General features: G+C 64.9%; 51 protein-coding genes and 1 riboswitch (1 of these 52 cut by a window edge). Of the genes, 22 read left to right on the forward strand and 29 right to left on the reverse strand.

Going from position 1 to position 56,488, the window contains the following annotated elements; translation table 11 throughout:
* The first annotated feature begins 405 nt into the window (after window positions 1-405).
* On the forward strand, window positions 406-1,635 hold the full coding sequence (locus B6V76_RS18170; protein ID WP_088728106.1) for an ROK family transcriptional regulator: 1,230 nt from the start codon (window positions 406-408) through the stop codon (window positions 1,633-1,635).
* Between the two features lie 218 nt (window positions 1,636-1,853).
* Window positions 1,854-2,954, forward strand: coding sequence for an HPP family protein (locus tag B6V76_RS18175; protein ID WP_088728107.1), 1,101 nt, complete (start codon window positions 1,854-1,856; stop codon window positions 2,952-2,954).
* A 65-nt stretch (window positions 2,955-3,019) separates the two neighbouring features.
* Here the strand turns inward: B6V76_RS18175 and B6V76_RS18180 are convergent, their stop codons facing one another.
* Both B6V76_RS18180 and B6V76_RS18185 read right to left on the reverse strand, forming a co-directional pair.
* A complete protein-coding gene (locus tag B6V76_RS18180; protein ID WP_088728108.1) occupies window positions 3,020-3,394 on the reverse strand; it encodes a group 1 truncated hemoglobin in 375 nt (124 codons plus the stop codon).
* Between the two features lie 66 nt (window positions 3,395-3,460).
* Entirely contained in the window at window positions 3,461-4,906 is a 1,446-nt protein-coding gene (locus B6V76_RS18185) for an FAD-binding oxidoreductase (protein WP_088728109.1), read from the reverse strand.
* 221 nt (window positions 4,907-5,127) lie between these two features.
* Here B6V76_RS18185 and B6V76_RS18190 point away from each other — a divergent pair, with 221 nt between their 5' ends.
* On the forward strand, window positions 5,128-5,817 hold the full coding sequence (locus B6V76_RS18190) for a helix-turn-helix domain-containing protein (protein ID WP_088728110.1): 690 nt from the start codon (window positions 5,128-5,130) through the stop codon (window positions 5,815-5,817).
* A 200-nt stretch (window positions 5,818-6,017) separates the two neighbouring features.
* A complete protein-coding gene (locus tag B6V76_RS18195) occupies window positions 6,018-6,533 on the forward strand; it encodes a plastocyanin/azurin family copper-binding protein (protein ID WP_077701104.1) in 516 nt (171 codons plus the stop codon).
* 88 nt (window positions 6,534-6,621) lie between these two features.
* Here the strand turns inward: B6V76_RS18195 and queF are convergent, their stop codons facing one another.
* From queF to queC, 4 genes are read right to left on the reverse strand one after another with little or no spacing between them, the layout of a single operon-like run.
* Entirely contained in the window at window positions 6,622-7,086 is a 465-nt protein-coding gene (queF, locus tag B6V76_RS18200) for a preQ(1) synthase (RefSeq protein ID WP_088728111.1), read from the reverse strand.
* 16 nt (window positions 7,087-7,102) lie between these two features.
* On the reverse strand, window positions 7,103-7,813 hold the full coding sequence (gene queE, locus B6V76_RS18205) for a 7-carboxy-7-deazaguanine synthase QueE (protein ID WP_088728112.1): 711 nt from the start codon (window positions 7,811-7,813) through the stop codon (window positions 7,103-7,105).
* Window positions 7,810-8,163 (reverse strand): 6-carboxytetrahydropterin synthase QueD, encoded by a 354-nt coding sequence (gene queD / locus B6V76_RS18210; RefSeq protein WP_075777282.1) that lies wholly within the window; start codon window positions 8,161-8,163, stop codon window positions 7,810-7,812. The genes queE and queD overlap by 4 nt, the downstream gene beginning before the upstream one ends.
* The gene (gene queC, locus B6V76_RS18215; RefSeq protein WP_088728113.1) at window positions 8,163-8,864 is read right to left on the reverse strand and encodes a 7-cyano-7-deazaguanine synthase QueC; all 702 of its coding nucleotides are present in this window, start codon (window positions 8,862-8,864) and stop codon (window positions 8,163-8,165) included. The genes queD and queC overlap by 1 nt, the downstream gene beginning before the upstream one ends.
* Before the next feature lie 407 nt (window positions 8,865-9,271).
* On the opposite strand from queC, the gene B6V76_RS18220 reads away from it, so the two are divergent.
* From B6V76_RS18220 to B6V76_RS18255, 8 genes are all read left to right on the forward strand, one after another.
* On the forward strand, window positions 9,272-9,748 hold the full coding sequence (locus B6V76_RS18220; protein ID WP_240497894.1) for a GNAT family N-acetyltransferase: 477 nt from the start codon (window positions 9,272-9,274) through the stop codon (window positions 9,746-9,748).
* A 312-nt stretch (window positions 9,749-10,060) separates the two neighbouring features.
* Window positions 10,061-11,008, forward strand: a complete 948-nt coding sequence (gene bioB / locus B6V76_RS18225) for a biotin synthase BioB (protein WP_088728115.1) — start codon at window positions 10,061-10,063, stop codon at window positions 11,006-11,008.
* Complete coding sequence (locus B6V76_RS18230) at window positions 11,005-12,138, forward strand: 8-amino-7-oxononanoate synthase (protein WP_088728116.1); 1,134 nt, start codon at window positions 11,005-11,007, stop codon at window positions 12,136-12,138. The genes bioB and B6V76_RS18230 overlap by 4 nt, the downstream gene beginning before the upstream one ends.
* Complete coding sequence (bioD, locus tag B6V76_RS18235; RefSeq protein WP_088728117.1) at window positions 12,135-12,752, forward strand: dethiobiotin synthase; 618 nt, start codon at window positions 12,135-12,137, stop codon at window positions 12,750-12,752. The genes B6V76_RS18230 and bioD overlap by 4 nt, the downstream gene beginning before the upstream one ends.
* Window positions 12,752-14,020 carry an adenosylmethionine--8-amino-7-oxononanoate transaminase gene (bioA, locus tag B6V76_RS18240; protein ID WP_088728118.1) on the forward strand — a complete coding sequence of 423 codons (1,269 nt, stop codon included), beginning with the start codon at window positions 12,752-12,754 and terminating at the stop codon, window positions 14,018-14,020. Before bioD ends, bioA begins: the two co-directional genes overlap by 1 nt.
* Window positions 14,020-14,616, forward strand: a complete 597-nt coding sequence (locus B6V76_RS18245; RefSeq protein ID WP_088728119.1) for a pimeloyl-ACP methyl esterase BioG family protein — start codon at window positions 14,020-14,022, stop codon at window positions 14,614-14,616. The genes bioA and B6V76_RS18245 overlap by 1 nt, the downstream gene beginning before the upstream one ends.
* Entirely contained in the window at window positions 14,613-15,341 is a 729-nt protein-coding gene (locus tag B6V76_RS18250) for a methyltransferase domain-containing protein (RefSeq protein WP_088728120.1), read from the forward strand. The genes B6V76_RS18245 and B6V76_RS18250 overlap by 4 nt, the downstream gene beginning before the upstream one ends.
* 75 nt (window positions 15,342-15,416) lie before the next feature.
* A complete protein-coding gene (locus B6V76_RS18255; protein WP_255415034.1) occupies window positions 15,417-15,980 on the forward strand; it encodes a GntR family transcriptional regulator in 564 nt (187 codons plus the stop codon).
* Window positions 15,981-16,028: 48 nt separating this feature from the next.
* On the opposite strand, the gene B6V76_RS18260 is transcribed toward B6V76_RS18255, so the two are convergent.
* The 7 genes from B6V76_RS18260 to B6V76_RS18290 all read right to left on the reverse strand — a co-directional run bounded on the left by B6V76_RS18260 (window position 16,029) and on the right by B6V76_RS18290 (window position 23,968).
* The gene (locus B6V76_RS18260; protein WP_088728146.1) at window positions 16,029-16,997 is read right to left on the reverse strand and encodes a HesA/MoeB/ThiF family protein; all 969 of its coding nucleotides are present in this window, start codon (window positions 16,995-16,997) and stop codon (window positions 16,029-16,031) included.
* Window positions 16,994-17,587, reverse strand: a complete 594-nt coding sequence (locus B6V76_RS18265; RefSeq protein WP_088728121.1) for a thiamine phosphate synthase — start codon at window positions 17,585-17,587, stop codon at window positions 16,994-16,996. Before B6V76_RS18265 ends, B6V76_RS18260 begins: the two co-directional genes overlap by 4 nt.
* The gene (locus B6V76_RS18270) at window positions 17,587-18,354 is read right to left on the reverse strand and encodes a thiazole synthase (RefSeq protein WP_088728122.1); all 768 of its coding nucleotides are present in this window, start codon (window positions 18,352-18,354) and stop codon (window positions 17,587-17,589) included. The genes B6V76_RS18265 and B6V76_RS18270 overlap by 1 nt, the downstream gene beginning before the upstream one ends.
* Window position 18,355: 1 nt before the next feature.
* Window positions 18,356-18,553 carry a sulfur carrier protein ThiS gene (gene thiS, locus B6V76_RS18275; RefSeq protein ID WP_075777270.1) on the reverse strand — a complete coding sequence of 66 codons (198 nt, stop codon included), beginning with the start codon at window positions 18,551-18,553 and terminating at the stop codon, window positions 18,356-18,358.
* Window positions 18,522-19,490 (reverse strand): FAD-dependent oxidoreductase, encoded by a 969-nt coding sequence (locus B6V76_RS18280; RefSeq protein ID WP_088728123.1) that lies wholly within the window; start codon window positions 19,488-19,490, stop codon window positions 18,522-18,524. The genes thiS and B6V76_RS18280 overlap by 32 nt, the downstream gene beginning before the upstream one ends.
* Window positions 19,487-21,283 carry a phosphomethylpyrimidine synthase ThiC gene (gene thiC, locus B6V76_RS18285; RefSeq protein WP_088728124.1) on the reverse strand — a complete coding sequence of 599 codons (1,797 nt, stop codon included), beginning with the start codon at window positions 21,281-21,283 and terminating at the stop codon, window positions 19,487-19,489. Before thiC ends, B6V76_RS18280 begins: the two co-directional genes overlap by 4 nt.
* A gap of 114 nt (window positions 21,284-21,397) precedes the next feature.
* A riboswitch (TPP riboswitch) is annotated at window positions 21,398-21,518 on the reverse strand.
* An 83-nt stretch (window positions 21,519-21,601) separates the two neighbouring features.
* Window positions 21,602-23,968 carry a S8 family peptidase gene (locus B6V76_RS18290; RefSeq protein WP_166504633.1) on the reverse strand — a complete coding sequence of 789 codons (2,367 nt, stop codon included), beginning with the start codon at window positions 23,966-23,968 and terminating at the stop codon, window positions 21,602-21,604.
* 433 nt (window positions 23,969-24,401) lie between these two features.
* Between B6V76_RS18290 and B6V76_RS18295 the strand changes: the two genes are divergently transcribed.
* The 4 genes from B6V76_RS18295 (at window position 24,402) to B6V76_RS18310 (ending at window position 27,653) form a co-directional block, all read left to right on the forward strand.
* Window positions 24,402-25,049, forward strand: a complete 648-nt coding sequence (locus B6V76_RS18295) for a 5-formyltetrahydrofolate cyclo-ligase (RefSeq protein ID WP_088728126.1) — start codon at window positions 24,402-24,404, stop codon at window positions 25,047-25,049.
* A gap of 183 nt (window positions 25,050-25,232) precedes the next feature.
* A complete protein-coding gene (locus B6V76_RS18300; RefSeq protein WP_157771545.1) occupies window positions 25,233-25,658 on the forward strand; it encodes a BLUF domain-containing protein in 426 nt (141 codons plus the stop codon).
* A gap of 335 nt (window positions 25,659-25,993) precedes the next feature.
* Window positions 25,994-26,857 (forward strand): glutathione-dependent disulfide-bond oxidoreductase, encoded by an 864-nt coding sequence (gene yghU, locus B6V76_RS18305; protein ID WP_088728147.1) that lies wholly within the window; start codon window positions 25,994-25,996, stop codon window positions 26,855-26,857.
* Between the two features lie 148 nt (window positions 26,858-27,005).
* Window positions 27,006-27,653 (forward strand): exopolysaccharide biosynthesis protein, encoded by a 648-nt coding sequence (locus tag B6V76_RS18310; protein ID WP_088728127.1) that lies wholly within the window; start codon window positions 27,006-27,008, stop codon window positions 27,651-27,653.
* Window positions 27,654-27,714: 61 nt separating this feature from the next.
* On the opposite strand, the gene B6V76_RS18315 is transcribed toward B6V76_RS18310, so the two are convergent.
* The 3 genes from B6V76_RS18315 to B6V76_RS18325 form a co-directional block, all read right to left on the reverse strand.
* Window positions 27,715-28,653 carry a cation diffusion facilitator family transporter gene (locus B6V76_RS18315; RefSeq protein ID WP_088728128.1) on the reverse strand — a complete coding sequence of 313 codons (939 nt, stop codon included), beginning with the start codon at window positions 28,651-28,653 and terminating at the stop codon, window positions 27,715-27,717.
* 287 nt (window positions 28,654-28,940) lie between these two features.
* Window positions 28,941-31,307, reverse strand: a complete 2,367-nt coding sequence (locus B6V76_RS18320) for a Tex family protein (protein WP_088728129.1) — start codon at window positions 31,305-31,307, stop codon at window positions 28,941-28,943.
* A gap of 200 nt (window positions 31,308-31,507) precedes the next feature.
* A complete protein-coding gene (locus tag B6V76_RS18325) occupies window positions 31,508-32,728 on the reverse strand; it encodes a M20 family metallo-hydrolase (RefSeq protein WP_088728130.1) in 1,221 nt (406 codons plus the stop codon).
* Between the two features lie 96 nt (window positions 32,729-32,824).
* Between B6V76_RS18325 and B6V76_RS18330 the strand changes: the two genes are divergently transcribed.
* Window positions 32,825-33,580: an FCD domain-containing protein gene (locus B6V76_RS18330; RefSeq protein WP_088728131.1), complete on the forward strand. Its 756-nt coding sequence runs from the start codon at window positions 32,825-32,827 to the stop codon at window positions 33,578-33,580.
* 36 nt (window positions 33,581-33,616) lie between these two features.
* Here B6V76_RS18330 and B6V76_RS18335 read toward each other — a convergent pair whose 3' ends face one another.
* Complete coding sequence (locus B6V76_RS18335) at window positions 33,617-34,384, reverse strand: DUF1028 domain-containing protein (protein WP_276206143.1); 768 nt, start codon at window positions 34,382-34,384, stop codon at window positions 33,617-33,619.
* 47 nt (window positions 34,385-34,431) lie between these two features.
* Between B6V76_RS18335 and B6V76_RS18340 the strand changes: the two genes are divergently transcribed.
* From B6V76_RS18340 to B6V76_RS18355, 4 genes are all read left to right on the forward strand, one after another.
* A complete protein-coding gene (locus tag B6V76_RS18340; protein ID WP_088728133.1) occupies window positions 34,432-36,021 on the forward strand; it encodes an ABC transporter substrate-binding protein in 1,590 nt (529 codons plus the stop codon).
* 78 nt (window positions 36,022-36,099) lie between these two features.
* On the forward strand, window positions 36,100-37,047 hold the full coding sequence (locus B6V76_RS18345) for an ABC transporter permease (protein ID WP_075777258.1): 948 nt from the start codon (window positions 36,100-36,102) through the stop codon (window positions 37,045-37,047).
* Window positions 37,044-38,930, forward strand: coding sequence for a dipeptide/oligopeptide/nickel ABC transporter permease/ATP-binding protein (locus tag B6V76_RS18350; RefSeq protein WP_088728134.1), 1,887 nt, complete (start codon window positions 37,044-37,046; stop codon window positions 38,928-38,930). The genes B6V76_RS18345 and B6V76_RS18350 overlap by 4 nt, the downstream gene beginning before the upstream one ends.
* Window positions 38,927-39,898 carry an oligopeptide/dipeptide ABC transporter ATP-binding protein gene (locus B6V76_RS18355; protein ID WP_088728135.1) on the forward strand — a complete coding sequence of 324 codons (972 nt, stop codon included), beginning with the start codon at window positions 38,927-38,929 and terminating at the stop codon, window positions 39,896-39,898. The genes B6V76_RS18350 and B6V76_RS18355 overlap by 4 nt, the downstream gene beginning before the upstream one ends.
* 2 nt (window positions 39,899-39,900) lie before the next feature.
* Here the strand turns inward: B6V76_RS18355 and B6V76_RS18360 are convergent, their stop codons facing one another.
* The 4 genes from B6V76_RS18360 to B6V76_RS18375 all read right to left on the reverse strand — a co-directional run bounded on the left by B6V76_RS18360 (window position 39,901) and on the right by B6V76_RS18375 (window position 44,328).
* Window positions 39,901-40,989 (reverse strand): cellulase family glycosylhydrolase, encoded by a 1,089-nt coding sequence (locus B6V76_RS18360; protein WP_088728136.1) that lies wholly within the window; start codon window positions 40,987-40,989, stop codon window positions 39,901-39,903.
* A gap of 75 nt (window positions 40,990-41,064) precedes the next feature.
* A complete protein-coding gene (locus B6V76_RS18365; RefSeq protein WP_088728137.1) occupies window positions 41,065-42,351 on the reverse strand; it encodes an extracellular solute-binding protein in 1,287 nt (428 codons plus the stop codon).
* 37 nt (window positions 42,352-42,388) lie between these two features.
* A complete protein-coding gene (locus B6V76_RS18370) occupies window positions 42,389-43,228 on the reverse strand; it encodes a carbohydrate ABC transporter permease (RefSeq protein WP_088720603.1) in 840 nt (279 codons plus the stop codon).
* Window positions 43,225-44,328 (reverse strand): sugar ABC transporter permease, encoded by a 1,104-nt coding sequence (locus tag B6V76_RS18375; protein ID WP_088725964.1) that lies wholly within the window; start codon window positions 44,326-44,328, stop codon window positions 43,225-43,227. Before B6V76_RS18375 ends, B6V76_RS18370 begins: the two co-directional genes overlap by 4 nt.
* Window positions 44,329-44,480: 152 nt before the next feature.
* On the opposite strand from B6V76_RS18375, the gene B6V76_RS18380 reads away from it, so the two are divergent.
* Window positions 44,481-45,482, forward strand: a complete 1,002-nt coding sequence (locus B6V76_RS18380) for a LacI family DNA-binding transcriptional regulator (protein ID WP_166504634.1) — start codon at window positions 44,481-44,483, stop codon at window positions 45,480-45,482.
* A 199-nt stretch (window positions 45,483-45,681) separates the two neighbouring features.
* Here the strand turns inward: B6V76_RS18380 and B6V76_RS18385 are convergent, their stop codons facing one another.
* The 8 genes from B6V76_RS18385 to B6V76_RS18420 form a co-directional block, all read right to left on the reverse strand.
* A complete protein-coding gene (locus B6V76_RS18385; RefSeq protein WP_088728148.1) occupies window positions 45,682-45,885 on the reverse strand; it encodes a formate dehydrogenase subunit delta in 204 nt (67 codons plus the stop codon).
* A 192-nt stretch (window positions 45,886-46,077) separates the two neighbouring features.
* Window positions 46,078-48,972 (reverse strand): formate dehydrogenase subunit alpha, encoded by a 2,895-nt coding sequence (gene fdhF / locus B6V76_RS18390; RefSeq protein WP_088728139.1) that lies wholly within the window; start codon window positions 48,970-48,972, stop codon window positions 46,078-46,080.
* Window positions 48,969-50,477: a formate dehydrogenase beta subunit gene (locus B6V76_RS18395; protein WP_088728140.1), complete on the reverse strand. Its 1,509-nt coding sequence runs from the start codon at window positions 50,475-50,477 to the stop codon at window positions 48,969-48,971. Before B6V76_RS18395 ends, fdhF begins: the two co-directional genes overlap by 4 nt.
* Window positions 50,474-50,950 carry a formate dehydrogenase subunit gamma gene (locus B6V76_RS18400; RefSeq protein ID WP_088728141.1) on the reverse strand — a complete coding sequence of 159 codons (477 nt, stop codon included), beginning with the start codon at window positions 50,948-50,950 and terminating at the stop codon, window positions 50,474-50,476. Before B6V76_RS18400 ends, B6V76_RS18395 begins: the two co-directional genes overlap by 4 nt.
* 89 nt (window positions 50,951-51,039) lie before the next feature.
* Window positions 51,040-51,924: a LysR family transcriptional regulator gene (locus B6V76_RS18405; RefSeq protein WP_088728142.1), complete on the reverse strand. Its 885-nt coding sequence runs from the start codon at window positions 51,922-51,924 to the stop codon at window positions 51,040-51,042.
* 68 nt (window positions 51,925-51,992) lie between these two features.
* Window positions 51,993-53,714 carry an OFA family MFS transporter gene (locus B6V76_RS18410; RefSeq protein ID WP_075777247.1) on the reverse strand — a complete coding sequence of 574 codons (1,722 nt, stop codon included), beginning with the start codon at window positions 53,712-53,714 and terminating at the stop codon, window positions 51,993-51,995.
* Window positions 53,715-53,961: 247 nt separating this feature from the next.
* Window positions 53,962-55,902, reverse strand: a complete 1,941-nt coding sequence (locus B6V76_RS18415; protein WP_088728143.1) for an ATP-binding protein — start codon at window positions 55,900-55,902, stop codon at window positions 53,962-53,964.
* Window positions 55,903-55,905: 3 nt separating this feature from the next.
* A protein-coding gene (locus B6V76_RS18420) for a sigma-54 dependent transcriptional regulator (RefSeq protein ID WP_088728144.1) crosses the window boundary here: on the reverse strand, window positions 55,906-56,488 show its end. Its footprint extends 770 nt past the window's final position; only the last 583 of its 1,353 coding nucleotides appear in the window; its start codon lies off the right edge, out of view; the stop codon is at window positions 55,906-55,908.

Genomic DNA, 56,488 nt, shown 5'->3' on the forward strand with positions numbered 1-56,488 from the left:
TGATCAGGCAGGCGGTCGTCTCCGCCCAGGCCCCGGTCGCCATCAGACCAAGCGCCGTCGCTCCCAGAATCGCGGTTGTCTTCTTCATGTCAGGTCTCCTCCCTTGCTGAGATGCATTCAGTGCATCCATTGAAACTTCATGGAAAAGTTTTCTCGCGTCCGATCGGGATGCGCGTCGCACCCGCATTCACGATGCCGCAGCATCGCCGGCGAAGCCTCTTCCTTTCCCCGAAGTCACCAAGAGCTAGCGCCCGGAGCTTCCATCTGTCAATAAAAACTTCCGGATGAATTTTTATTTAGGTCAAATTTTCGATGTCGCTTGCGCCCCTCCGGGCCGCCGCGTAGCATCCGATCACCCACGAACCACGCAGGACTAAGCTGCGTGACCTTCCCCGCCGGTGAGAGATGACGACAGCACGCCCCGACAAAACCCTGAATGCCGTTCCGCTCATGGGCACCAACCAGCTCACGGTAAGGGACCTTAACGAGCGTCTCGTGCTCCATCTGATCCGCCGCCACGGCACGCTGACGAAAGCCGAGGCGACCCGCGCGACCGGGCTGTCCGCCAACGCGGTCTCGGAGATATTCAAGGCGCTCGAGCAGGACGACCTGTTGCTGCGCGGCGATCCGGTCCGGGGCCGCGTGGGCCAGCCCTCCGTGCCGATGCGCCTCAACCCAGACGCGAAACACTACCTCGGCCTGAAGATCGGCCGAAGCAGCTTCGACATGGTCGTGGTCGACTTTACCGGCGCCGTCTTGGCCCGCCGCTCGGCGCGCCACGGCTTCCCGACCCGGACGGCGCTGGTCACCTTCATAAAGGACAATCTCCGCCCGCTGCTGCGCTCGGCAAAACTGAAGCGCGAGGACGTGGATGCCAGCGGAATCGCGATCCCCTCCGAGCTGTGGCACTGGGCCGAGGACTTCGACGCTCCGACCGACGAGCTGGAGAAATGGCGCAGTTTCGACGCCCGCACCGAGCTCGCATTGCTGCTTCCCGGGCCGATCTCGGTCGAGAATGACGGCACCGCGGCCTGTCGCGGAGAGCTGGTTTTCGCCCCCCCCACCGACAAGCAGGACTACATCTATTTCTTCGTCGGCACCTTCATCGGGGGCGGCGTCGTTCTCAATGGCAGCGTGTTTTCCGGGCGGTCGGGAAACTCCGGCGGCTTCGGGCCGCTGCGAATTCCCGACGAGCCCGGCGGCCACCGCCTGATCGACCATGCCTCGCTCTCTGTGCTCGAGCGCCTTCTGGCGGAACGGCAGAGCGACCCCGAGCGGCTTCACGACGACCGTGCCGACTGGTCGCCTCTCGAGCCTGCGCTCTCGCTCTGGATCACGCGCGCGGCGAGAAGCCTCGCCCATGCGATTGTCTCCGCCCAGGCTGTGATCGATTTCGAAGCCGTCATCATCGACGGCGCGTTTCCGCAAGATATCCGCGACAGGCTGGTGGCGGAGGTCGACCGGCATTTCTCGCGCCTCGATCTGCAAGGAGTCTATCACCCCGAAATCCGCGCAGGGCATTTCGGCTCGGTCATCCGCGCCATGGGCGCCGCGGCTTACGCAATTTCGACCGAATTCATGATCGACCAGAATACCTTGCTCCGGAAAGCGCCTCCCGGGCAGTTGGCGCGGTAAACCCCCATCGCATGACGCGGTCACCCGCGAGCCGGCACGAGCGGCCCCGGGCAAACATTGTTTGCCGCCGCAGACGCAACGCGGAACCGGCATCCCGAATTCTGCGTGGCGCGCGGATCAGCGTCCTTTTCCGCGGGAGCGCCCGTTCCCTTCCCGTCCATTTCTGACGCATACACACGCGATTCGACTGATTTTCGGCCAGCTGGAAGGGCTTTCCCATGCGGGCATGGCATCATCTCGCTCCGGCGCTGCCGGCATTCCACTGGCGCGAACAGATCCGGGCGGGCCTCGGGGCGCTGCTCGGCATCAGCCTCTGCGCCCTCGTGGTGAGCCTCGGCGCACGGTTCGGGCTTTCCTCGCTCTATCTCGTGGCCCCTCTCGGGGCGACGGCGGTGCTGGTGTTCGGCGTTCCGAACTCGCCCCTTGCGCAGCCGTGGTCGGCGATCGTCAGCAACGTCACCTCGGCCTTGGTCGCGCTGCTCGTGGTCCGCAGCCTGCCCGGCTCATGGTCGGTGGGGATTGCCGTCGGCGCCGCGATCACCGCTATGATGTTCGTGCGCGCGCTGCACCCGCCGGGCGGTGCCGTCGCCTTGCTGACCGCGCTCGATCCGACACATGCGCTCGAGATCGGACCGCTCTTTGCGTTGGTGCCGGTCGGACTGACGACCGCCACGCTGGTCCTTGCCGCGATCGTCTATAACCGGGCCACCGGGCGGGTCTACCCGTTCCGCCAGCCCGAGACGGAGCCGGCGCCGGATGCGCCGCCGCGGCTGGGACTATCGAGCGCGCAGCTGGGCGAACTGCTCGACCGGTTCAATCAGACGGCCAATCTCGGGGTGGCGGATCTCGGGCGGCTGCTGGCCGCCGCAGAGGCCGAGGCGGCGCAGCACCGCTTCGACGGCACGACCTGCGCGGACATCATGACCACCGATCTCATCACGGTGCGCCCTGACACACCGCTGCCGGAGGCCGCGCGCCTGTTTCGCGCCCATGCCATCAAGAGCCTTCCTGTCATCGACGCCGAGACCCGGCTCTGCGGCCTCGTGCTTCAAGCGGATCTTCTCGACGAGGTCGCCGCGCAGGGCCGGCCGCGCGCCCTGCCCCAGCGGGCGCGGCCCCGCACCGTCTCGGAGGTGATGCGTTCGCCCGACCGCGCGGTCGCCCATGACCTGCCCGTCGGCACCCTTCTCAACCGTCTCGCGGCGCAGGGAACCGAGGTCGTGCCGGTGACGCGGGAGGGCCGTCTCGCAGGTATCCTAACCCGCTCCGATATCATCCGTCTGCTGCTGGAGGGGGCCGACGACCGAGCGGCGGTGTAGGCGCGCCTGAAAAGCAGGGCGCAATCGCGCGGGAGCGGCGGAGCCCCCCCGCCCGTCCGACACGTTCATTGGTTGGTAATATCGCCCTTGAGCGAATAGCCGATCATCAGCACGTCCTTGCGGGTCATCTCGTCGACCTCATGCGCCGCAAGGACCGACATGATGTCGTCGATTGCGGCCATGTATTCGCTAGTGCTGATATTCATGCCGCGATGCGCCGCCACCATGTCGCGCCCGGTATATTGCTCGGGGCCGCCGCTGCCCGCGCCGAAGAACGCACAGAGTTGCGCCTTGGCGTCGTTCAGGTCGTCCGGCCTTTCGCGGTATGGCAGGAAACGGGCGCTGATTGCGGGGTTTACCATATGCGCCTCGAGGACATCGTCGACGAGCGCCTTGATCCCGGGCTTTCCACCGAGCCGTTCGTAGAGAGTCTGTTCCATCGTTCTAGCTCCTTGCTGTCTGGAGGCCGTGGCCCCGGGGCGCATTCGCGTCCGGGGCGCGACGGCTCATTGCGCGGCCTGCCGCACCTGCTGCGGCTGGATGTTGTGATTCACCCGGAAGAGGTTCGTCGGGTCGTAGCGCGCCTTGATCTCCTGCAACCGGTTCAGGTTTCCGCCATAGGCCTCGGCGAGGCGATCCGCGTCATCCGCGGGCAGGAAATTCACATAGACGCTCGGCGCAGCATCCGCCGCCGTGGCGTCGAACAGGTCGCGCGCCCAGCCGATGCAGTCCGCATCCTTCGCCGGGTCGTCCCAGCGGGTGTGGACGTTCATGGTGAAGTGGCTGTCGCGCTGCGGATAGGCGGTCGCGTCCGACGGGACGCGGGCCATTGCGCCGCCGACATGGGCGATGAAGATCTCGCATTGCGGATCGGGAAGCTCCTCAACCGCGCCGAGTATCGCCTCGATCGTGCCGCGGCCGAGCTTCAGGAAGTCCCGGCTCTTCCAGTAATTGCGCGCGCCGGGCGTCAGCAGCGGATCGAAGGCCGCCTGCCATCCGGTGAAGGGATGCGGGCCGATCACGTCGACGATGGGCGTGCCGAGGACGCGCAGCTCCCGCATCGCCTCTTCGCCCTTGGCCATATCGCCCACGTAACAGGCCGCGAAGATCAGCACCTCGCGCCCGTGCCAGTCCTCCGGCAGGAACGGCAGCGGCGGCGCCTTGCGCAGGACCGACCAGACCGTCAGCTCGTCCGGCGCTTTGTCGCATATCTCCTGGAACTTCGGCAGCAGAGTGGCGGCCGCCGCGAAGGGATGGATCACGAGCCCGGACAGAACCTCGGTGCCTATGGCGTGAGCTTGGAATTCGAAGGAGGACACCACCCCGAAATTCCCGCCCCCGCCGCACAGCGCCCAGAAGAGGTCCGGATGCTCCGTCTTCGAGGCCCGGATGCAGCGCCCGTCGGCGAGCACCACATCAGCCGACAACAAATTGTCCACGGTCATCCCGTATTTCCGGGTGATCCAGCCGAAGCCACCGCCAAGCGTCAGTCCCGCGATCCCGGTGGTCGAGTTCACGCCGACGGGCACGGCAAGCCCATGCACCTGCGACTCGCGATCGACGTCGCCCAGCGTCGCACCCGGCTCGGCCCGGACGGTCGCGGCTTCGGGATCGACATGAACCGAGCGCATGCCCGACAGGTCCAGCATCAGCGAGCCCTCCTCGACCGCGAGACCGGCGATCTGGTGGCCGCCGGACCGCACGGCCATCCGAAGTCCCTTTTCCTTGGCAAAGGCGACCGCGCTCTGGATGTCGCTGGCCCCCATCGCATGCACGACCAACCCCGGCTTGCGGTCGATCATCCCGTTCCAGATCGACCGCGCGGCGTCATAGCCTGCGTCTCCCTCGATCAGGGTTTCGCCACGCAAGGCGGCGGCAAGGGCCTCCCGGTCCGCGCCGGTGATCTTCTTGCGCGTGCCGTCCAGCCCGTTCATTTCAATGATATCCGACATGTCTTCCTCCCTCTGAGACCATGGCGCACGGCGACGCGCTCTACCCCTTGCGCGTCTGCCGCGTTTCGATTGCTTGCGGTTCTGAAAGGATGAGCGCGCGGCGTGTCTCAAACCAGTGGCGAAACTGGACCGGCCCGCCCGAGCGGAGAGCATGGGCACGAAGCCGAATAAAGGAATCGCAATTCGTGCTATGCTGGGAACAGCCATGGAGGAGATCTCCGATGTCCAACGCCAGCTACTTCCAGTTTTGCCCCGTCGCGATGGCGGCCGAAATCCTCTGCACCCGATGGACGATCGTCCTCGTGCGCGAGCTCGTGGCGGGATCGACGCGCTTCAACGATATCAGGCGCGGCGTTCCGCGGATGTCGCGCACCCTGCTCGCACAGCGCCTGCGGGAACTGGAAGCGGCCGGGATCGTCGAACGGCATCCTGTCGAAGGCTCTCAGGCTGTCGACTATCTCCTGACCGACGCAGGAAAGGACCTTCTGCCGGTTGTCGAGGCCTTCGGGATGTGGGGCCAGAAATGGGTGGAATCCGAGCCGTCTCTGGAACGGCTCGACGTATCTTTGCTGATGTGGGACATGCGCCGCAATCTCGATCCGGCGCCGCTTCCGCCGGGGCGCACCGTCCTCAATTTCCGGTTCCCCGAGCTCGCGGCGTCGAAATCCTCATGGTGGCTGATCGTGGAGGCGAGCGGCGATGTCGATCTGTGTCAGGTCGATCCGGGCTTCGACGTGGATCTTTTCGTCACGACGGATCTGCGCACGATGACAGAGATCTGGATGGGCCTCACCACCGTGTCGAAAGCCGCCCGGAAACTCGATCTCGACGGGTCTCGAGACGTTGTGGCCTCGATGCAGAGCTGGCTGGGCCTCAGCCCCTTCGCGACCGAGCGAAAACTGGCCTCCTGAGCCGCGTCGCCCTGCGCGGGCATGCCCAGGGCGCGCGGCGCACCCTCGCTTGAGCGAAGCCATCTCGACAGCGCTCCGCCGTTTTCGGCCCGGCCGTCACAGTGGCGTGAGACGTGATCTGGGTCAAAACGGCCCCTTCACCAAACACGTTATCCCTCTTCTCGAAGGTCGAAACCTCAACACCGAGAAGGGAATAGAAGATGAAACTCACACGACGCACCACCCTCGCACTCGCCCTCGCGGCTCTGCCGACGCTGACGATCACGCCCGCAATGGCCGCCGATCCCGCCACCGTGCAGGTCTCGCTCTGGGACAAGGGCGACAACGCGATGGACGATCTGGGACAATTGCCGCCCATGGGCTTCAACATGGCTGGCGCCGGCGAGCGGGTCTCGAAGGCGACGATGGGCGTCACCGCGACACCGGCGGTCGTGCCTGCGGGCAAGGTCACCTTCGAGGTCAAGAACGACTCGAAGGGCACCGTGCACGAGATGATCGTGGCCCCGGTCAAGAGCGCGACCGAGGAACTGCCCTATAACAAGGACGAAATGCGGGTCGACGAAGAGAAGGCCGGCCATCTCGGCGAGGTCTCCGAGCTCGATCCCGGTCAGAGCGGTTCGCTCACGGTGACGCTGAAACCGGGCGAATACATCCTCTACTGCAACATCCCCGGCCACTACGTCATGGGGATGTGGACGCTGGTCCGTGTAGAATAACTTCGACAGGTCAGGCCAACGTCATGCAAAGGCACTGCCCCGGGGCGAGGCTCTAAGACTAAACCCCGAGGCCGGGACGCGGCGAAGGTCAGCCGCGCCCGCGATAGGGCGGAACACCCTGATCGGGAATCCAGACACCCTCGGGCATCGCCCCGGTTTGCCAGAATACGTCGATCGGGATACCGCCGCGCGGATACCAGTAGCCACCGATGCGCAGCCATTGCGGCTTGAGGAAATCCGCCAGCCGCCGCGCGATGGAGATCGTGCAATCCTCGTGGAACGCGCCGTGATTTCGGAACGACGTCAGATAGAGCTTCAGCGATTTCGACTCCACCAGCCACTGTCCGGGCACGTAGTCGATCACCAGATGCGCGAAGTCGGGCTGCCCCGTCATCGGGCAGAGCGAGGTGAACTCCGGCGCCGTGAAGCGGACGTTGTAGCTGATATCGGCCTGCGGGTTGCTCACCCGTTCGAGCTCGGCCTCCTCGGGGCTTGCCGGGATGCGGGTCGCGCCGCCGAGTTGCTTGAGATCGCTGTAGATCGAGTTGGTCATTTGGGTCTCCGATGGATCAGACGCCGCGCTTGTTGCCCCAGATCAGGACATGCAGCTGCGGCAAAATACGGGGGGCGAACCAGTTGTCCGCCATGGCGGTTTCCGTCAGCCAGCCAAGCCGGTCGGCCAGCGCCTGCGGATCGACCGGAACCTCCGGATCGACCTCGGGATTGCCCGGCTGAAGATAGAGCGGCAGATCGGGGTGACGGGCATGGGCGTCCTTGGCCCAATCATAATCCGCACGGTCGAAGATCACGATCTTCATCACGGTGCTGCGGGCAGAGCGTCCGGCCGCCACGCAATCGGCGAAGACCTCCCAATCGACCTGCTCCCCGCTCGAGGGCGGCTTCGGCGACAGCACCAGCGTATCCAGATCGCCGAACCACGGCCGCGCGACAGAACCCTGCGTCTCGCAGGCGAAGCGGTAGCCGGCGGCTCGCCCAAGCGCGATCAGCGGTCCGAAATCCTGAATGGCCGGGTTCCCGCCGCTGAGCGAGATCGTCAGCGGGCGGTCGCCCGACAGGCGGCGCAGCTCTGCCCAGACTTCCTCGGAACTCATCGGAGCCCACGTATGGCGATAGGCGCTCTCGACCGCGTGGAGACTGTCGCACCACGAACAGCGGTAGTCGCAGCCGCCCGCGCGCACGAAGAGTGTGGGCGCGCCAATCAGCGCGCCTTCGCCCTGAATGGTCGGGCCGAAAATCTCGGCGATGCGCAGCGTCGTCATGGACGGTATTCCGCCCAGGTCTTGGGCGTCTCGCTGACCAGCGCCGCGCTGGTCTCGGGCCACCGCGCCTTGCACCAGTCGTAGAAATGCTTGGCCATGTTCTCGGCGGTCGAAGGCACCTCCATCACATCGTTGAGGTGCCGATGATCGAAACTCTCGTCGATATAGGTCTTGAGCGGTTTCAGATCATGATAGTCGCGCACGAACCCGTTCGCATCGAGCGTCGCGGCAGCCAGCTCGACGACGACGATGTAATTATGCCCATGCAACCGCGCGCACTGGTGATCGTCGGGCAGATGGGCAAGCTGGTGCGAGGCGGAGAAGTGGAATTCCTTACGGATGCGAAACATCAGCGGGCCTCCTTGTCGGCGACGGCCTTGGCCCAGAAATCGGGATCGGCATAGACGGTCGGGTCTTCGACGCCCGCCAGATGGAACGCCTCGCGCCGCTCGACGCAGGTGCCGCAACGCCCGCAATGCACCTCGCCTCCCTTGTAGCAAGACCAGGTCTCGGCAAATGGCGTGCCGTGTCTGGCGCCCTCCGCCACGATGTCGGTCTTGGAGCGATGCACGAAAGGCGTATCCAGCCGCACATCGGCATAACCGTCGAGCGCCATGCGCTGCATCGCATCGAAAGCCTCGGTGAAGGCAGGCCGGCAATCGGGGTAGATGAAGTGATCGCCTCCATGGACCGCGGTCGCCACCGCTTCGTCGCCATTCGCCGCGGCTACGCCGAAGCCGATTGCCAGCATGATCGCGTTGCGGTTCGGGACGACAGTGATGCGCATCGTCTCTTCGGCGTAATGCCCGTCGGGCACGTCGATATCGTCGGTCAGCGCCGAACCTGTCAGCGCGGCCCCGATCGGACGCATGTCGATAAGGTGATGCGGCACGCCCAGACGGCGCGCGGCGGCGGCGGCGTAATCAAGCTCCTTGCGGTGCCGTTGGCCGTAGTCGAAGGAAACGAGCCGTGTGAGATTGCCCTCAGCGGCGACGATATGGGCGAGCGACACGGAGTCGAGGCCGCCCGAGCAGATGACGAGAGTCTTCATTTTTGAACCCTTGTTTTGATGACCGGGTAGGCTGCGACCGGTTGAGCGGGCCTCTAAAGGAAGGACCGCTCCGCCGCAAGGGCGCGCGCGTTGGTCCGTCAGATGGAAATCCGGGCGCACAAAGAGGGCAGCGCCCCGCAAACTGGGCAAATTTGAACCGGCGTTTTACCCCAATTTTTCTTGGCTTCGAGCGATGCGGAGGCGATTAGCGTTCCTCCTGAATCCGGGCGAAGATCGCATCCCAGTCTCGACGCCTCGAGATCACACAGGCTCAACTTCTGGCGCGCGCTCGCAAAAGGGCAGGCAATCGCTTCCGTCGTTCAAAAGGAGGCGGTAGCGTTATCTTCATGCGCGCTCGAACAGACACATTCCCTGACTGGGTTCCCCGAATTGAGACGGATCGGCTCTTGCTGAGGGCTCCGGTCGAAGAGGATTTCCCGGTCTATTGCGATTTCTTCAGCGACGCGGAGGCCTCCCGCTTCTATGGCGGGCCGCTGTCGCCCGCTGCGGCTTGGGTGAAACTGACGGCGGATGTCGGGCACTGGGTGCTTCGGGGTCACGGTGTCTGGGCGATCGACCTCGTCGAAGAACGGCGATGTGTCGGAACATGCGGCATCGTTCACGCCAACGGCTGGCCTCGCCACGAGCTGACATGGTGGATCGCGCGCGATGCCCGGCGCCGCGGGATCGCCGCCGAGGCGTCGCGAGGGGTGATCACATGGGCGTTGGATAATGGCTGGGACGCGGTGGAAACGCATATGCGAGACGAGAACGAAGCCGCTCAGCGCCTGACCGAAAAGCTCGGTGGCGAGCAGGTCGCCAGAGAGAGATTCCCCGATGGTATCGAGAGAAGCGTGTATCGGTTTCCCCGGCCCCGCGCTTGAAGCCCGGGCTCCGTTGACCACCCGACCGCGCGGCGAGGGGCCGCTTTTTTCCGAGCGATAGCAAAAGGCGCCGCGCACCAGAGGCCGCGAGGCGGTGCCCATCCGCACATCGCGGCACCGCCGGCCTGATTATAGATAATAGTTAGCGTTTACGCCTCCCTGCACCTCGACCGCTCAGAGACTTCATTGATTTTTATTTTATTTCATACTATTAGACGACCCCCTAAGCGCGTCGACAATAGATTTCTTTGCAAATTGAGATATGCCGCGCCGCGTCATCTTCTGACCACCACAGTCAAGAGATGGGTCGTCATGAAAGATCGCGCACATAAAATCTATAATCTTCCGCTGATGGACTTGCTGTCCCGCGCCCATGGCGTGCACAGGGCGAATTTCGATCCGAACAGGATCCAATGCGCCAAGCTGCTTTCGATCAAGACCGGAGGCTGCCCCGAGGATTGCGCCTATTGCGCACAGTCGGCGCGCAACGGCTCCGAGCTCAGCGCATCGAAATTGATGGAAGTGGAGAGGGTTCTTGCAGAAGCGCGCGAGGCCAAGGCGGCAGGCGCCACGCGCTACTGCATGGGGGCGGCGTGGCGCTCGCCAAAGCCACGCGACATGCCCGCGGTCATCGCCATGGTCGAGGGCGTCAAGGCGATGGGGCTGGAGACCTGCATGACCCTCGGGATGCTGGACGACGAACAGGTGGTACAGCTCAGGCAGGCGGGGCTCGATTACTACAACCACAACATCGACACCTCCGAGGAGTTCTATTCCGCCATCGTCTCGACCCGCAGCTTCGCCGACAGGATCGAGACGCTCGAGCGCGTGCGGCAGGCCGGGATCAATGTCTGCTCGGGCGGCATTCTGGGCATGGGCGAGACGGCGGAAGATCGCATCAGCATGATCCAGACCCTCGCCGATCTGCCGGAGCCGCCGAAATCCATCCCGATCAACCTCCTGATCCCGATGCCCGGCACTCCGATGGCCGACACGCCGCCGCTCGATCCGTTCGAGCTCGTGCGGGCCATCGCCACGACGCGGATACTCGCGCCGAGCTCCTATGTCCGTCTCTCTGCGGGGCGCAGCGCGATGTCCGATGAGCTGCAGGCGATGTGCTTCTTCGCGGGGGCGAACTCGATCTTCGTGGGCGACACGTTGTTGACGGCTGACAACCCCGAGGACAGCAAGGACGCGTTGCTCTTCGCCCGTCTCGGACTGGTCCCCGAGGCGCTGCCAGAGACTGCGGATCAGCCATGAACCCCTATCCTCGTCATGCCTCGCGCCTCGCGCAGCTCGAGGCGAGAGGGCGGCTTCGGGAGCTGATCCCCAGCAAAGGTCTCGATTTCGCGTCGAACGACTATCTGGGACTGCGCGACTCCGCGGAACTCGCCCAAAGCATCACGGACGCGCTGGCACGAGGTATCCCGGTGGGATCGGGCGGCTCGCGGCTGCTGCGGGGCAATGACGCGGAATTCGAGCGGCTCGAAACCGAAGCCGCCGCGTTCTTCGGGGCGGACGCCTGTCTCTACATGGGCGGCGGCTTTCAGGCCAATCAGGCGATCCTGACCTGTCTGCCGATGAGCGGCGATCTGGTGCTGCACGATGCGCTGGTCCACGCCAGCATGCATGAGGGCATGCGGCTCGGCGCGGCGGACCTGCGCAGCTTTCGCCACAACGACGCCCAGGACGCCGCCGCCCAGATCCGGAGCTGGCGTGAGCATGGCGGCAAAGGCCGGGTCTGGCTGGCCCTGGAGACGCTCTATTCGATGGATGGCGACTTCGCGCCGCTGGCGGATTTCGTCGCGATCGCCCGGGACCATGACGCCACCCTGATCCTCGACGAAGCCCACGCGACGGGTCTCTACGGCGTCGATGGCCGGGGGCTCGCCCCGATGGGCTGCGACGTGCCGATGATCGTGATCCACACCTGCGGCAAGGCGCTCGGCGCGAGCGGGGCGCTGATCTGCGCCGACAGCGTGATCATCCGAACCCTGATCAACCGGGCGCGGCCCTTCATTTATGCCACAGCGCCCTCGCCGCTGATGGCGGCGGCCGTCCGGCACTCGCTGCATATGCTGCAAACCCAGCCGCGATGGGGAAACCATGCCGCAGCGCTCCGCCAGCACGCCCATCATGCGGCGGAAAGCATCGGCCTGGACCATCACGGCAGTCAGATCATACCGCTGATCGTCGGCGAAGATCATGCCGCTACCCGTCTCGCGCAGGGGCTGCAGGCGGCGGGGCTCGACCTGCGGGCCGTGCGCCCGCCGACGGTCCCCAAAGGCACGGCACGGCTGCGCATCTCGCTGACGGGCGGGTTGCAGCCTCGCGACATCGACACCCTGTTCGGCACCCTGTCCACCCTTGCACCGGAGCTTACCCCATGACCTCACCCATCGTCGTCACCGGCACCGATACCGGCATCGGCAAGACCGTCTTCAGCGCGGCGCTGACACTCACGCTTCAGGCGAGCTACTGGAAGCCTGTGCAGGCCGGGCTGGACGAGGAAACCGACAGCGAAACCGTCGCGCGGCTCACGGGGCGGCCCACCCTGCCGGAGGCATGCCGTCTGCGCACCCCGGCCTCTCCCCATCTCGCGGCGAGGCTGGACCGGGTTGAGATCGGTTCTCTGAAGCTGCCCGAGGTGAAAGGCCCGCTCGTCATCGAAGGCGCGGGCGGTGCGCTGGTGCCCTTGAACAGCAACCGTCTCTATGCCGACCAGATGGCGGACTGGGGCGCGCCCGTGATCGTCGTCGCGCGGACCACGCTCGGCACGATCAATCACAGCCTGCTGACAATCGAAGCCCTGCGCGCCCGGGGAGTGCCCCTCGTCGGTATCGCCTTCGTCGGCGACGAGGTGGCCGACAGTCAGGACACCATTTGCCGCATCGCCGAGCTGCCGTCGCTGGGCCGCCTACCCTTCATGTCCGATCTGACGACACAAGGATTGCGCGATGCGGCCCGGCGGCTCGATCTCGATCGCATCCAGGGAGCACTGTGATGAAGGATATGGCTTTCGAACAGGCGCATGTCTGGCATCCCTATACCGAACGCGCCCGCCCGCAGCGCCTGCACAGGATCGTTGCGGCGGAGGGAATCTGGCTGACCCGCGACGACGGGGGACGGATGATCGACGCCATGTCCTCGTGGTGGGCCGCGGCCTTTGGCCATGCGCCGGCGCCCCTCGTTCAGGCGCTGAAGGATCAGGCCGAGGTTCTCCCGCATGTGATGTTCGCAGGCCTCACCCATCAGCCCGTGATCGATCTCACCAGACAGCTCGTCGCGGCGATGCCCGCCGGGCTCGATCAGATCTTCTATTCCGACAGCGGGTCGGTCGCGGTCGAAGTGGCGGTGAAAATGGCCGCCCAGTCGCAGGTGAACCGAGGCCATCCCCACCGCACGGACCTCGCAACCGCGCGGGGCGGCTATCATGGCGACACGTGGAAGGCGATGAGCCTGAGCGATCCCGAGACCGGCATGCACGCCCAGTTCGGACGCGCCCTCTCGGCGCAGCACTTCGTCTCGCGCCCGCCGATCCCCTTCGAAGCGCAGTGGAGCGAGGATCCCGTGCGCAACGGGCTGGCAGAAGTGGAGACGCTGTTCCGCACCCACGGCGACCGCATCGCGGCCTTCATCATCGAACCCGTCGTTCAGGGAGCCGGCGGAATGCATTTCCATCACCCCGGCTACCTGCGCGGATTGCGCGCCCTGTGCGACCACTTCGGCATCCACCTGATCTTCGACGAGATCGCCACCGGATTCAGCCGCACGGGGGCCGATTTCGCGATGGAGACGGCAGGCGTCACCCCCGACATCCTCTGCCTCGGCAAGGCGCTCACCGGCGGCATGATGACCCTCGCCGCCACGATCACGACCAAGGAGCTGGCCGCGACTGTCGGCGCCCTGATGCACGGCCCGACCTTCATGGCCAATCCGCTGGCCTGCGCCGTTGCCTCGGCGGCCATGGATCTGTGGAAAGGCCGCGACTGGTCGGCCCGAGCCCGCGCCATCGAGACACAGCTCGCCACCGAACTGGCCCCAGCCCGAGCCATGACGGGCGTTCGCGACCTGCGCACGCTCGGCGCGATCGGCGTCATCGAGATGGAGGCCCCGCTGCCCGTCGGTCGCGTGCACCGGTTCTGCATGGAAAGCGGTGTCTGGCTGCGTCCCTTGGGACGGCTCCTCTACGCCATGCCGCCCCTGAGCATCGAACCCGACGAGCTGAGCCGCGTCACCCATGCCATGCTCACCATTGCGAAGGGGCTTTGATGCGAGCGCGTTGGACCAGGCAGCGGGGGCATCCGCATCTGGTGATGTTCTATTCCGGCTGGGCCACTGAGACCGCCGAGATCGAACTTCTGGCAGGCGACAGTGACCTGTTGATCCTGAGCGATTACCGTAACGAAACCTTCGATCCCGCATGGATAGAGAGGCATGACCGGATCACGCTCGTCGCCTATTCGATGGGGGTGGCAGTGGCGGCGCGGCATCTGGGTGGTCTGCGCCCCGAGCGTGCCATCGCGATCTGCGGCGCGACCGACCCACGCCGCACCATCGGCGCGGACATTTATGACGGCACCCTCGCCGGCCTTGACCGCCAGAGCCTTGCCCGCTTCGCGCGCCGCGCAGGGCTGCCGCAACCGCAGGCGCCCGACATTGCCGCATTGGGCGACGAGCTGCGCGCGCTCAGGGCTCGGCCCCCGGCGCCGGTCGGCGCATTCGACCGGATCATCGCGGCGCGCAAGGATCGCATCTTCCCCGCCGACGCGATGACCGCTGCCTGGCCAGGCCAGCCGATCGACTGGGTCGACACGGGCCATTTCCCGTTCGCCCACTGGCGGAACTGGCAGGAGATCATCGAATGAAAGAGCGTATCGCCGCAGCCTTCTCGCGCCATTTGGCAAGCTATGACGGGGCAGCCTCGGTTCAGGCCCGGATCGCGGCACGGTTGAGCGAACGCCTGACCCCGATGATGCAACGCGGGGCGCGGGTTATCGAGCTTGGCCATGGCACCGGCCTTCTGACGCGCCACCTTCTGCAGCTCGAGCCACGGGAAATCTGGCTCAACGACCTCGCAGCGCCGCTGCCCCATCTGCACTGGCCAGAGCGGACCCGCGTCCACGCCCTCGGGGGGGATGCGACCGAAATCGATTTGCCGGATCGCCTTGATCTGGTCGCCTCGACGTCGATGCTGCAATGGTTGGCCGCGCCGCGTAAACTCCTTCGCAAGGCGTCCGACACCCTCGTCCCCGGCGGGCTTCTCGCCGTCACCAGTTTCGGTCCCGGGAATTTCCCGGAACTCGCACGGCTGGGGCTTGCCGCGGGTGCCCCCTCCTATCGTGACGCGGACGGACTGAGCCACGACATGCCCCGGCACATGGAGGTGATCGCCGCGTGGGACGAGACCATCCGTCTGGATTTCCCCGATGCGCGGGCACTGTTCGGGCATCTTCGCGCGACCGGGGTCAACGGGCTGATGGGCGGGCAACTGTCGGCGCCGCGCCTGCGTCACCTGATGAAGCGGATGGACCGAGACGGCCCTCTGACTTTGACCTACCATCCGTCCTGCTGTATTGCCCGCATGCCCTGACCTTCGGCCCACACGCCCCCTTGAAAGTCCGAGACCATTCCTGCCGCGCCCACCCCCGACCTGATCGCCGACGAACTGGCCCGCCGCATCATTCGCGGCGAATTGATTGCGGGCGAACGTCTCCGGCAGGATTATGTCGCCGCAGAGTTCAACGTGAGCCATGTGCCGGTCCGCGAAGCCCTGCTCAAGCTGTCCGCGCGCGGGCTGGTGGTGTCCCGGCCCAACAAGGGGGTTCACGTCGCGCCGCTGGATCCGCTGGCGCAGCGCGAGCTGAAACTTATGCGGCTGGCGCTCGAACCGCTCACGCTTCTGCACTCGGTGCCCAACCTGACGCCCGCACAGGTGCAACAGGCAGACGAGCTGCGTCAGGCCTGCGATCAGGCCTCCAACATCTACGACTGGGAAGAGCAGAATCGCGCGTTCCACATCAAGATCTACGAGGCCTGCGAGATGCCGCGCCTGCTGGAATCGGTCGAGAACATGCAGAACCTCGCGGCCCGCTACATCCTCGTCCATTACCGCGCGCGCTGGCGCCCGCGCATCGACAAGGATCACCACGGCATCATGAGCGCGATCCGGCGTCAGGACGCCAAGTCCGCCGCCGCAATTCTGACGCGCCATCTGCAGCGGCTGAACTGAACCGGCCGCGCCGCACGCGACCTCGACGCGGAAACCTCCGGCGCTGCATCACCCATCCGCCTTGGCGGCGAGCAAGGCGAGCGCCTCGAAACCGCGTTCTTGAAGATCGCGCGCGGCCCGCCACGCCCGCAGGCCCGAGGCGCAGCACAGAACGACCCGCTGACCGGAGGCGGGCTCCAGCGCCGTCAGTTCCGAACCGGGCAGCCTGACGGCCCCGGCGGAAATCGGCGAGCGCGCTTCGTCTTCACCGCGCAGGTCGACCACAAGATCGCCTTCACACAGCATGTCGGCCGACACAAACCGCAGCGGCCTTTCCGGCTCGGGCGTGCCGAGAAAGCTGAACCCGCCGAAGCAAAGCTCCGCCAGATCGGCGGTGAGCATCCGGCCCAAGGCGGGCGGGTCGGCCCCAAGGAGCACGCGCAGCGCGATCTGCGCCTGCAGCGAGCCGATCACACCAACCACCGGGCCCAGCACGCCCGCGGTGGCACAGCTCGCGCCGGAAGCGGGAAGGTCCGGGAAGACCGCGCGCAGCGAGGGTGCCTCACCGCAAAAGCCGCCGACATAGCCGGTCTGGCCCAGAACGCTCGCGGAGATCAGCGGGGTCCGCGCCCTCAGGCAAGCATCGGAAAGGATGTAGGACACCGCGAAACTATCGGCGGCATCGATCACCAGATCTGCCTCCGCCGCGATCTTCTCCGCCCGTTGCGGCCCGAGCGCGGTAGCGCGCGCCTCGACCGCGATCTGCGGGTTGAGGGCGCGCAGCGCGTCGCGCGCGGCTTCGACCTTGGGGCGTCCGAGATCGGCCATCCGATAGAGCGGCTGGCGGTGCAGGTTGCTTTCCTCGACCATGTCGGGATCGAAGATCGTCAGCCGTCCCACGCCCGCCCCGGCGAGATATTGCAGCACCGGACAGCCCAAGCCCCCGGCCCCGATGACGGCAACATGCGCGGCAGTCAGCTTCGCCTGCCCCGCCGCGCCGATCTCGGGCAGGATCATCTGGCGGGCATAGCGGCTCATGGCGCGCAGGCCCTCAGCCACGCGCGCACGCGCGCCTCCGGGTCGGGCGCCTGCTGGATATCGGTGACGACCGCGAGGCTGTCGGCGCCTGCCGCGAACACACCGGGCGCGCGCTCTGGCGTCAGCCCCCCGATCGCGACCAGCGGCACGCCCCCCGTCAGCGCCTTCCGGCGGGTCACGCGCTCCAGCCCCTGCGGCGCCCATTTCATCTTCTTCAGCTTCGTCGGATAGACCGGCCCGAGCGCCACATAGGCAGGGTCCTGCCCTAGCGCCCGGTCCAGCTCTGCCTCGTCATGGGTCGACAGGCCAAAGCGTATCCCGGCGCGGCGCAGCGCGGGCAAGTCCGCCGTGTCCATGTCTTCCTGCCCGAGATGGACGAAACGGCAGCCCAGGTCGAGCGCCTCTTGCCAATAGTCGTTCACCACAAGCTGCGCGCCGTGGCGGGCGCAGACATCCCGCGCCCGCGCAATCTGGCGGCGGGTCTCGGCGGGCGGGACGTCCTTGAGCCGCAGCTGCACCAGCCGGACGCCCTGCGGCACCAGACGCTCCAGCTGCGCGACATTCGAGGTGATCAGGTAGAACCGCTCCATCACATCAACTCCGCCAGCCCCAGAACCGGGGTCGAGGGCACGGCCATGTCGCGCCGCTCCATCGGATCGGCAAGATGCCCCGCGCGGCCCGCCTGCACCGCGAGCGCCATCGCGCGTGCCATGCCGACCGGGTCGCCGGCTTTCGCCACAGCGGTGTTCAAGAGCACCCCGTCCATCCCCAGCTCCATCGCCTGCGCCGCATCCGAGGGTCGCCCGACCCCCGCATCGACGATCAGCGGCAGGGTCGGGAAATGCGCCCGCATCGCGCGCAGCGCATCGGGGTTGCGCAGCCCCTGCCCCGAACCGATCGGCGCGCCCCATGGCATCAGCACCTCGCACCCGGCCTCCAGCAACCGCTCGCCGACGACCAGATCGTCGGTCGTGTAGGGAAAGACCTTGAAGCCATCGCGCGCGAGGGCCCCCGCCGCCTCGACGAGCGCGAAGACATCGGGTTGCAGCGTGTCGGCATGGCCGATCACCTCCAGCTTGATCCAATCGGTGCCGAAGACCTCGCGCGCCATCCGCGCGGTGGTGACGGCCTCCTGCGCGGAATGGCAACCCGCGGTGTTGGGAAGCACCCGCATCCCGGTCTCGCGCAGCATGTCCCAGAACTGCGTGCCCGCGCCGTCCGTGGCCTCGCGGCGCAGGCTTACGGTGATGACCTCGCAGCCGCTGGCGCGGATCGCCTCGCACAAGATCGCGGGCGAGGGATATTGCGCCGTGCCCAGAAGCAGCGCCGAGGTGAGTTCGGTGTCATAGAGTTTCATCTCAGCCTCCCTGCATCGGCGCGAGCACTTCGAGCCGGTCGCCCTCGGCAAGCCGCGTGTCCGCGCGGTTGGCCCGGGGCACGAACTGTCCGTTCAGCGCGGTGGCGATGGCGGGATTGGCAAAGCCCAGCTCCGCCAGCGCGGCTGCGAGGTCCTGCGCGGCAATCTCATGCGGTTTCGCGTTGACGATGATCTGCATCGGAGCCCTCCGGAAAGAAATGTTGCGTGACACGGGCCGCCATCGCAGGCGCAAGCAGGAAGCCGTGGCGATAAAGCCCGTTGAGATGAAGCGTCCCGCCGTGCCTCTCGAGGCGGGGCAGGTTGTCGGGATAGGCCGGGCGCAGCCCTGCCCCGGTCTCGATCACGCTCGCCTCGGCAAAGCCGGGATGCAGCGTGAAAGCGGCGCTGAGCATTTCGGTCAGCGAGCGCAGCGTAATCGGGCGCGTCGCGGCGCTTTCGATCATCGTCGCGCCAATCATGTAGACGCCCTGCCCGCGCGGCACGAGATAGAGCGGGATGCGCGGGTGCAGCAGACGCAGGGTGCGGGTGATCTCGACCTCCGGGCAGTGCAGGATGGCCATCTCGCCGCGCACCGGGCGCAGGTCGGGCAGGTCGGCGGCAAAGCCGGTGCAATCGAGATCCACCTGCGCGGGGGCCTTGGTTCCCAGCTCAATATCGACCCCGGCGTCACGCGCGGCCCGCGCCAGATCGCGCAGCGCGCGGCGCGGGTCGAGATGCGCCTCGTCCACGAAATACAGCCCGCGTGCGAACCGCCCCGCGAGGGACGGCTCCATCTCGGTGATCGCCGCCTGATCGAGCGTGCGATGGCCCGAGGTGCGGCGGGCGAAGCGCGTCAGTTCCGCACTGTCGCGCGGTGGGGCGAGGACCAGCGTGCCGCGCCGCGTGACCGGCGTGATCTCGGCCCACCAGTCTGCCGCGCGCGCGCCCAGCGTGACCACCGCCTCCTCGGCGCTTTCGGCTTCGCACCACGGCGCCAGCATCCCGCCCGCATAGCGTGACACGCTGCCCGCCCCGATCTCCTCTGCCGCCTCGAAGACCCGCACCGCAGCCCCGGCGCGCGCCAGTTCGAGCGCCGAGGACAGCCCCGCGAGGCCGCCGCCTGCGATGGTGATCATTCGCCCGATCCCTTGAGGGGCACATAAAGCTCCCCGCCTTCGCGGAACTTGGCGGCCATGCTCTCCATCCCCTCTTTCTGCGCCTCGGCGCGGATGTCGTGCGAAATCCGCATCGAGCAGAATTTCGGCCCGCACATGGAGCAGAAATGCGCGACCTTGTGCGCCTCTTTCGGCATCGTCTCGTCGTGGAATTCGCGGGCGGTATCGGGGTCGAGCGAGAGGTTGAACTGGTCTTCCCAGCGGAACTCGAAACGCGCACGGCTCAGCGCATCGTCGCGCCGCTGCGCCCCGGGCAGCCCCTTGGCCAGATCGGCGGCATGGGCGGCGATCTTGTAGGTGATCACGCCGGTCTTCACGTCGTCGCGGTCGGGCAGGCCCAGATGTTCCTTCGGCGTGACGTAGCACAGCATCGCGCAGCCGAACCAACCGATCATCGCCGCCCCGATCCCCGAGGTGATGTGGTCGTAACCCGGCGCGATATCCGTGGTCAGCGGACCGAGCGTGTAGAACGGCGCTTCGTGGCAGCACTCCAGCTGCTTGTCCATGTTCTCCTTGATCTTGTGCATGGCCACATGACCGGGCCCCTCGATCATCACCTGACAGTCCTTCGCCCAGGCGATCTTCGTCAGTTCGCCCAGCGTCTCCAGCTCGGCAAATTGCGCAGCGTCATTGGCATCCGCGATCGAGCCCGGCCGCAGCCCGTCGCCGAGGCTGAACGAGACGTCGTAGCGGCGGCAGATGTCGCAGATCTCTTCGAAATGCTCGTAGAGGAAGCTCTCCTTGTGGTGATGCAGGCACCATTTCGCCATGATCGAGCCGCCCCGGCTGACGATCCCGGTCACGCGCTCCACCGTCATTGGCACCATGTGCAAACGCACCCCTGCATGGATCGTGAAGTAGTCGACGCCCTGCTCGGCCTGTTCGATCAGCGTGTCGCGGAAGACCTCCCATGTCAGGTCCTCGGCGATCCCGTTCACCTTCTCCAGCGCCTGATAGATCGGCACGGTCCCGATCGGCACGGGGCTGTTTCGGATGATCCATTCGCGGGTGTTGTGGATGTTGCGCCCGGTCGAGAGGTCCATCACCGTGTCGGCGCCCCAGCGGATCGCCCAGACAAGCTTGTCGACCTCTTCCTCCATCGAGGAGGTGACGGCGGAAGTGCCCATATTGGCGTTGATCTTCACGAGGAAATTGCGCCCGATAATCATCGGCTCGGATTCCGGGTGGTTGATATTGGCCGGAATGATCGCGCGGCCCGCTGCGATCTCGTCGCGCACGAAATCCGGCGTCACGTAATCGGGCAGGTTTGCACCCCAGTCCTGCCCGTCGCGCGGTCCCACGTCCTCGCGCAACTGGTTCTCGCGGATCGCGACGAACTCCATCTCGGGCGTGATGATCCCGGCGCGGGCGTAGGCCAGCTGCGTTACCGCGCGGTCGCCCTTGGCCCGCATCGGTTGCCGCCTGACCGGGAATTCCGGCGTCAGCCGCGCCCCTTGGGCAAAGCCGTTATCCTCGGGTCGGACATCGCGCCCGGTATATCTCTCGACATCGCCGCGCGCCTCGATCCATGCCCGGCGCAGCGGCGCGAGACCGGCATTGATATCGGTCGTGACCTCGGGGTCGGTGTAAGGGCCCGAACTGTCATAGACCGGCAGCGGTGCTTCCCCGGCAGTGGGGTGCACGGCGATCTCGCGCATCGGCACGCGCAGACCTTCATGCAAAGCGCCCTCGACGTAGATCTTGCGCGACGCCGGCAGCGGACCGGTGGTGATCTTGGGGTTGGGAATGTTCATCGTTTCGGTGCTCCTCAAGCATTCGATCTCAAAGGACACCAATTGAGAGACGCTTGGGAAACCAAAGGCCGAACGGCCTTTTGTCATGGCTCGCAACGAGAGAAAGACTCTTCCCGGTCTGCTCGCCTAGCTTCCTACGCCAGTATCAACTGGGTCAGGTTCAAAGGGTCGCGTCACCGGGTTTTCACCCTGTCAGCCTCTCAGTCCCCTAAGCGGGACTCCCCTGCGTGATCCTGTTGTAGGAGCGAAGTGCGAACCTGGCAAGGCGCGTCCGCGTGGCATCCGGCGGTCGTGATCGGCGCGCCCGGCGTCAGCGGTTCAAAAGCGCGCCGTCCATCCCAGCGAAACCCCCACCGCGGAACGCTTCCCGGGTTCGTAGACAAGCCCCGCGCCGAGACGACCGATCCCCGCCGTGCGCGAATAGCCGAACTGAAGGTCGGGCTGAGGTGCTGCGCTTTCGATATTCACCGAGGAGGTCGTCATCACCACCTTGTCGGAGCGCGTGTTTCCGACGGCGGCCCCGACGGCGGTCGGCACGCTCATCGTCATCTTGCCCGAGGCAAGCGAGATCGGCGTCGAAATCCCGATGGAGACACGATCATCGCCGGACAGAAACCCTGTCTTGCTCAGGCCCACGGCATAGGCGTTCGAGTGCAGCCCGCTGCCGGAGCGAAGCAAACCGTCTCCGGAGAAGTTCGAACTGCCATTGGCCGCGGTGAACGCGAGAGAGGTGCCGTCACCGAGGGCGACGTTCATGCCGAGCTGAACGAAGCGGGTATCGCTGGACAGGCCGCCACCGAACGCGCCGCCCACCGAGGTTCCCAGGAAGCCGCCGTCTTCATGCAGGCTGCCGACGGTCATCGAGAGCTTGCCAACGCCAAACCGGGCACTGAGCGAGCCGGCGATGTAATGCGAGGTGATATCTCCAGCCCCGCCGCCTGCCTGCGAAATCGACGCCGACAGCCCGTCGCCGAGGCCGATTTCGTAATGCAGCGCGGATGTGGCATCGAAAGATTTCAGGTATGGCGCGGCCATCGCGGCGCTGTCGACCCAGCCTGTTCCGGCAATCGCAGAACCGTCGCCGCGCGACAGTGACAAGGTGCCGGTGCCCGCGCTCAGATTGATCGCATCCGTCCGTCCCATCGCGAAGGCTTCCGTCGCGGCTCGGGCGGCGCTGGCATCCGCGTAATCCGCCACGAAGCTGCTGGTCGGCACATGATAGCCCCGATCATAGGCATCGGTGACGATCATCCGCTGGTTGGAGAGCGTCGCGCGCAGGGCCCCGGCGACGCCGCGGCTTGCGCTGATCGCGCTTCGGGCGGCAGGCACGGAGGGGCCGTCGAGAGAGCTGGTCGTCTCGACCTTCAGCGTCCCGGCAGGTGCCTGTGCCTGCCGCAGATTGAGCTCTCCCCAGCCATAAACCGGGTCGATTCCGACCGCGCCGAGATCGGTCGCGCTGGTCTCGAGGATCTGCACGATTTGCTGACCTGTCAGCTCGGGGAATTCGCTCTTGAGCACCGCGACCGCGCCGGTGACATAGGGCGTCGCCATGGAAGTCCCGCTCATGTAGGCGTAATCGCCGCCGAGATCGCTCGGATAGGTCGAGAGGATGCTCACGCCGGGCGCCGCGAGGCAGTAATTCATCGCCTCGCCGCAGCGGTTGGAAAAGCTCGCGATCTGATGGTTGTTGTCGACGGCCACGACGCCGAGGATCGAGCCGTCCATTTCCGGGAAGTATTCCGGCAGGCCGGCCATCACGCTGGGATTGGCGCCGCCGTCGTTACCCGCGGCGAACACGCTGACCATGCCCGCTTTCGCGGCTGCATCGAGCGCGTCGATCGTGGCCGATCCGAGCTGCAGACGGATCTGGTCGGCGCTCGAAAACTGGTCGATCGTAAGCGTCTTGTCCGTGCTGTCCACATAGGACCAGCTGTTGTTCATCGAGGCGGCCCCGGCCTTGACCGACCGCGTGATCGCATCCGCATAGCTGCCCGCAGGCACCGAGCCTCCGACGCCTTTCAGGATCATCAGCTTGGACCCCCAGGCGATCCCCTCGATCCCCTGCCCGTTCTGCACACCGGCGATGACCCCGGCCACGTGCGTGCCGTGCCCGTCCCTGTCGGTGACATCGGAACTGTTGTCGAAATAGCTGTAGGAGAGGGCACCATCGATATTGTCGGCGAGATCGGGATGGGTCACATCCGCCCCGGTGTCGTAGACCGACACGAGTGTGCCGAGCCCGTAGGCCCCTTCAGCATAACGATACGCCGCCTCGGTCTGAGCGAGACCGCCGCTCGCGTAATATTCCTTGGTCTCGAAGCTGCTGACGCTGCCGCCGGTCCCAAGACGCGGCGCAATGCCCGGCGATGGCGGCTGTGTGTCGCTCGCGCCCGAAGAACCCGAGGAACCTCCGCCGCCCGCCCCCGCAGCCGCGGCCAGCCCCACCGCACCGAGACCCAAGAGAAGCAGCATGCTGTTGGAGCCGGTCACCGTAGTGGAATTCGCGGCGATTCCCTGCGAAGAGATGTCGGCCGCGCCGGGCGCCGCGGGACGGTCCTGCACCAGCCCGTAGGAGACTGTTGCACGACCTGCCAGCCGGATGTGCTCGCTGAGGTCCCGCGCATGGGCCGGGGTCACGACAAGCGACGACAAAGCCGTCGCCGCCAGAAAGTATCCGCCTTTCATCAAAAGCCCTTTCGCTGAAAATTCAGCCCGTTGAGAGGATATTCCGGTCATCTTTGCCTGCATGGGAGCTGCGTTCCTGTACGTCCCCACGCGCGTCGACAGCGCCTGTTTCCGGTGCCAATCCAACACGTCGGGATTTGTTGACGGCGATCTATCGCGCCACCGAGAACTCGTAAGGGGGGTCACTTTGAGGCGAACGAGGTGCCGACGATCCTTCGCCGAATGTCCCGATGTCGCCTTCGCGAACGCCTTATGACCGAAATCGCGAAAGGGTGCCTGTCGGAAAAACGCCGAACACGAATAATTGAAGCCCGTCGCCAGTGGTCAGCAGGTCTGAACGGTGCCCTTCCGGCGCGGTCGCCGCGAGGCGTGCTTGAAAATCCGGCGCGCGGGTCCGACTATCGAGGGCGCAGCACGCAGGGATGGCTTGACGATGGAAGAGGACAGCGCCGGAGGCAGCCCCGCCTGCTTCGCCCATCTGCTGGTCGACGGACACCCCCTCGATCCCGAGACCGCCCGCGACGTGGCGCGGTTCAGACGGGCCGAGCGCGCGCGGCTGCTCAAGTTACGCACCCTGTGCGCGGACGATCGAGAGCGCGCGACCGCCTGCCTGATCGAAGGTCTCGACCGGCTCGTCGCCCCCCGAGCGGGCCAGACCGTCGCCGTCTACTGGCCGATCAGGGGCGAGCCGGACCTGCGGTCGTGGATGTGCAGGGTCCACGAGGCGGGGACGCAGATCCTGTTGCCCGTCGTCACCGCGAAAGATGCGCCGCTGGAATTCCACACTTGGAGCCCGGACTGCCGGATGGCGCGCGGCATCTGGAACATCCTCGTGCCGGCTTCTGGCGAACCCAGACGCCCGGACGTGGTAATCGCGCCGCTCGTGGGTGTCGACGAGACCCTTCACCGCCTCGGCAACGGCGGCGGCTATTACGACCGGACGCTGGCACGGATCGAGACGCCGCCGCGGACCATCGGCGTTGGGTTTGCGGGCTGCCAACTGCCCACGATCTATCCGATGCCCTGGGACGTGCCGATGGACGAGGCGCTCTTGTCGGACGGGACGCACCTGAAGAGGTAGCGCGCTGAAGTATCTGCCTGTCAGGTGACAAAAAAGCTCCCCTCAACGTTCACCGATCGCCACGATCGGCAGCCCGCGACATTCAGTGCTCTCAGCGGGGACGTGCGCAGCCATGGCGCTTGACAGCGTCGGCGCGCGCGAGCATTCGGTCTAAAAAAATGAAAATGCCGGAGGGTTTGCATCTTGCAGTTGACCAGACTTGTCTATTCATCCAGGCACCGCGATCTGCAGCCTGAAACCGTCGACGATATCCTCGAGAAATCCCGCATCAATAATTTGCGTGATGGCATCACGGGCGCCCTGATCGTCAGTGATCGCAGTTTCATGCAACTTCTCGAGGGTGAGCGGGACGCGGTCGCAAAATGTCTGCTCCGCCTGCTGGGCGATCCTCGGCACGACGATATCCGTATCTTATGTGCAGGGGACGCGGAACATCGCCTCTTCGCGGAATGGAGCATGCACCTGATCCAGACGTCCGGGATAAAACGGGAGATCCTGAGCCGCTACGAAATCGACGGCAGCTTCGCACCGGAAAAGATGACACAAGCGGCCATTGAGGATCTCTGCAAGGTTCTCTCGAAAGACGACTGGGAAGAAATCGCCGCCTAGCAGGAAACGACCTCGCCGATCGTTCCGAAGATACCAGCCTTCGTTGAGGCGTCCGCGCCTGCATCTCCAAAGGTTCGTCACGCCCCAGTGAGCGACATCCGCAGACCGGGGCCACCGCCCCGAGGAAGGTCATAGCGCCCGGATCACACGGATCTTCCCGGCTCTTTCCTTGGACAGCGCCAAAGTCCCGCTATGTCTACGAGGACTCTTCGAGGCGATGCGAAGGCGGAGAGACAGAAACGGGGCGCCGGTCGGAAGATCGTCGTGCCGATGGAATTGCGGCGTCCGGCTGTGCATTGCCGAGCCTGACGCACCAACAAGACGGAGATTTCAAGGTGAGTGATAGCGACGATTACGTGCCTCCCCGGGTATGGACTTGGTCTCAGGAAAGCGGCGGACGTTTCGCCAGCATCAACCGCCCCATTGCGGGGCCGACCCATGACAAGTCGCTGCCCGTGGGCAAGCATCCCTTCCAGCTCTATTCCCTCGCGACCCCCAACGGTCAGAAGGTGACGATCATGTTCGAGGAGCTTCTCGAACTTGGTCACGAGGACGCGGAATACGACGCCTGGCTGATCGATATCAGCAAGGGTGACCAGTTCAGCTCCGGCTTCGTCGAGATCAACCCGAACTCCAAGATCCCGGCCCTGATGGACCGCTCCGGCCCCGAGCCGATCCGCGTCTTCGAATCCGGTGCGATCCTGACCTATCTGGCCGAGAAATTCGGGGCGTTCCTGCCGACCGAGCCGGCCAAGCGCGCCGAGTGCCTGTCCTGGCTGTTCTGGCAGATGGGCAGCGGGCCCTATCTGGGCGGCGGCTTCGGGCATTTCTACGCCTACGCGCCGACCAAGATGGAATACCCGATCAACCGCTTCGCGATGGAGGTCAAACGCCAGCTCGACGTTCTCGACCGCCGCCTCGCCGAAACGCCTTATCTGGGAGGCGACGACTACACCATCGCCGATATCGCGGTCTTCCCGTGGTATGGCGGGCTGGTGAAGGGATGGCTCTATGACGCGGCGGAGTTCCTGTCGGTGCATGAATACAAGAACGTGCTGCGTTGGGCCGACACGATTTTCGAGCGTCCTGCGGTGAAGCGGGGCCGAATGGTCAACCGCACGAACGGCGATCCGGCGGAACAACTCCACGAACGCCATTCCGCGCGCGACTTCGAGACGAAGACGCAAGACAAGGTCTGAGCGACCGACCCGTTTTGGATGATTTGGCCCCGGCGCAACTGTCGCGCCGGGGCCTTTGCATGAAGCGATATGAACGCGATCGCGACGAAACCGACCGGCACGAGGCCTGTCTTCGGGAACACGCGGCCTCCGGACCTGTTGTTTCTGAATGAGCAAGAAGATCGAACCATCGGCAAGCCACGCGGACGGGTCCGCGGCGACCTCGAATGACGCTCAAGCGGGGCCCGAAGCTGTCCCGACAATGATCGAGCGGCTGCAGCGGCTCACCGAGGGGCAAGAAACCATTACGCTCGGCGAACTGACCAGGGAAATCGGCTCGCAGGGCCATGCGCCGCTGCTGATGATCGCCGCGATCTTCATGATCCTCCCGGTCGGCATGATCCCCGGCATTGGCGGTGCGCTCGGGACACTGGTCGCGCTTATCGGGTTCTACACGCTCCTCGGTCGAAACGGCATCTGGTTGCCGGGCTTCTTGGCCAAACGCGAGATCCCGGCGGACCGCGTTCGCAAGGCGGCCGAAAGACTGCGTCCGGCCGCTGACTGGCTGCGCAGGCATATGCATCGCAGATGGGAGCCCCTCGCCCGCGGCAACGTCTCGATCTCCGCGATCGCGGTGATCCTCATCGTGACCGGGGGATCCTTGCTTATCCTCGGGGCCATCCCGGTAACGGTTCCCTTGGTCGGGCTTCCGATCGCGGCGTTTTCTCTTGGGATTCTGGCGCGTGACGGGGTGATCGTGGCCGTCGGTTACGCATTGCTCCTGATCGCTGGCTGCGCCGTCTGGCTGATGCTCTGAGCCGCAATCGCAGCACCAGTTCGGGCCAAGGATCGCTTGATCCGGCCTCCCCCGCCTCCGCCTACACCACATCCTCGGGCGCAAGGCGACAGGCCTTGGCGGGGTCGGTCTCGACTTGCAAGGTAGCGTGTCCGATCCCGTGATGTTCGTGCAGCTCATCGGCCGCGTTCAGCAGGAAAGCGTCATCGGGCCGACCCTCCGGCATCACCAGGTGGCAGGTGAGGGCCGTGTCCGTCGTGCTCAACGCCCAGACGTGCAGATCGTGCAGGCTGGCGACGCCGGGCAGGTTCTCCAGCCGGGCCCGCACATCCTCCAGATCGATCCCCGGAGGCACGGTATCCATCGCCAGCTTCACGCTGTCGCGCAGCAGGCCCCATGTGCCCACCAGGATCACCGCAGCGATCACCAAGCTGAAAACCGGGTCCAGCCATTGCCAGCCGAACCACATGATCAGCAGCGCCGCGACGATCACACCTGCGGTGACTGCGGCGTCGGCGGCCATGTGCAGGAAGGCGCCCTTGATGTTGAGGTCGCTGTTGCGACCGCGCATGAACAGAAGGGCGGTGCCGGTGTTGACGATCAGCCCCACCACGGCGACCCAGAGGATGGTGTCGCTGCCCACAGGCTGCGGGTCGAGCAGGCGGCGAACGGCCTCCCAGACGATGGCGCCGACCGCGACCAGAAGGATGGCCGCATTCGCCAGGGAGGCGAGGATCGGCGCGCGTTTGTAGCCATAGGTCTTGCGTCCCGAGGGCGGCTTGCGCTCCAGCCAGGTCGCGAACCAGGCGATGGCGAGGCCGAACACGTCCGACAGGTTATGCCCGGCATCGGCCAGCAGCGCGAGCGAGCCCGAGATCAGGCCGAAGGCGGCCTCGAGACAGACGTAGAGCGTATTCAGTGCAATGCCGATGGCAAACGCCTTGCCGAATGTCGCCGGCGCATGGGAATGCCCCGGTCCGCCATGTCCATGGTCGTGGCTGTGACTGTGGTCGTGTGCCATGTCGGCGCGTGTTCCGGTGTTGCTGCTGAGGTCGTGGAGGCAACGACGGAAGGGGCCGAAGGTTCCTTGGCCTTGGTCCGGCCCCGTGGCGCATCGGGCGCGGAGCCGTGGCAAAGGTTCGCATAGCCTGGCGGAGACTTCGACCGAAGCCTCGCGATGACGCCACTTTGCGAAAGGCGTGCTGCAGGCGGAGGCTCCGTGGTCATTTCGTCCCGCGGAGCCTTCCGCGAGCATAGCATAGACCCGCGAGACAGCCGCGCCTCACGCCCTGCCCCGCCTGCCCGGATTCAGCGCCGGTTCATCGCATCGCGCAGCGCCGCGCCGAAGGCACCATTGCCGCTGTCTTTTGCTGGCGCCTTGCCTTGCCCCTTGCCGGCCCCTTTGCCACGGGGGCCTTGCGGGCCGGGTTTACCCCGATCCTGCCGCTTGTCTTGCCGCGCCGGGCCGTTGCCCCGCGCAGGAGCGCCGCCCTCGGATTGCTTGCGCATCGACAGGCCGATCCGTTTGCGCGGGATGTCGACCTCGGTCACGCGCACGCGCACCACGTCGCCCGCCTTCACCACCTCATGCGGATCCTTCACGAAGCGATCTGCGAGCTGGCTGACATGCACCAGACCGTCCTGATGCACGCCGATATCCACGAAAGCGCCAAAGGCTGCGACGTTGGTCACGGTGCCCTCGAGGCTCATCCCCGGCTTGAGATCCTTGATGTCCTCGACCCCGTCGGTGAATTGCGCGGTCTTGAAGGTGGGGCGCGGATCGCGACCGGGTTTTTCCAGTTCCGCGAAGATATCGCGAATGGTGGGCAGGCCGAACTCGTCGGTCACGAACTGCTCTGCACGCAGGCCTTTCAACGCCGTCGGCTGGCCCATGATCTCGCGGATGTCGCGGCCGCAGCTTTGCACGATCTTGCGCGCGACCGCGTAGGCTTCGGGGTGGACGGACGAGGCATCGAGCGGCTCTTCGCCATCGCGGATACGCAGGAAGCCCGCGCATTGCTCGAAGGCCTTGGGGCCGAGCCCCGCCACTTCCATCAGCGCGCGCCGCGAGGGGAAGGCGCCATGCGCGTCGCGATGCGCGACGATGGCCTGCGCCAGCGCGGGCCCAAGCCCCGCCACCTGCGCCAGAAGCGGTGCGGAGGCCATGTTCAGGTCCACGCCCACCGCGTTCACCGCATCTTCGACGACCGCCTCCAGCGCTTGCGACAGGCGGCGCTGATCCACGTCGTGCTGATATTGCCCGACGCCGATGCTCTGCGGTTCGATCTTCACGAGTTCCGCGAGCGGGTCCTGCAAGCGCCGCGCGATCGAGACCGCGCCGCGCAAGCTGACATCCAGATCGGGGAATTCGCGCGCGGCCAGTTCCGAAGCCGAATAGACCGACGCCCCGGCTTCCGAGACCACCACTTTCGTCGGCGCGCGCACCCCCGGCGGCAGCAGCTTCAGGGTATCCGCGACCATCCGTTCGGTCTCGCGGCTGGCGGTGCCGTTGCCGATCGCGATCAGCTCGATCCCGTGGCGCTTGACCATGTCGATGATCTTCGCCTCGGCGCCGCGCAGGTCCATCTTCGGCTGGAACGGGTAGAGCGTCGCGGTCTCCAGAAGCTTGCCGGTCGCATCGACCACCGCCGCCTTCACCCCGGTGCGGATGCCCGGATCGAGGCCGAGCGTCGCGCGCGGACCGGCCGGGGCAGCCAGAAGCAGGTCATGCAGGTTGCGCGCGAAGACTTTGATAGCCTCGTCATGGGCGCGCTGACGCAGCTCGCCCAGCAGATCGACATAGAGTGAGACCGAGAATTTCACCCGCCACGCCCACCGCGCCACGTCGCGCAGCCACAGATCGCCCGGGCGTCCGGCCTGCGTGTCTAGGGTCGCTGCGATCTTGCCGATCGCGCGGTCTTCACCGGTCTCTGGATCGGGCGCGATCTCCATCGTCACGATCTCTTCCTTCGCGGCGCGCAGGATGGCGAGCGCCCGGTGGCCGGGAATGTCGGCCCATTTCTCGCGATGGTCGAAATAATCCGAGAACTTCGCGCCCGCCTCTTCTTTGCCCGGCACGACGCGCGCGGCGATGAAGGCCTCGGCGCGCATGAAGTCGCGCAAATTGCCAAGCAGCTCGGCGTTTTCCGACAGTTCCTCGGTCAGGATGTCGCGCGCGCCGGTCAGGGCGTCCTTCACCGTCGGCACCGCCTCGGTCACGTATTCTTCCGCCAGCTCTTCAGGCGCGGCGTGCCGGTCTTCCTGAATGGCGCGCAACAGCGGCTCCAACCCGTTCTCGCGCGCGATCATCGCCTTGGTGCGGCGCTTGGGCTTGAAGGGCAGGTAGATATCCTCGAGCGCCGCCTTGCTTTCGGCCCGCGCGATCGAGCGCGCCAGATCGTCGGTCAGCTTGCCCTGCTCGCGGATCGAGTTGAGGATCGTCTCGCGCCGCGCCTCCATCTCGCGCAGGTAACCCAGCCGTTCCGAGAGCGTCCGCAGCTGCGTATCGTCGAGCCCGCCCGTGACCTCCTTGCGGTAGCGGGCCACGAAGGGCACGGTCGCCCCGCCATCGAGAAGCCCGATCGCCGCGGTCACCTGCGCGGGCTGCGCCGCGATATCCGTGGCAATGGTCTGCGCGATGCGGGCTTGGACGGGGGCGGAATCGGTGTGGGCCAAGGCTGTCTCCTGAAAGTCGGGCCGCCAGCAATACCCGCCTCCTCGAGCGGGGAAAAGGGGCAAGGCCGGGGGCGGGCCGGATTGCGCTGGTCTGTTGACGGACGGATCGGTTCGATATGGGTGTTTGCAGGGAGATTGGCTGCGCCTCTTGTCGCGAAGGCTCTCCATCCGACGGAGTTAGCGTGGTTCGGGACCCCGCCTCAGGCCTTGAGACGAAAATCGGACAGGAAAGCGGCGAGCGCGGAGACTGCCTGCCCCATATCGCCGGCGCTCGCATATTCGGCCGGGTTATGGCTGATCCCGCCCTTGCAGCGCAAAAACAGCATCGCGATCGGGCAGAGATCGGCCATGGCGGAAGCGTCATGCGTGGCCCCCGAGGGCAGCTCCGGCGCGGCCTCTCCGGTCACGTTGCGCACAGCTGCGGCGAGCCCCTCTCGCAGCGCTGCATCGCAGGCTTGGGCGGGCTGCGCATAGGTCTTCTCGATCTCGATCTGCGTAGCCGTCGCCTCCGCGATCAGCGCGCAGAGCGGGCCAAGCGCCGCGCCCATTGCGGCACGGGCCGGGTCTTCGGCGGCGCGGATCTCGATGGTCAGATCGACCCGCGCGGGAATCGCGTTGACCACGTTGGGCGAGACATCGAGCTGCCCGACCGTCGCCCGGATACCGTGATCGCGCGCCACATCGTGCACGCCGCGCACCAGATCCGAGGCGGCCAGCAGCGCGTCGTGGCGCATCTCCATCGGCACGGTGCCCGCATGTCCCGCCTCGCCGGTGATCGTGACACGATGCCGCTCGATCCCGGAAATCGCGGTGACGACGCCGAGCGGCTTGTCTTCGCCCTCAAGCACCGGGCCCTGTTCGATATGCAACTCCACATAGCCCGCGACACTGACCGGATCGCGCGCGAGCGCCGCGGTGCCCTCCGGGTCTCCGCCAAAGGCCTCGAGCGCCGCGCCGAGGCTTACGCCCGTCTTGTCCACCATCGCGAAAACGGACGGGTCGAGCGTGCCGGCCAAGGCGCGCGGTCCGATCAGCGCGGTCGGGAAACGCACGCCTTCCTCATCAGCGAAGGCCAGCACTTCCACGGAAAACGGCAGAGCGCGATCGCCAATCGCCTCGAGCGCCAGGCATCCCAGCGCCACCCCCATGATCCCGTCGAACGCACCACCGGCACGCACGCTGTCCTGATGAGAGCCGATCAGCAGCGTGGGTGCCCCCTCAGGCCCTTCCCTCCGCCCGATCAGCGTGCCCGCCGCATCGAGCGTGACCTTGCAGCGCGCTTTCTGCATCCAATCCGTGATGATCTCCAGCGCCGCCTCGTGCTCGGGACCGAAAGGCAGCCGGGTCACGCCGGGACCCGGCTCGGAGACTTTCGCGATCGTCTCCAGCCGCTCTTGCGCTACTGCACCCCAATCCTGCATGGCACCCCCCCTATTTATCATGATAAATAGTTGTCTACTCTTTTGACGTGAATTGGTCTAGGAGAAACGCCAGTGTGTTTCCCCAACAGAGATCCGATGCCCCGCAAGCCCGCCACCGAACCGAGACGCTCTCGCCCCGCCCGCGTCGCCGATCAGATCAAGGACTGGGTTGTCGCGCAGCGCCTGAAGAAGGGAGATCGCCTGCCTGGCGAGACGGAGATGATCGAACGGTTCGGCATGGCCAAGGGCACGATCCGGGAGGCGATGCGACTGCTGGAGGCCCAGGGACTGGTGACCACGCGCACCGGGCCGGGCGGCGGTTCCTTCGTGGGGGAAGTCAGCGAAGAACGCGCCAGAGCGCTTCTCGGCAACTACTTCTATTTCAAGGATCTCACCGTCGCGGATATCTACCAGATCCGCCGTGCGCTGGAGCCCGAGGTGGCGGCGAGTCTTGCCGGCAGGCTGTCCGCCGACGAGCTGGCCGAGCTGGAAGCGCTGGTCGCGCGCTACTCCGTCCCTGCATCCACGCCCGAGGAAGAACGCGAGCAGCATGTGCAATCTCTGCAGTTCCACGCAGCGCTGGCAAGGCATTCAGACAATCCGCTCCTGTCCTTCCTGATCCGCTTCATGGCGCAGATCCTGTCGGACCTGACGGTCTACAAAAAGCTATACGCCCCGCCCAATCGCGAGCTTTGGGAGAGCGGGCGCAACCACCAGATCGCCCTGATCGACGCCCTGCGCGAGGGCCGCGCCGAGGACGCCCGCAAGATCATGGCCGATCACATGGCCACCGCCCAGCGCTTCATGGAGGCGCAGGAGGCGGAGGTGATGAAACGGTTCATCGCCGAGTGACCCTCGCCACCGTCCGTTAGACAGAGAGTGCTTGCCTCAAGCTACTCCGTCCCCGTCTCGGGGGAGCGGAAGCGCTTCCGGCTCGACCAGATCGGGCGCGCGATAAGGGTCGTCGAGGGTCGGCACGACACGCGTCCAGCCGTGATAGGGCTCGGCCCGGGCGGCGGCGAGCAGGTCGGCCAGATCTTCGAGCGGTTTGGCGGAGCGGTCGATGCGCAGCGTCAGCGGCGTGACTGCACGCGAGGCAACCAGCAACGCTGCCGAGAGCAAGCCGCGACTGTCGCCCCCTGCCCGCGCGCCCGCGACGAGGGCCGCCATCAACCGGTCGGGCATCGCGCCCTTCGTTGACAGGTAGGTATCGCGCACCGCGGCGATTACCGACCAATCGGCGAGCATATTGCCCGAGACCACCACGCCCGGCCCTTCCAGCGCACCACAGACCGGAACCGACATTTCCCCGGTAAAATGGCCCGTGTCCCCGTGCAGATCGATCGCGGCCAGTTGGCGGTGGGCGCGTCCGGTATCCGGGTCCGTCACCTGGGCCACGGCGTCGCCGGCGGACATCCCGGTCTTCATCTTCTCCAGCACATCCTCGCCCCAGAGCGTGGATGGCGCGGTGCCCTGGCTTGCCGACAATCCCGATTCGGCCCCGCCGCGCAGCACCCAGCCGCCGACGCACAGGCTACCCGTCATGGCCGCCCCGCCAAAGGTGCCTGATTTTTCGTCATATGCCAGAATTGATACCGTCACGGCGGAACTCCGTTGATCTGCGCTCTTGCATTTATCATGATAATTTGCCCTCATGCAATCATCACCAATAAAAATCAGCCATGCTGAACAGGAGAGGTAACATGACGAAACTCACCCTTACGCGGCGCGGTCTTCTGATCTCGGGCGTGGCGACGGGCGTCCTGATGGGAACCGGTCTGCCCTCGATGGCGGCGACCCCGCCAGGCGTTCTGGTCGTCGGCCAGATCGCGGAACCCAAGGCGCTCGATCCGGCGGCCGTCACCGCTGTGAACGACTTCCGCATCCTGATGAATCTCTATGACGGGCTGGTGCGCTACAAATCCGGCACGCTCGAAGTCGAACCGGCCCTCGCCAAGAGCTGGGACATCTCCGACGATGGCAAGACCTACACGTTCCATCTGCGTCAGGGCGTGAAATTCTATGACGGCTCGGATTTCGACGCCGAGGCGGTGAAGTTCAACTTCGAGCGGATGCTCGACGAGAACCACCCCTATTACCACACCGGCCCCTTCCCGCTCGCCTTCTTCTTCTCAAGCGTGGACACGATCGACGCGAAAGACCCCCAAACCGTGGTGTTCACGCTGAAAGAGCCCTATGCGCCCTTCCTGTCGAACCTCGCCTATCCGACGGGGCTGATCGTCTCGCCGACGGCGGTGAAGAAATTCGACAAGGATTTCGGCCGCAACCCGGTCGGCACCGGACCCTTCACCTTCAAGGAATGGCGCCCGAACGAGGCCGTCGTGGTCGAGGGCAACCCCGATTACTGGGACACGCCCACCTCGCTCAAGGCGGTCATCTTCCGCCCGATCACGGATGCCAATACCCGCGTGGCCGAGATGCTGGCCGGCGGGATCGACCTGATGGTCGAGGTGCCGCCCGTGGCGCTCAAGGAGTTCCAGAACGACAAGTATCACCTTGTCGAGCAGGCGGGGCCGCATCTGTGGTTCCTGATCCTCGATTGCGCCAAGGGGCCGTTCAAGGACAAGAAGGCCCGTCAGGCCGCGAACTACGCGATCAACAAGGAAGCGATCGTCAACGACGTGCTCGAAGGCACGGCGACGGTCGCCAACGGCCCGACGCCCGCCGCCTTCGCCTGGGCGCATGACGACAGCCTCGACCCCTATCCCTACGATCCGGAGAAAGCCAAGGCGCTTCTGAAAGAGGCTGGCGTGGCCGAGGGCACGGAGGTGACCTTCTACGTCACCGATGGCGGCTCGGGGATGCTCGACCCGGTGGCGATGGGCACCGCGATCCAGGCCGACCTGAAGGCGGTGGGGCTGAACGCAAAGATCGAGACTTTCGAGTGGAACACCTTCCTAGGCAAGGTGAACCCGGGGCTCGACTCGAACGGGCAACATGTCGACATGGCCGAGATGGCATGGATGACGAACGACCCCGACACCCTGCCCTATCTTGCGCTGCGCACCGATGCCTGGCCCGACAAGGGCGGGTTCAACTCGGGCTATTACTCGAACCCTGAGGTCGACAAGCTGCTCGAAGAGGCGCGCACCGCGACCGATCAGTCCAAGCGCGCCGAGCTCTACAAGAAGATGCAGCAGATCGTGCATGACGACGCGCCTTGGGTCTTCGTGGCGAACTGGAAGCAGAACGCGGTGACCAACGACAAAGTGTCGGACTTCACGCTGCAGCCCTCGTTCTTCCTGCTCCTCAAGGACGTGACGAAGGCCTGATCTTTCCGGGGTGCGCGGGCCACGACAGGCCCGCGCACCCCTTTTTCCATCCTTTGCGCGTCACCCAAAGGGAGACCAATGGGCAGCTATATCCTCAAACGGCTCTTGCTCGCGGTGCCCGTGATCCTCGGGATCACGGTGATCGTTTTCCTGATCATGGCGATGATCCCGGGCGACCCGGCCACCGCGATCCTTGGAAGCTATGCCACCCCCGAGAACGTGGCGCGGCTGAACCGCGATCTGGGCCTCGATCAGCCCTTGGTGGCGCGCTACTTCATCTGGCTGGGGAACATGCTCCACGGCGATTTCGGGCAGAGCTTCTCGCTCAACCGTCCCGTTATCGACGAGGTGCTGGAGCGGTTCAACAACACGCTGATCCTTGCGGGCACCTCCTTCGTTCTATGCACGGTTTTCGGCATTCTCGCAGGCGTAATTTCGGCCGCGCGTCAGTATGGGTTCGCAGACAAGGCAATCACCTTCGTGGTGCTTCTGGGCATCTCGATCCCGTCCTTCTTCCTCGGAATGATGATGATCCTGATCTTCGCGGTGGACCTGCAATGGCTGCCGGTCTCGGGGATGTATGCGATCTATGGCGGCGGCGACCTGCCCGACCTGATCCATCATCTCACGATGCCCGCGCTGGCACTTGCGGTAGTGGCGACCGGCGTGGTGGCGCGGCTGTCGCGCTCGGCCATGCTGGAGGTGCTGCGGCAGGATTTCATCCGCACCGCGCGCGCCAAGGGTGTGAAAGAGGGCCGCGTGATCTGGGGCCATGCGCTCCGTGCCGCGATGGTCTCGATCATTCCGGTGCTGGGCATTCAGGCGGGCTTCGTGCTGTCGGGCGCGGTCTATATCGAGATCGTGTTCCAGTGGCCCGGCATCGGGCGGATGCTGGTCGATGCGATCTTGCAGCGTGATATCCTGCTCGTCCAAGGCGGCGTCGTCTTCGTTGCCAGCTGCTATGTCATCTTCAACATCATCGTCGATGTCGCCCAGAGCCTTCTAGACCCGAGGATCAAGACATGAGCGCGTTCTTCAAACTTCTCGCGCGCAACCGTCTGGCGCTGGGGGGGCTGATCGTGATGGGACTGGTGGTTCTGATGGCGCTGATCACGCCGCTCCTGCCGCTCACCGATCCGGATGCGACGAACACCGCGAACCGCTTCCTGCCGCCGTTTTCCGAGGGCGCGTTTCTGGGCACGGATGCGTTGGGGCGCGATCTGCTTTCGCGGCTTCTATGGGGCACGCGGCTGTCGCTGGCCGTGGGCTTTGCAGCCGCGCTTTTCGCGGCCGTCGCGGGCGCTGCGGTCGGCATCATCGCGGGCTTCTATGGCGGGCGGACCGACAACATCATCATGCGCGCCGTCGATATGCTGATGGCGTTCCCGTATATCCTGCTGGCGCTGGCGATCGTGGCCGCTCTCGGCCCCGGCCTCGTGAATGCGTTGATCGCGGTGGCGGTGGTCAATATCCCCTTCTTTGCGCGCAACATCCGCGGCATCACCGTGGGCCTCGCACATAAGGAATTCGTCGATGCGGCGAAGCTCGCGGGCATGTCCAATGCGCGCATCATCACCTCGGAGATTCTGCCCAACGTGGTGCCCGTCATCGTGATCGCGATGTCCACAACGATCGGCTGGATGATCCTCGAGACCGCCGGCCTGAGCTTCCTCGGCCTCGGCTCGCAGCCGCCGCAGGCCGATCTCGGGAGCATGCTGGGCGAGGCGCGCTCGGCGCTGATTACCAACCCGCATACCTCGGTCATTCCCGGCCTCATGATCCTGATCATTGTGATGAGCATCAACCTGCTGGGCGACGGCGTGCGCGACGCGCTCGACCCGCGGCTGAAATCGGGCGCGCTGAGCCGCCCCATGGCCGCGACCCGCGTTGAACGCAAGGACCGTCCTGCGCCCGAACAGCCGACCGACGGCGTCCTGAGCCTTGAGGACCTGCACACCCAGTTCCAAGTGAAGGACCGCATCTACAAGGCTGTTTCGGGCGTCTCGCTTTCGGTCAAACCTGGCGAATGTCTCGGGGTGATCGGCGAGAGCGGCTCGGGGAAATCGGTGACGGCACTGTCGATCATGGGGCTCGTGGCGTCACCGCCCGGCGTCATCACCGGGGGCGCTGCACGCCTTGAAGGCCGCGACATGATCGGCGCGCGCTATGGCGATCTGCGAAGTCTACGCGGTCGCCGCGTCGCCTATATCTTCCAGGACCCGCTGGCGACGCTCCACCCGCTCTACAAGGTTGGCGATCAACTGGTGGAAGCGATCTCGTGCCATCACCCGATCTCGAAATCCGAAGGGCGCGAAAAGGCGATCGACCTCCTGAAATCCGTGCGCATCCCCAATGCGGAGAGCCGCGTGGACAGCTATCCGCATGAGATGTCGGGCGGCATGCGTCAGCGCGTCGGCATCGCGATGGCGCTGGCCAACGACCCGGACGTGATCATCGCGGACGAGCCCACCACCGCGCTCGACGTGACGGTGCAGGCGCAGATCCTTTCGCTGCTCGACGATCTGCGGCGGGAACGCGGGCTCGCGATCATCTTCATTACCCATGATTTCGGCGTGGTGGCCCAGCTGTGCGACCGCGTGGCGGTGATGTATGCGGGCCGGATCGTCGAGGAAGGCCCGACGATGGAGATCCTGCGCGCGCCCGCCCACCCCTACACGTCGCGCCTGATCGCCTGCGTGCCTGAACTGGGCGAGGGCAAACGCAAGCTCGAGGCGATCCCGGGCCTGCCGCCTTCGGTTGACAATCTGCCGGCAGGCTGTGCCTTTGCGGATCGCTGTCTGAAGGCGCAACCAGCCTGCAAAGAAGGCGAGATACTGCTCGAGGGGACCGGATCGCGCACCGTGCGCTGCCTCTATCCCGAGCCCCGTTTCGCGGAGGAGACCGCATGAGCATCGCCCTGCAGATCACCGACCTGTCGAAGACCTTTCCTGTCGGCAAGAAGCTATTCGGCGGCATGAAAGGAGCCGTGAAAGCGGTCCACCCGATGACGCTGAGCGTGCAGACAGGCGAGACGCTCGGCATCGTGGGCGAGTCCGGCTGCGGCAAGTCCACGCTGGCGCGGATGTTGGTGGGCCTCCTGCCGCCGACCACCGGCACGATCGAAATCGAGGGCTCGGCCCTCGACAACGCGGACCCGGCCGAATTCGGCAAGCGCATCCAATATGTATTTCAGGACCCGATCAGCAGTCTCAACCCGCGCAAGACGATCCGGCAGATCATGGATGCGCCGCTGAAGCTATTGCACGGAATGGACCGCGCCGCGCGCGAGAAACGTATTCTCGAGATTTTCGACAGCGTGAACCTGCGCGCCGATTTCCTCGACCGGTATCCGCATGAGTTCTCCGGCGGTCAGGCGCAGCGCATCGGCATCGCACGCGCGCTTGCAGCGCAGGCCCGCATCCTGATCCTCGATGAACCCGTCTCCGCGCTCGATGTCTCGGTGCAGGCGCAGGTGCTGAACCTGCTGGCCGATCTGAAACGCGAATTCGGACTGACCTACCTGTTCATCAGCCACGATCTGGCAGTGGTCGAGGCGGTCAGCGACCGGATCGCGGTTCTCTATTTTGGCTCGGTGGTCGAGGAAGGCAGGGCCGAGGAGATTTTCGCCCATCCGCGCCACCCCTACACGAAGCTGCTGGCGGAAAGTGCGCCCGTAGTCGGTCGCGCGTTATCGGACCCGGAGCAGGGCCAAGCGGAACTGCCGAACCCGCTCAATCCGCCGAAGGGCTGCGCCTTCGCAAAACGCTGTCCTTACGCGAGCGAGCAATGCCTCGGCGCTCCCCCGCCCCTGACCGAAATGGGCGCCGATCAGAGGGTCGCCTGCTATCACCCCCTGCCGCCACCCGGGCACCTCTGACATTACCCTGATCGGGTAGCGGCGTTGATTTCCAGAATTTCCGCAGGCGAGTAGGGCTGACCAGTGTGGTCCACGAGGTCGTGGAACCAAGCGCCGTCCTCGCCAATCTTGGCCGTGCCTGACACACCGTCGGGCCAAGGCAGCCAGGTTTGACTGCGCCCGCGCACGAAGCCCCATTGCAGCGCTCCGACGCCGGTTTCGCGAAACAGCGGGATCTGCTCGGCGATCGTGCTGTCGAGGCTGCGTGCCATCCATTCAGTGCAGATCAAGGGCCGCTTCAGCGCGCTGAGCGCCGCGATCGTCGCCTCCATTCTCGCGCGCGGCACATAGGCGTGGAAGGTCACGACATCGGAGAGCGCGAGCGCGGTTCGGTCAATCTCCGTCGCGTAGGATGTGCCCTCTCCAGGCACCGACCACGCGGCCACGGTAAGCGGCTGGCTCGGGGCGCACTCCCGCGCCCAGGCGAAGCAATCACGCATCAGCGACAGGCTCGCTTGCTCAAGCCTATCTGGGTAGCTCTCATAGCGACCGGAGCGAAAAATCATCCGGTTTCCCGGCTCGTTATAGAGATCCCACAAGATGACGCGGGAATCTGCGCGGAACCGCATGACGATCGCGCGCAGATAGGTTTCCAGCTGGGGCCGACGGGACGGATCCTCGACGATCGCTCTGCCGGGGCTACCCACGGCGCGACTGTTGTGGACGGCGGGCACGGGGTCTGGCTGTGGCCCGGGAGTGGCCGGCTCGCCAGAGAATTCGCAATCGTCAAACGGGCAGAGGATGACGCCAAGACCGTGCGAAGCCGCGATGGCCAGAAAGCGGTCCACCCGGTCGAGCAGCCCGACCCCCTCGGCCTGCCAGACGACGAAGGGCAGGTTGACGCGCACGACGTTGAACCCGATCTCGCGCGCCCAGCCCAGCTCGCGTTCGATGACCTCGGGGGCGAAATCCGCGCCGCGCCAGAACTCGACGAAGTTGACCGCGACGCTCGGCAGGTAGTTGAAGCCACAAAGCCATCCGATCTCGCGGCGCCATGCCCAGGCGCGTTCAACGCTCCACCGGTCTGCCTGCTCAAGCCTGTCGTCTTTCATCATATCCTCATGGGGCTGGGAGGTCCGGAGGCGTGCCGGTCGGACGCCTCCGGGGGTGACTGCGAACGCAGCCGGTTACTGGTCGAGGATGTCCTGCACCTCGTTCTGCGCTTCGGCGAGGGCCTTCTTCGGGTCCTTTCCGGTCAGCCAGATCGATTGCAGGTTGCGGTTCAGCGCGTCCTGAATCTTGCTGTATTCCGGCGACGCCGGCGTATCGCGCGCGATCTTCTCGGTGCCCACGTATTCGGCACGGTGCGGCAGATCGCGATAGGCCTTACTCTCGAGCACCGACTTACGCACCGCCATGTGGCCCGTGCGCGCCCAATCCGCGTCGTGATTGTAGATGAAGGCTGCGACCTTCAGCGCGGCCTTGTATTTCTCGGGGTTCCGATCCTTCAGCGTCGAGGGGATCGCCCAGGTGTGGTTGTCAGCCCAGGTGGCGGGCTGGTCGAAGAGCTGCGGGAAATCGGAGACGTAGTAGTCCTTCAGCCCGGTATCGGGGTTCTCAGCCTGCTTGGTATATTCGTTGACCACCCAAGTGCCGTTGACCAGCACCGCCGCATTGCCATTGAGGAATTCCTGCTGGCTGTCGGCATAGTTCAGCTTGGGGTTGGCATAGCCGCCATCGAAGAGCTGGGTGATCGCCTTGACCGCGTTGAGGGCCTCGGGCGTATCGATCGTCGCAGTATCGCCGTCGAAAATGTTCGAGCCCTGCTGCCAGATCAGAGACAGGACCAGCCGCACACCGATCGGGAATTGCGAGAAATCGGCGGCGAGATAGTCCTTGCCGGTCGCTTCCTTCACCTTCTTGGCTTGGGCGAGCAGTTCCTCGGGGCTGTGGGGAAGGATAGGCTTGCCGTCCTTCACGAGGCCCGCCTTCTTCATGATGTCCATGTTCACGTGCCAGAGGTTGGCGTGGAAATCCATCGGCACGGCGACGATCTTGCCGTCATATGTCACGGCCTTTTTCGCCCCCTCGGTCCAGTCGGACGCGTCGATGCCCGCGGCTTCGAGGTCCGGCCCGATATCGGCCAGAGCGCCCAGCGAGGCGAATTCGGGGATCGAGGAGCGGTGAATGACGAAGATATCGGGCGGATCGCCCGCCGCGAACATCGCCTTCACGTGGTCGTAGTAATTTCCCCAATCGGTCGGCAGAGTCTTCACCGTCACATCGGGAATTTCCTGGCTGGCCGCATTGATGATCGACTGGATGATGCAGGCTTCGCCGACGCTGGTATGCGTGTCGGTTCCCGCATCCTCGCAGGCGCCGAAGAACCGCGCGAGATTGACGGTGACGGGCTCGGCCGCAGCCGGGCTTGCCAGCCCCGCCGCAAGCGCCAGGCCCAGAGCAAGATGTTTCATGATTTCCTCCCGTTTGAATGGGGCAAGCGCGCCCCGGTTATCCCTTGCTTCCGCCTACGGTCATCGCTTGCACGACGTAGCGCTGGAAGATCAGGAAAAGGACGACGACCGGAAGCGAGGCGATCACACCCGAGGCCATCACGCGGCCCAGCCCTTCCGATTGCGCGAAGTTCGATTGCAGGCTCGCAAGGCCCAGCGTGATGGTGAACATCTCCTTGTGGCTCGCCGAAACCAGCGGCCAGAGATAGTCGTTCCACGCGTAGAGAAACGTCAGGATCGCGAGCGTCATCATCGCGGGCCGCGCGAGGGGCAGCATCACGAACCAGAAGATTTGGAACGGCCCTACCCCGTCGATGCGCGCAGCATCCTCGATATCCTTCGGCGCGGCCTTGAAGAACTGCATCATCAGAAAGACGCCGATCGGCACTGCCACCCGCGGCAGGATCAGCGCGCCATAGCTGTTGTGCCAACCGAAATTGGCAAACATCGTATAGAGCGGAATGAAGATCGCCTGTTCCGGCACCATCAGACCGAGCAGGATGAAGATGGTGATGGCCGTCTTGAACCGAAATTGGAGCCGTGCGAGCGCATAACCTGCAGTCGTCGAGACGGCGAGCACAGCGAAGGTCATGCCCCCCGCTACGACGATCGAATTGAGAAACCAACGCGGCGTATCCCCGAAGGAAAAGAGCTTTGCGTAATTGTCCCACGTGAAGGGGATCGGAATCATCCCCAGCCAAGTCGAAGCGGTTGTTCGCGCCAGAACCTCGTTCGGCTGGAACGAGAGCGATACCATCCAGAGCGTCGGCACGAGCCAGATAAAGGCGGGAACGGCGAGCGCTATGCAAAGCCAGTAATAGCTACGTTTCGACGTCATTCGCTTTTCTCCCGACCGATGAGGAACTGGATCACGGCGAAGACGCTCATGATCGCGAAGAGAAAGACCGCCATGGCCGAGGCGCGCCCGATCTCGCTGTCGCGGAAAGCCGACTGGTAGATGTAGCGCACCAGCACCTGCGTGCGGTCATCCGGGCCGCCCTGCGTCATCAGGTGCGACTGCCCGAAGACCTGGAAATGCAGGATGATCTGCAAGACGACGACGAGCGTGATGGTCCGTTTGAGGTTCGGCAGGGTGATGAACCAGAACGATTTCCATCCTCGCGCGTTGTCGAGGGCCGCCGCCTCGTAGATTTCGCGGTTGATGTCTTGCATCCCGGCGAGGAACAGGATCATGGCGATGCCGAGCGACCACCAGATCGTCGTGACCACGATCGCCAGCATCGCGAAATGCGGATCCGTGAGCCAGCTGACCGGAGACCCGCCGAATACCTTGATCACGTTGTCGATCAGCCCCTGCGTAGGCGAGAACATGATCTGCCAGATCAGGGTTACGACCGTCACCGAGAGAACCTGGCTCAGGAAGAACAAGGTGCGGAACACGGCCATCATCCGGGTCTCGCGATTGAGCGCTGCCGCCAGCAGAAGCGCCGCAATCGTGGTGCCGGGGGCTGCGAGCGCCACGAACAGCACCGTGTTGCCGACGGTCGGCCAGAACCTGCGATCGAACCAGCGACCGCCTTCACCGGGCGTGAAGCCGAGGAGGAGAAAGATGAGTAGCGCCGCGATCGCGATCGGGATCGCGCTGCGGCCACTCAAACGACCCGCCCGGTGAAGTCCAAACGCACCGGCCAGAACGGCAAGCGCGAGAAGCTGAATGAGGGGGTGCGAGACCGGCCCCCAGGTGATGTTTCGTCCCCAGAGCATGTGAACGTAATTGTGCAGCCCGACCCATTTCGCCGCCGCGGGGTTCATCGCCACTGCGAGGAGGTTCCAGTCATGCAGGCTGATCCAGACGCCTTTGAAGAAAGGGTAGACGAGAAAGGCGCAATAGGTGGCGAGAAATGGGGCCAGAAGCGCCCATGCCGCCTGCTGCTGCGAGAGCGTCCTTTTGCGTTTCCCGATCGTTTGCCGTGCCATGCGCCTCCTCCCAAAGCTCGCATTAGCCCTTGTGCTAATAATATTAGCAATGTCAGATAGAGACCGTCGCCTGTCAACAAATTTTCCTCGGACCCTGGATTTCCCCGATGCAAGAGCCTGAAAAGAAAAAGCAAAAAAAAGCGAAAGTGACGATGAAAGACGTGGCTCTCGCAGCCGGGGTGTCGCAATCGACGGTATCGTTCGTGCTGAACGGGCAGGAAGACATGCGGATCGGCAAGGAGACTCGGGATCGGGTTCTCAAGGCCGCCGAGACATTGGATTACCGATACCGTTCTGCCGGGCGCCCGCCGTCGCGCAGCCGCCCGACGACTTACGGCTTCATGATCGACGAAATCGCGACGAGCCCCTTCGCGTCCATCTCCATCGAGGCGTTCCAGGAGCAGGCCTGGTCCGACGGCGCGCTCGTCGAGATAGCAATGACCGGTGGCGATCCGGGCTACGAGCAGCAGGTCCTGCAGAAATGGCAACGCGACGGAATCGACGGGGTGGTCTATGCCTCGATCCTGACGCGCGAGGTGTCACCACATCTCGCGCTTCGCAAGCATCGCGCTGTGCTGCTCAATTGCCATGACAAGGAAGGACTGTTCCGCGCGGTGGTGCCTGCGGAGCGGCGCGGCGGCCACGCCGCGACCATGGCTCTGATCGGCGAGGGCTATCGACGGATCGCCTTCATCGCGGGCGAAGCCTGGATGGAGGCGTCCGAGCAGCGTCAGGAGGGTTTCATCCGCGCAATGCACGAAAGCGGATTGGAGCCTGAACCCGAGTTGATCCGACAGGGGAATTTCATGCCGAGCGGCGGCTACCGCGAAACCCGCGAGTTGCTCTCCCTCGATGCGCCCCCCGAGGCGATTTTCTGCGCCAACGACCTGACCGCACTCGGGTGTTATGAAGCGCTGAAGGAACACGGCGTGCACGTCGGAGCGGATATCGCCGTGGTCGGCTACGACGACCAAGAGATTGCGCAGCACCTCTCGCCCGCGCTCTCGACGGTGCTTCTTCCGCATGGCGAGATGGGACGATGGTGCGCCCGGCAGCTGCGGGCGAAATCGACCCTGCTTCCGCGCGTCGAGCGCATGGCCTGTCCTTTCGTTGCGCGGCAGTCGCATTTGAGAGCGCCACTTACGACCGATTAAAGCCTCGCTTCGGCTGGCATCACGCTTCCATGGAGCCTTCGCTTCGGTCTGACCCTCTCGGCCACATCCCTCCGACGGTGGAAGCTGGCATTCAAGCACCGACCTCGGGCGCCTATTGACGGAGCGATATCAAAGGTGTGTCCGGCGTCCGCCGAGCCGGTGCAGGCCGGCTTTCGACGAAGACGCCATTCATGACCTTTCAGACCAGTGGGACCGCTTTCAAGACGATGTCGTCCAGCCCCTCGCCGCCGGCGGCTGCATAGTCCCGCAACTGCGCGCGCATGCGCGGCTCCCAGAAGTCGGTGATGTGCGCGGCAACTTTGGCGGGGGCATCGTCGCCCGGCTGGGTCTTGAAGAAGGTGGCGATCTGGTTCGCCATGCGGATCATCTTGTCAGGCGACATTTGCAGCCTCTTCATTGATACGATTTGGATGGGAATAAAGGCCAGCCACCGGCCGCGGGTGAACGCGGCAAGTGTGATCCCAGCCCGCTCGACAGAGAACTGGGAGCTGATTGCAACCGCGCCGTGGCCCGCCTGGATCAGCGCCGCTTTGCGCGGGCGCCCGGCCCGGCGCCCCGACATGCGTCCACATACTCATTCCGCCGCGGGCAGGATGCGGCGCGAGCGTTCGGCCTGTGCCGCGTAATCCTCCTGCCAGTCCGTCGGCCCGTTCGAGGGCGAGACCTGCACCGCCGTTACCTTGTATTCCGGGCAGTTGGTGGCCCAGTCGGAATAGTCGGTGGTGATGACGTTGGCCTGCGTATCGGGGTGGTGGAAGGTCGTGTAGACAACGCCAGGGCTGACGCGATCTGTCACCTTTGCCTTCAACGTCGTCTCGCCCGACCGCGAGGCCAGCTTTACCCAGTCACCATCGTTCAGGCCACGGTTCTCGGCGTCATGCGGGTGGATCTCCAGCACGTCGCCGTCATGCCACACCACGTTGTCGGTGCGCCGGGTCTGGGCCCCCACATTGTATTGCGACAGGATGCGCCCGGTGGTCAGCAGCAGCGGGAAGCGCGGGCCGGTCTTCTCGTCTGTGGCCACGTATTCGGTGACGATGAAACGCCCCTTACCCCGCACGAAGCCGTCGACATGCATCAACGGTGTGCCCTCCCGGTGGTCTTCGTTGCAGGGCCATTGGATGGAGCCCTTTTCCTCCAGAAGGGCGTAGTCCACACCCGCAAAAGAGGGCGTCGTCGCAGCGATCTCGTCCATGATCTGGCTGGGATGGGTATAAGACCACCCTGCCCCCATGGCATTCGCCAAGAGTTGCGTGACTTCCCAGTCAGCGTAGCCATTCTTGGGTGCCATGACCCGACGCACGCGATTGATGCGGCGTTCGGCGTTGGTGAAGGTTCCGTCCTTCTCGAGGAAGGTCGATCCCGGCAGGAAGACATGGGCGTAATTCGCCGTCTCGTTCAGGAAGAGGTCATGCACGATAACGCAGTCCATAGCCGCCAACCCGGCCGCCACATGTTTGGTGTCGGGGTCGGATTGCAGGATGTCCTCGCCCTGACAATAGAGCCCCTTGAAGCTGCCCTCGACTGCCGCATCCAGCATGTTGGGGATGCGCAGGCCGGGCTCCGGGTCGATCTGAACGCCCCAGGTGGTTTCGAAAATCTCGCGCACCTCGGGCAGTTTCACGTGGCGATAGCCCGGCAGCTCATGCGGGAAGGACCCCATGTCGCACGAGCCCTGCACGTTGTTCTGCCCGCGCAGCGGATTCACGCCCACACCGGGACGGCCGATATTGCCGGTCAGCATTGCGAGGTTGGCAATCCCCATAACGGTGGTCGAGCCCTGCGAATGCTCGGTCACGCCCAGCCCGTAATAGATCGCGCCGTTGCCGCCACGGGCAAAGGTGCGGGCCGCAGCACGCAGTTCCTCGGCGGGAACGCCGGTCAGAAGCTGGGTCGCCTCGGGGCTGTGTCGGGCCTCCGAGACGAACTCGGCATAGACCTGGAATTCGTCCCAGTCACACCGTTCGCGGATGAACGCCTCGTCCATCAGGCCTTCGGTGACGATCACGTGTGCCAGGGCGGTGACGACGGCAACGTTGGTGCCCGGCGTCAGGGCCAGATGATGAGAGGCCTCGATATGCGCCGATTTCACAAGGTCGATGCGGCGTGGGTCGATCACGATCAGCTTGGCCCCGGCGCGCAGGCGCTTTTTCAGGCGGCTGGCGAAGACCGGATGGCCATCGGTCGGGTTCGCGCCGATGACGATCACCACATCGGTTTGCTCGACGCTGTCGAAATCCTGTGTGCCAGCGCTGGTGCCAAAGGTCTGGCCCAGCCCGTAGCCGGTCGGCGAATGGCAGACTCGGGCGCAGGTGTCGGTGTTGTTGTTGCCAAACACCGCGCGGGTCAGTTTCTGCACGAGGAAGGTTTCCTCGTTGGTGCAGCGGCTGGAGGTGATCACTCCGATGGACTTCTTGCCATAGGTGTCCTGCAACGCGCGCAGGCGGTTCGCGGCAAAGGTCAGCGCCTCGTCCCAGCTGACTTCGCGCCACGGCTCGTCGATGGTGTCGCGGATCATCGGGTTGAGGATGCGGTCGCGGTGGTTGGCATAGCCATAGGCAAAGCGGCCCTTGACGCAGCTGTGCCCGCGATTGGCCTTGCCGTGCTTGTAGGGGACCATCCGGACCAGATCGTCACCCTGCATTTCCGCCTTGAACGAGCAGCCCACGCCGCAATAGGCGCAGGTGGTCACAACGGACCGATCCGGCGTGCCCATCTCGATGATGGATTTTTCCTGCAAGGTCGCGGTGGGGCAGGCCTGCACGCAGGCTCCGCAGGACACGCAATCCGACGACAGGAAGTCATCGCCGGCGCCACCCGCCGACACGCGGCTGTCAAACCCGCGCCCCGCGATGGTCAGAGCAAAGGTGCCCTGCACCTCTTCGCAGGCGCGGACGCAGCGGTTGCAGACGATGCACTTGGACGGATCGTAGCTGAAATAGGGGTTGGAGTCGTCCTTGGGCAGCCATTCGGGATTGGCTTCGCCGCTGGTGTTGCGGGCGGAGAAGTGATTGGCCAAGCCGCCGTTTTCCGGCGCCTTGTAGCGCACGTCGCGCAGCCCGACAGCGCCCGCCATGTCCTGCAACTCGCAGTCGCCATTGGCCGAGCAGGTCAGGCAGTCCAGCGGATGGTCGGAGATATAAAGCTCCATCACACCCTTGCGGATCTTGCGCACCTTGGTCGAGTTGGTGTCCACCACCATGCCCGGCGCGACCGGCGTCGTGCAGGAGGCCGGGGTGCCCCGGCGGCCTTCGATTTCCACAGCGCAAAGGCGGCAGGATCCGAACGCCTCAAGATTGTCCGAAGCACAGAGTTTGGGAATTTGGATGCCGATTTCGGCAGCGGCGCGCAGCACCGACGTGCCCTCGGGCACCGTGACCTCGAACCCGTCGATGGTCAGGGTGACCGGCTTGCCCTTTCTGGCGGGCGTGCCCATGTCGCGGTCGACTGGAATGATGAAATCCTTCATTCGGCGGCCTCCTTCAGGCGAGCGAAATCGTCGGGGAAATGGGTGACGGCGGACATGACCGGAAACGGCGTAAAGCCTCCCAGCGCGCAGAGCGAACCGTCCTTCATCGTCTCGCACAGGTCGGCCAGCAGCGGCAGCGCGTCGGCGTCGCCCTGTGCGATGCGGTCGATGGTTTCGACACCGCGCACCGCGCCGATCCGGCAGGGGGTGCATTTGCCACAGCTTTCGACGGCGCAGAACTCCATCGCGAAGCGCGCCATGCCCAGCATGTCGGTGGTGTCGTCAAAGACGGTCAGGCCCGCATGGCCGATCAACCCGCCCGCCGCGTCGAACTCCTCGTAGCCCAGCAGTGTGTCGAACTTGCTGAGCGGCATGTAGGCCCCCAGCGGCCCGCCAACCTGCACCGCCTTGACCGGACGGCCCGATAGAGTGCCGCCCCCGAGCTCGTTGACCACCTCTCCGAGGCTGATGCCAAAGGCGGTTTCGAACAGCCCGCCGCGCGCCACGTTGCCTGCGATCTGCAGCGTCACGGTCCCACGCGACCGGCCAAGGCCGAAATCGGCGTAAGCCTGCGCGCCCTTTTCGAAGATTACCGGCACCGTAGCGAGGCTGATGACGTTGTTAACCACGGTCGGGCGTCCAAGGAACCCCTCGAGCGCGGGCAGCGGCGGCTTGGCACGGACTACGCCGCGCTTACCTTCGAGCGAGTTGAGCAATGACGTTTCCTCGCCGCAGACATAGGCGCCCGCGCCTTTGCGGATTTCCATGTCGAAGGCGCGGCCAGAGCCCAGAACGTCAGGGCCCAGCAGCCCCTCGGCCCGGGCGACCTCCACCGCACGGGTCATCACGGCAATCGCGTCAGGATATTCCGAGCGCAGGTAGACGTAGCCCTTGGTGGCACCGACGCCGATCCCGGCGATGGTCATGCCCTCGATCAGGGTAAAGGGGTCGCCTTCCATCAGCATGCGGTCGGCAAAGGTCGCGCTGTCGCCTTCGTCAGCGTTGCAGACGATGTATTTCTGCGGCGCGTCAGCATCGTGCACGGTCTGCCACTTGATGCCGGTTGGGAAGCCAGCGCCACCCCTTCCGCGCAGGCCGGACGTCTTGACTTCGTCAACGATCTCCTGCCCGGTCATCGCCAGCGCGCGGCGCAGCCCGGCAAGGCCACCATGCGCCCGATAATCGGCCAGCGACAGCGGATCGATCACGCCGACACGGGCAAAGGTGAGGCGGGTCTGGCGCTTCATCCAGTCAAGGTTTTCGACCGGGCCAAGCGCCTTGGCGCTGCTACCATCCAGAATACCCGCCACATCGGACGGCTCGGCAGGACCAAAACCGTGGCGCACGCCAGCCACTTCGACCTCGACCAGCGGTTCCAGCCAGATCATCCCGCGTGAGCCGGTCCGCACGATCTGTGCCTCGGGGGCCGCAGCGCGCAGGGCGCAAACCACTTCCTCGGCCCCAAGTGCCTTGGCCGCGCTGTCCATCGGAACGTAAATTTTCATGCGTCCATCTCCGCCAGCAGCTTGTCCAGTTTCGCGGCATCGACGCGCCCCACCACCCGGTCATCCACCATCGCGGCGGGCGCACAGGCACACATCCCAAGGCAATAGACCGGCTCGATCGTTACCGCGCCATTGGCGGTGGTGTCGTGCCATTCGAGCCCCAGCTTGGCCAGCAGCGCATCGGCCACCCCCGCGCCGCCAACCGATTGGCAGGCCTCGGCGCGACAGATTTTCAGAACATGACGCCCGGCGGGCTTTTCGCGGAAGTCATGGTAAAAAGTGATCACGCCATGCAATTCGGCGCGGGTGATGTTCAGGGCATCACAGATCGCCCCGTGAGCCTGCGTGGGGATATACCCGAACGCCTCCTGCAAAGCATGCAGCATCGGCAGAAGCGGCCCTTCGAGGGCGCGGTGGGCGTCGACGATCCGAGCGATCTCGTCGCCGTCGATAACGGTGGCAGGCTGGGCCATGGCTGTCGTCCTCCAATTTGGCATACGTTGGCACACGGTGGGGAGCCCTGATCAATAACGGCGTTCCGTGGGGCGATAGGGATTTTGGATCAAGCGGCGGGCAGGCGCCGGGCTTCGGCTAGAAGCGCCGACAGAACGGGGGTTCGCGGGTCACGCTGCGGCAGGATCAGCGCGACCTTCTGTGGCCGCGACGCGCCTTCGAGCGGCACCAGCGCGACGTCTTTTCCGCCTGCGACGAACTCGGCCACGTCCTGGGGCAGCACGGTCATGCAGTGGCCCGACGCCACGCTCGCGACCAGCGCGATGATGGAATTCGCCTCGATACAGGTCGGCGGGGTCACGCCGCTTTCGGCAAAGAGCCGATTGATGATCCGCCGGTTCTGCATGTCAGGTGTCAGCAGTGCCAGCGTCTGCCCTTCCAGGTCGGACCAAGACATCTTGGGCTTATCCGCAAATGGAGAATTGCGGGCACAGACGAGTATATAGCTTTCGTCATAGAGTTCTGCGGTATCGACCCGGCCGAGAGGCTCGTTTTCCAAGTAGGAAATCCCGGCATCGGCCTCGAAATCGTCGAGCATTTGCAGGATCTCGCGCGAGTTGCGCGACAGTATGGTGAAGCGCACGCCCGGATGACGCTTGGCGAAGGTGGTGCAAAGCCGCCCGGCCCAGGTCTGCGCGGTGGGGATCACCGCCAGCCGCACCTCGCCAGTCAAGCCGTGCCGACTGTTCCGCATCTCGTCCTGCAATTGCCGCGCATCCTCGACGATGCGCTTGGCCCAGGACAAGGCGGTCTGGCCTTCAGGTGTCAGCCCGCCAAACCGCGAGCCACGATGCACCAGCTGCACGCCCAGCTGCGCTTCCAGCTGCTTGATCCCAGCGGACAGCGTCGGTTGCGCGATATTCATCCGCTCGGCCGCACGCCCGAAATGCCCCTCTTTGGCCAGCGCGATGAACATTTCCAGCTTGTCCAGCATCGGCGGTCTTTCCTGCGGCGCTCTCGTAGAAGGCCGGGGCGCGCAACGCACGCCCCGGCCCGATTTCATCATTCACCCGGAACGGCTTGCAGTTCCGGTTCGTCGTGGTGGTGGTGTTCCTTGACGGGCTTCATCATCAGGTTGGCGAAGAACGCCACGACCAACAGCGCCGCCATGCAATACATGGTGGTGTTGTAGAGCGACGGGGTCGGGTCAATCGTGCCGGCGGGCGCGATTTCCATCAGCTTGGCGATAGTCACGGTCTTGGCCGCGGCCAGCTGATCCAATTGCGTCAACGGGGCGCCGAATTTCTCGGCAAAGGCCGCCGGATCGACCTTGGCGGCCAGATCCTGGATCGCGTTCGTCACCGACATCTGCCGCAGCGAGGTGATGGCCAGTGGCCCCAGCACGCCTGCGGTGGACCACGCCGTCAGCAGCCGCCCGTGGATGCCGCCCACATGCATGGTTCCGAACATGTCCGCGAGGTATGCCGGGATCGTCGCGAACCCGCCGCCATACATCGAGAAGATGATCATCGTCGCGGCGTAGAAGCCGATCAGGTAGACGATCGACGGGTTGGTGGCCACGGCTGTGGCGAAATAGGGGATCGACAGATACAGGATCGTGCCCAAGACGAAGAAGCACATGTATGTCGCCTTGCGCCCGATGTAGTCCGAGGTCGACGCCCAGAAGAAGCGCCCCACCATATTGAAGACCGAGATCATCAGCACGTAGGTCGAGGCGAACGCTGCCGTGACCACCAACGGCATCACCGTGCCGAAGATTTCCGACATCATGGTTTTGGCCACGCCGATCACGCCGATACCGGCGGTCACGTTGAAGCACAGCATGAGCCACATCTGCCAGAACTGCGGCGTTTTCAGCGACTGATCGATATGGACGTTGTTTTGAGACACCATGCCCGAGGCGACGGGCTTGGGCTGCCATCCGGCGGGCTTCCAGTCTTCGGCAGGCACGCGATACTGGAACGAGGCCAGGATCATGACGATGAAATAGACGATGCCCAGCGTCATGAAAGTCTGTGCCGCACCCGTATTGCCGGTGCCCACGACATAGACACCCGCCTGACCGCCGAAATCCGCTGCTTGCGCGGCACTGGCCACCACGACCTCGACCTTGCCCGCGGCGGTTTCGGCAAAGACACGACCGTTCTCGACCACGGTCGCGACAGCGTCTCGCGCGCCGAGGAAGTCGGGGGCTTTCTGGAACACGCCCAACAGCCAGCCTTGAACCGGAGCCGCGATCATCGCGCCGCCGCCGAAGCCCATGATCGCCATGCCCGTCGCCATGCCCCGCCGGTCGGGGAACCAGCGGATCAGCGTCGACACCGGCGAGACATAGCCCAGCCCCAGCCCGCAGCCGCCCAGCACGCCGTAACCCAGATAGATCAGCCAAAGCTGGTGCGCGGCGATGCCGAACGAGCCGATGATGAAACCGCCGCCCCAAAGGAACGCGGCCACCACGCCGACCATGCGCGGCCCGACGTCTTCCAGCCACTTGCCCGCGAAGGCCGCGGCGAGGCCCAGAAACACGATCGCGACCGAGAAGATCCAGACGACCGAGCTCAGCGACCAGTCTTCGGCGGCGGGCGCGACCACGCCCAACGCGCGGGTCAGCGCCGGGTTGAACACCGACCAGGCGTAGACGGAGCCGATGCACAGATGAATGGCGATGGATGCCGGCGGAACCCGCCAGCGGTTGAAACCGGGTTCGGCGACGATGTGGCTTTTGTGCAGAAAGCCCAGCGCCCCGCCAGAAGCGTTGCTCATGTAGTTTCCTCCCATGTTCTTGACGGAACGCCCCGGTCTCCTCCCCGGGCCGCTCCGGCGGCATGCAACGGCATGCGCGGACATAAGCAGGCAATTCAGCCCTTGCGTTGTCAAGAAAATTATTATTTGTTATCAATTACTTATACGGACATAATGTCCTGCCGCGCTCTCTCGCTTTCGAATAAGTTGGACATTTTGTCCCGACCCACGCGACGCGGGTCCGCGAAATCTGGTCATTGTGTCCGGATCAGTCGGCAACAGCGGCGGGCAGGACGATTTCAAACCGGCTGCCACCTCCGGGTATCGAGCGCACGGAAATCCGTCCGCCGGCGCGACTCACGAGTTGCTGGCTGATCGACAGGCCCAGTCCCGTGCCCTGCGCCTGCTTGGTGGTGAAGAACGGGTCGAAGATGCGCGGCAGGACCGACGGGTCGATGCCGGTGCCGGTATCCTCTACGCTCAGAATGACCTCGCCGGCCTCCTCGGCCGTGGCCACGCGAAGTGTCCCGCCGCCAGGCATGGCTTGGACTGCGTTCAGAATCAGGTTGACGATGACCTGCTGCAATTCCGTCCGCGACATATGTACTTGCGACTTGCTCTCGGTCTCAACCACACTCGTGATGCCCGCCGCCTGAATCTGGTGCCGGGTCAAGACGAGGCAATCACGGGCTACTTGCGAGAGGTCCACCAGCCTGTCTGCGCCGGAATATTCCTCGGGGCGCGCGAAATGCAGCAGCTTCGAGACGATGACACCGATGCGATAGACTTGGTCGTCGATCAGGCGGAACTCTTCTTCGGCCCGGCGGCCATCCTCGCCAAGGTTGCTGCGCGCAAGGTCCAAATTGCCTTGGATCACCGCGACCGGATTGTTGATTTCATGCGCGACAGAAGCCGTGATCTCGCCCACGGCGGCCAGTTTCTCGGAGATGATCAGGCGTTCGGTAGTTCGCTCCAGCCGCTGGTTGGCCTCGTGCAACTCGCGGGTGCGCTCCTCCACGCGGTGCTCCAGCCTCTCACCCCATTGTCGCAGCTCGCGGTCGCGTTGTTGGAGCCGGTCTAGCAGGCTGTCGAAATGTCGTGCGACCTGTGCGATCTCGCCATCCGTTTCGACCGGAGCGTTGCGTGCCCCCAGATCGCCGCTTTCCACCCGGTCGATAGTGCGGGTCATTCCTTCGAGCGGGCGAAAGATTCGCCGGGCCCATCGCAGGAAAACTGGAACCGACGCCAGTGCGATGAACAGGAACGCAAGGCTCAGCGTGATGACCGAATTGCGCTTGGCCGCGCTGAACGGCGCTTCGAGAAATCCGACATAAAGCATCCCGACCGGTGTGCCGAAACTGTCGAGAATGGGTTCATAGGCCGAGATATACCAGTCATTGACGACGAAGGCGCGATCCAGCCAGATGTATCCTTCGCCCAGAACCCGTGCGCGGACCGCGGCAGAGACACGCGTTCCCAGCGCCCGCACATTCTCAAAGAGGCGGACATTGGTGGAAATACGCACGTCATCCAGAAACAGCGTCGCCGTGCCTTGGCTGCCCTCGGGCAGGCTTTCGGCGCGGTAGACGAGTGCGTTGATCGTGTCGATGAAACCGAGGTTTCGGTTCAGCAGGACGCCCCCCGCCAAGGCCACCCGCGTCCCGTCCGGAAGCGTCAGCGGGGCGGCTGAATGAATGACCATGCCGCGCGTCTCGACGGTGCGCTCCGTGGGCACCGCGCCGCGGGTGGGAACCAAGGGAATTTCCGCTTGCGCAGCCAGATCGGGGGATATCGCTGCCAAGGTATCTGCATCGAACACGTCGATCTTGCTTTGCCACTTCCCATCGAGCGCATCTTTTACGACGGGCCACGTCGTATCCCGCGTGATATGCAGGAAATCGAGCCCGAGCCGCGCACGCTCCTGCTCCAGGAAGGCGTCGGTCGTGCCGTTCTCGAGCGCGGTTTGCAGCGCCACAGACCGCGCGACGGCATCGATATGCTCACCAGAGGTCTCAACCAGCCGCCCGAGATATTGATCCGCGATGGTCAGGTCGCCAGTGACCTTGTTGAGCAGGATCGCATCCACCTTGCCCGACCAGCGCCAGATGGTGCCGCCCAGCAAGACCGGCAAGAGCACAAGCATCGGCAGCAGCGCGATCACCAGCAAGCGCACGCGGACCGATCGCAAGGCTTTGGGCGCGCGCAGCATTACCTACAGGCCCCAGGCCGCGCATTTTCGGTCAATCGTCTTGCGCGAGACACCCAAGCGCCGCGCGGCCTCGGCCCTGTTACCGCCAAGCGCCTCGAGAGCGCGAAGAATTTCGCGCTTTTCCATGTCCTCCAGAGGCGCGATTTCGCCCGGCGCAATGGCGTCCCCGAGCGTTTCCAGCGGGAACCGCCCAAAGATCAGCGCGCGCTCGACGAAATTGTGCAGCTCACGAATATTTCCAGGCCAGTCGTGGCGCAGCATGGCCGACCTGACTGCGGAGGTCATCTCGACCATCGGTAGGTTGAGCGCTGCCGCGATTTCGGTCTGGAACAGCTCGGCGAGGTCCAGAACATCGGTGCCGCGATCCTTGAGAGGGGGCATGGCCACCTCGATGACGTTGATGCGAAACAGCAGGTCCTCGCGGAAATGACCCTCTTGGACAGCCTTTTGCAGCGACTTGCTGGACGCGATGACAAAACGCAGATCCAGTTGCACGTCGCGGCCGGTGCCGATGGGTCGGATCATGCCGTCTTCAAGCACGCGCAGAAGCGCCGTCTGCGCGTTTGCGCTCAACTCGCTGACATCG

Source organism: Thioclava sp. IC9 (assembly GCF_002213225.1).
GTDB lineage: Bacteria > Pseudomonadota > Alphaproteobacteria > Rhodobacterales > Rhodobacteraceae > Thioclava > Thioclava nitratireducens.

What these genes read in the sequence shown, in the direction of transcription:
- B6V76_RS18405 (WP_088728142.1), bottom strand. Translation starts at nt 51,924, where the DNA reads ATGCTGGACAAGCTGGAAATGTTCATCGCGCTGGCCAAAGAGGGGCAT.
- B6V76_RS18335 (WP_276206143.1), bottom strand. Translation starts at nt 34,384, where the DNA reads ATGAGGGCAAATTATCATGATAAATGCAAGAGCGCAGATCAACGGAGT.
- queE (WP_088728112.1), bottom strand. Translation starts at nt 7,813, where the DNA reads ATGACGACGCTGCGCATCGCCGAGATTTTCGGCCCGACCATTCAGGGC.
- thiS (WP_075777270.1), bottom strand. Translation starts at nt 18,553, where the DNA reads ATGCAGATCATCGTCAACGCGAAACCGCATGAGATTGCCGCGCAGGAC.
- thiC (WP_088728124.1), bottom strand. Translation starts at nt 21,283, where the DNA reads ATGAACATTCCCAACCCCAAGATCACCACCGGTCCGCTGCCGGCGTCG.
- B6V76_RS18350 (WP_088728134.1), top strand. Translation starts at nt 37,044, where the DNA reads ATGAGCGCGTTCTTCAAACTTCTCGCGCGCAACCGTCTGGCGCTGGGG.
- B6V76_RS18315 (WP_088728128.1), bottom strand. Translation starts at nt 28,653, where the DNA reads ATGGCACACGACCACAGTCACAGCCACGACCATGGACATGGCGGACCG.
- B6V76_RS18345 (WP_075777258.1), top strand. Translation starts at nt 36,100, where the DNA reads ATGGGCAGCTATATCCTCAAACGGCTCTTGCTCGCGGTGCCCGTGATC.
- queD (WP_075777282.1), bottom strand. Translation starts at nt 8,163, where the DNA reads ATGTTTCGCATCCGTAAGGAATTCCACTTCTCCGCCTCGCACCAGCTT.
- queF (WP_088728111.1), bottom strand. Translation starts at nt 7,086, where the DNA reads ATGACCAACTCGATCTACAGCGATCTCAAGCAACTCGGCGGCGCGACC.
- B6V76_RS18410 (WP_075777247.1), bottom strand. Translation starts at nt 53,714, where the DNA reads ATGAGCAACGCTTCTGGCGGGGCGCTGGGCTTTCTGCACAAAAGCCAC.
- B6V76_RS18195 (WP_077701104.1), top strand. Translation starts at nt 6,018, where the DNA reads ATGAAACTCACACGACGCACCACCCTCGCACTCGCCCTCGCGGCTCTG.
- B6V76_RS18295 (WP_088728126.1), top strand. Translation starts at nt 24,402, where the DNA reads ATGGAAGAGGACAGCGCCGGAGGCAGCCCCGCCTGCTTCGCCCATCTG.
- B6V76_RS18260 (WP_088728146.1), bottom strand. Translation starts at nt 16,997, where the DNA reads ATGAGCCGCTATGCCCGCCAGATGATCCTGCCCGAGATCGGCGCGGCG.
- B6V76_RS18290 (WP_166504633.1), bottom strand. Translation starts at nt 23,968, where the DNA reads ATGAAAGGCGGATACTTTCTGGCGGCGACGGCTTTGTCGTCGCTTGTC.
- B6V76_RS18245 (WP_088728119.1), top strand. Translation starts at nt 14,020, where the DNA reads ATGCGAGCGCGTTGGACCAGGCAGCGGGGGCATCCGCATCTGGTGATG.
- B6V76_RS18415 (WP_088728143.1), bottom strand. Translation starts at nt 55,902, where the DNA reads ATGCTGCGCGCGCCCAAAGCCTTGCGATCGGTCCGCGTGCGCTTGCTG.
- B6V76_RS18250 (WP_088728120.1), top strand. Translation starts at nt 14,613, where the DNA reads ATGAAAGAGCGTATCGCCGCAGCCTTCTCGCGCCATTTGGCAAGCTAT.
- B6V76_RS18310 (WP_088728127.1), top strand. Translation starts at nt 27,006, where the DNA reads ATGAGCAAGAAGATCGAACCATCGGCAAGCCACGCGGACGGGTCCGCG.
- B6V76_RS18175 (WP_088728107.1), top strand. Translation starts at nt 1,854, where the DNA reads ATGCGGGCATGGCATCATCTCGCTCCGGCGCTGCCGGCATTCCACTGG.
- B6V76_RS18375 (WP_088725964.1), bottom strand. Translation starts at nt 44,328, where the DNA reads ATGGCACGGCAAACGATCGGGAAACGCAAAAGGACGCTCTCGCAGCAG.
- B6V76_RS18180 (WP_088728108.1), bottom strand. Translation starts at nt 3,394, where the DNA reads ATGGAACAGACTCTCTACGAACGGCTCGGTGGAAAGCCCGGGATCAAG.
- B6V76_RS18395 (WP_088728140.1), bottom strand. Translation starts at nt 50,477, where the DNA reads ATGAAAATTTACGTTCCGATGGACAGCGCGGCCAAGGCACTTGGGGCC.
- B6V76_RS18370 (WP_088720603.1), bottom strand. Translation starts at nt 43,228, where the DNA reads ATGACGTCGAAACGTAGCTATTACTGGCTTTGCATAGCGCTCGCCGTT.
- B6V76_RS18365 (WP_088728137.1), bottom strand. Translation starts at nt 42,351, where the DNA reads ATGAAACATCTTGCTCTGGGCCTGGCGCTTGCGGCGGGGCTGGCAAGC.
- B6V76_RS18325 (WP_088728130.1), bottom strand. Translation starts at nt 32,728, where the DNA reads ATGCAGGATTGGGGTGCAGTAGCGCAAGAGCGGCTGGAGACGATCGCG.
- B6V76_RS18355 (WP_088728135.1), top strand. Translation starts at nt 38,927, where the DNA reads ATGAGCATCGCCCTGCAGATCACCGACCTGTCGAAGACCTTTCCTGTC.
- B6V76_RS18280 (WP_088728123.1), bottom strand. Translation starts at nt 19,490, where the DNA reads ATGATCACCATCGCAGGCGGCGGCCTCGCGGGGCTGTCCTCGGCGCTC.
- B6V76_RS18185 (WP_088728109.1), bottom strand. Translation starts at nt 4,906, where the DNA reads ATGTCGGATATCATTGAAATGAACGGGCTGGACGGCACGCGCAAGAAG.
- B6V76_RS18380 (WP_166504634.1), top strand. Translation starts at nt 44,481, where the DNA reads ATGAAAGACGTGGCTCTCGCAGCCGGGGTGTCGCAATCGACGGTATCG.
- bioB (WP_088728115.1), top strand. Translation starts at nt 10,061, where the DNA reads ATGAAAGATCGCGCACATAAAATCTATAATCTTCCGCTGATGGACTTG.
- B6V76_RS18265 (WP_088728121.1), bottom strand. Translation starts at nt 17,587, where the DNA reads ATGGAGCGGTTCTACCTGATCACCTCGAATGTCGCGCAGCTGGAGCGT.
- B6V76_RS18170 (WP_088728106.1), top strand. Translation starts at nt 406, where the DNA reads ATGACGACAGCACGCCCCGACAAAACCCTGAATGCCGTTCCGCTCATG.
- B6V76_RS18340 (WP_088728133.1), top strand. Translation starts at nt 34,432, where the DNA reads ATGACGAAACTCACCCTTACGCGGCGCGGTCTTCTGATCTCGGGCGTG.
- B6V76_RS18230 (WP_088728116.1), top strand. Translation starts at nt 11,005, where the DNA reads ATGAACCCCTATCCTCGTCATGCCTCGCGCCTCGCGCAGCTCGAGGCG.
- B6V76_RS18330 (WP_088728131.1), top strand. Translation starts at nt 32,825, where the DNA reads ATGCCCCGCAAGCCCGCCACCGAACCGAGACGCTCTCGCCCCGCCCGC.
- queC (WP_088728113.1), bottom strand. Translation starts at nt 8,864, where the DNA reads ATGAAGACTCTCGTCATCTGCTCGGGCGGCCTCGACTCCGTGTCGCTC.
- bioD (WP_088728117.1), top strand. Translation starts at nt 12,135, where the DNA reads ATGACCTCACCCATCGTCGTCACCGGCACCGATACCGGCATCGGCAAG.
- B6V76_RS18270 (WP_088728122.1), bottom strand. Translation starts at nt 18,354, where the DNA reads ATGAAACTCTATGACACCGAACTCACCTCGGCGCTGCTTCTGGGCACG.
- B6V76_RS18385 (WP_088728148.1), bottom strand. Translation starts at nt 45,885, where the DNA reads ATGTCGCCTGACAAGATGATCCGCATGGCGAACCAGATCGCCACCTTC.
- B6V76_RS18190 (WP_088728110.1), top strand. Translation starts at nt 5,128, where the DNA reads ATGTCCAACGCCAGCTACTTCCAGTTTTGCCCCGTCGCGATGGCGGCC.
- B6V76_RS18400 (WP_088728141.1), bottom strand. Translation starts at nt 50,950, where the DNA reads ATGGCCCAGCCTGCCACCGTTATCGACGGCGACGAGATCGCTCGGATC.
- fdhF (WP_088728139.1), bottom strand. Translation starts at nt 48,972, where the DNA reads ATGAAGGATTTCATCATTCCAGTCGACCGCGACATGGGCACGCCCGCC.
- B6V76_RS18360 (WP_088728136.1), bottom strand. Translation starts at nt 40,989, where the DNA reads ATGAAAGACGACAGGCTTGAGCAGGCAGACCGGTGGAGCGTTGAACGC.
- bioA (WP_088728118.1), top strand. Translation starts at nt 12,752, where the DNA reads ATGAAGGATATGGCTTTCGAACAGGCGCATGTCTGGCATCCCTATACC.